Annotated in this window: 50 protein-coding genes, 1 tRNA gene, 7 pseudogenes and 1 riboswitch (1 of these 59 running past the window's edge); of the genes and pseudogenes, 30 read left to right on the top strand and 28 right to left on the bottom strand. The window is 71.6% G+C overall.

All coding sequences use genetic code 11. The annotated features are described in order from the left end of the window. On the top strand, positions 1–201 hold the 3' portion of the coding sequence (locus QTQ03_RS22790) for a YkvA family protein (RefSeq protein ID WP_289279802.1). It extends 135 nt beyond the left edge of the window; the window shows 201 of its 336 coding nt (coding positions 136–336); the start codon falls outside the window, past its left edge; it ends in the stop codon at positions 199–201. On the opposite strand, the gene QTQ03_RS22795 is transcribed toward QTQ03_RS22790, so the two are convergent. The 3 genes from QTQ03_RS22795 to QTQ03_RS22805 form a co-directional block, all read right to left on the bottom strand. Beyond that, positions 195–998, bottom strand: coding sequence for a hypothetical protein (locus QTQ03_RS22795; RefSeq protein WP_289279803.1), 804 nt, complete (start codon positions 996–998; stop codon positions 195–197). The genes QTQ03_RS22790 and QTQ03_RS22795 overlap by 7 nt on opposite strands. Before the next feature lie 180 nt (positions 999–1178). Next, entirely contained in the window at positions 1179–1643 is a 465-nt protein-coding gene (locus QTQ03_RS22800) for a hypothetical protein (protein WP_289279804.1), read from the bottom strand. Positions 1644–1959: 316 nt separating this feature from the next. Further along, positions 1960–2319: a helix-turn-helix transcriptional regulator gene (locus tag QTQ03_RS22805; RefSeq protein WP_289279805.1), complete on the bottom strand. Its 360-nt coding sequence runs from the start codon at positions 2317–2319 to the stop codon at positions 1960–1962. A gap of 197 nt (positions 2320–2516) precedes the next feature. On the opposite strand from QTQ03_RS22805, the gene QTQ03_RS22810 reads away from it, so the two are divergent. After that, on the top strand, positions 2517–3257 hold the full coding sequence (locus QTQ03_RS22810; protein WP_289279806.1) for a carbonic anhydrase: 741 nt from the start codon (positions 2517–2519) through the stop codon (positions 3255–3257). Positions 3258–3283: 26 nt separating this feature from the next. Here QTQ03_RS22810 and QTQ03_RS22815 read toward each other — a convergent pair. The 3 genes and pseudogenes from QTQ03_RS22815 to QTQ03_RS22825 all read right to left on the bottom strand — a co-directional run bounded on the left by QTQ03_RS22815 (position 3284) and on the right by QTQ03_RS22825 (position 6688). Further along, a pseudogene (locus QTQ03_RS22815) lies at positions 3284–4299 on the bottom strand (coiled-coil domain-containing protein). Between the two features lie 4 nt (positions 4300–4303). Then, positions 4304–4434, bottom strand: a riboswitch (cyclic di-AMP (ydaO/yuaA leader). A 166-nt stretch (positions 4435–4600) separates the two neighbouring features. Next, entirely contained in the window at positions 4601–5947 is a 1347-nt protein-coding gene (locus QTQ03_RS22820) for a YibE/F family protein (protein WP_289279807.1), read from the bottom strand. Positions 5948–6385: 438 nt separating this feature from the next. Further along, a complete protein-coding gene (locus QTQ03_RS22825) occupies positions 6386–6688 on the bottom strand; it encodes a metal-sensitive transcriptional regulator (protein ID WP_289279808.1) in 303 nt (100 codons plus the stop codon). Between the two features lie 96 nt (positions 6689–6784). On the opposite strand from QTQ03_RS22825, the gene QTQ03_RS22830 reads away from it, so the two are divergent. From QTQ03_RS22830 to QTQ03_RS22845, 4 genes are all read left to right on the top strand, one after another. Then, entirely contained in the window at positions 6785–6994 is a 210-nt protein-coding gene (locus tag QTQ03_RS22830; protein WP_289279809.1) for a heavy-metal-associated domain-containing protein, read from the top strand. Between the two features lie 19 nt (positions 6995–7013). Continuing rightward, a complete protein-coding gene (locus QTQ03_RS22835) occupies positions 7014–7436 on the top strand; it encodes a hypothetical protein (protein ID WP_289279810.1) in 423 nt (140 codons plus the stop codon). Continuing rightward, a complete protein-coding gene (locus QTQ03_RS22840; RefSeq protein WP_289279811.1) occupies positions 7436–9688 on the top strand; it encodes a heavy metal translocating P-type ATPase in 2253 nt (750 codons plus the stop codon). The genes QTQ03_RS22835 and QTQ03_RS22840 overlap by 1 nt, the downstream gene beginning before the upstream one ends. Before the next feature lie 154 nt (positions 9689–9842). After that, on the top strand, positions 9843–9983 hold the full coding sequence (locus tag QTQ03_RS22845) for a hypothetical protein (protein WP_289281038.1): 141 nt from the start codon (positions 9843–9845) through the stop codon (positions 9981–9983). A gap of 66 nt (positions 9984–10049) precedes the next feature. Here QTQ03_RS22845 and QTQ03_RS22850 read toward each other — a convergent pair whose 3' ends face one another. The 4 genes and pseudogenes from QTQ03_RS22850 to QTQ03_RS22865 form a co-directional block, all read right to left on the bottom strand. Continuing rightward, on the bottom strand, positions 10050–11093 hold the full coding sequence (locus tag QTQ03_RS22850) for a sodium:calcium antiporter (protein ID WP_289279812.1): 1044 nt from the start codon (positions 11091–11093) through the stop codon (positions 10050–10052). Positions 11094–11155: 62 nt separating this feature from the next. Beyond that, a pseudogene (locus QTQ03_RS22855) lies at positions 11156–12118 on the bottom strand (class I tRNA ligase family protein); the annotation flags it as partial. Between the two features lie 9 nt (positions 12119–12127). Then, positions 12128–12508 (bottom strand): YccF domain-containing protein, encoded by a 381-nt coding sequence (locus tag QTQ03_RS22860; protein WP_289279813.1) that lies wholly within the window; start codon positions 12506–12508, stop codon positions 12128–12130. Between the two features lie 100 nt (positions 12509–12608). Continuing rightward, entirely contained in the window at positions 12609–13667 is a 1059-nt protein-coding gene (locus tag QTQ03_RS22865) for a glycoside hydrolase family 19 protein (RefSeq protein WP_289279814.1), read from the bottom strand. Between the two features lie 383 nt (positions 13668–14050). Between QTQ03_RS22865 and QTQ03_RS22870 the strand changes: the two genes are divergently transcribed. The 3 genes from QTQ03_RS22870 to QTQ03_RS22880 are packed head-to-tail and all read left to right on the top strand — an operon-like array spanning position 14051 to position 17771. Next, positions 14051–15601, top strand: coding sequence for an amino acid adenylation domain-containing protein (locus tag QTQ03_RS22870; RefSeq protein ID WP_289280954.1), 1551 nt, complete (start codon positions 14051–14053; stop codon positions 15599–15601). After that, complete coding sequence (locus tag QTQ03_RS22875; RefSeq protein WP_289279815.1) at positions 15598–16986, top strand: FNR domain-containing protein; 1389 nt, start codon at positions 15598–15600, stop codon at positions 16984–16986. Before QTQ03_RS22870 ends, QTQ03_RS22875 begins: the two co-directional genes overlap by 4 nt. Before the next feature lie 20 nt (positions 16987–17006). Further along, positions 17007–17771 (top strand): enoyl-CoA hydratase-related protein, encoded by a 765-nt coding sequence (locus QTQ03_RS22880; RefSeq protein WP_289279816.1) that lies wholly within the window; start codon positions 17007–17009, stop codon positions 17769–17771. Between the two features lie 234 nt (positions 17772–18005). Here QTQ03_RS22880 and QTQ03_RS22885 read toward each other — a convergent pair whose 3' ends face one another. Further along, positions 18006–19454 carry a dihydrolipoyl dehydrogenase family protein gene (locus QTQ03_RS22885; protein ID WP_289279817.1) on the bottom strand — a complete coding sequence of 483 codons (1449 nt, stop codon included), beginning with the start codon at positions 19452–19454 and terminating at the stop codon, positions 18006–18008. A gap of 197 nt (positions 19455–19651) precedes the next feature. Continuing rightward, positions 19652–20125, bottom strand: coding sequence for a hypothetical protein (locus QTQ03_RS22890; protein WP_353890643.1), 474 nt, complete (start codon positions 20123–20125; stop codon positions 19652–19654). A 65-nt stretch (positions 20126–20190) separates the two neighbouring features. On the opposite strand from QTQ03_RS22890, the gene QTQ03_RS22895 reads away from it, so the two are divergent. The 4 genes from QTQ03_RS22895 to QTQ03_RS22910 all read left to right on the top strand — a co-directional run bounded on the left by QTQ03_RS22895 (position 20191) and on the right by QTQ03_RS22910 (position 23599). Then, the gene (locus QTQ03_RS22895) at positions 20191–20487 is read left to right on the top strand and encodes a hypothetical protein (protein ID WP_289279819.1); all 297 of its coding nucleotides are present in this window, start codon (positions 20191–20193) and stop codon (positions 20485–20487) included. Between the two features lie 192 nt (positions 20488–20679). Then, entirely contained in the window at positions 20680–21123 is a 444-nt protein-coding gene (locus QTQ03_RS22900) for a MauE/DoxX family redox-associated membrane protein (protein WP_289279820.1), read from the top strand. Between the two features lie 62 nt (positions 21124–21185). Next, positions 21186–22805: a radical SAM protein gene (locus QTQ03_RS22905; RefSeq protein ID WP_289279821.1), complete on the top strand. Its 1620-nt coding sequence runs from the start codon at positions 21186–21188 to the stop codon at positions 22803–22805. Then, positions 22802–23599 carry a class I SAM-dependent methyltransferase gene (locus QTQ03_RS22910; protein ID WP_289279822.1) on the top strand — a complete coding sequence of 266 codons (798 nt, stop codon included), beginning with the start codon at positions 22802–22804 and terminating at the stop codon, positions 23597–23599. The genes QTQ03_RS22905 and QTQ03_RS22910 overlap by 4 nt, the downstream gene beginning before the upstream one ends. Before the next feature lie 264 nt (positions 23600–23863). On the opposite strand, the gene QTQ03_RS22915 is transcribed toward QTQ03_RS22910, so the two are convergent. From QTQ03_RS22915 to QTQ03_RS22925, 3 genes are all read right to left on the bottom strand, one after another. Further along, on the bottom strand, positions 23864–24115 hold the full coding sequence (locus QTQ03_RS22915) for a DUF1272 domain-containing protein (protein WP_289279823.1): 252 nt from the start codon (positions 24113–24115) through the stop codon (positions 23864–23866). 260 nt (positions 24116–24375) lie between these two features. Next, positions 24376–25689, bottom strand: coding sequence for an MFS transporter (locus QTQ03_RS22920; RefSeq protein ID WP_289279824.1), 1314 nt, complete (start codon positions 25687–25689; stop codon positions 24376–24378). Then, positions 25686–26273 carry an ArsR/SmtB family transcription factor gene (locus tag QTQ03_RS22925; protein WP_289279825.1) on the bottom strand — a complete coding sequence of 196 codons (588 nt, stop codon included), beginning with the start codon at positions 26271–26273 and terminating at the stop codon, positions 25686–25688. The genes QTQ03_RS22920 and QTQ03_RS22925 overlap by 4 nt, the downstream gene beginning before the upstream one ends. 318 nt (positions 26274–26591) lie before the next feature. Between QTQ03_RS22925 and QTQ03_RS22930 the strand changes: the two genes are divergently transcribed. From QTQ03_RS22930 to QTQ03_RS22955, 6 genes and pseudogenes are all read left to right on the top strand, one after another. Then, positions 26592–27638, top strand: coding sequence for a S1 family peptidase (locus QTQ03_RS22930; RefSeq protein WP_289279826.1), 1047 nt, complete (start codon positions 26592–26594; stop codon positions 27636–27638). A 333-nt stretch (positions 27639–27971) separates the two neighbouring features. Beyond that, the gene (locus QTQ03_RS22935; RefSeq protein ID WP_289279827.1) at positions 27972–28283 is read left to right on the top strand and encodes a hypothetical protein; all 312 of its coding nucleotides are present in this window, start codon (positions 27972–27974) and stop codon (positions 28281–28283) included. 6 nt (positions 28284–28289) lie between these two features. After that, positions 28290–29435, top strand: a complete 1146-nt coding sequence (locus QTQ03_RS22940; protein ID WP_289279828.1) for a hypothetical protein — start codon at positions 28290–28292, stop codon at positions 29433–29435. Between the two features lie 498 nt (positions 29436–29933). Next, a complete protein-coding gene (locus tag QTQ03_RS22945; protein WP_289279829.1) occupies positions 29934–30461 on the top strand; it encodes a DUF6244 family protein in 528 nt (175 codons plus the stop codon). 104 nt (positions 30462–30565) lie between these two features. Next, positions 30566–30916: pseudogene (locus QTQ03_RS22950) on the top strand (CdiA C-terminal domain-containing protein); the annotation flags it as partial. A gap of 14 nt (positions 30917–30930) precedes the next feature. Further along, positions 30931–31386 carry a SitI3 family protein gene (locus QTQ03_RS22955; protein WP_289279830.1) on the top strand — a complete coding sequence of 152 codons (456 nt, stop codon included), beginning with the start codon at positions 30931–30933 and terminating at the stop codon, positions 31384–31386. 626 nt (positions 31387–32012) lie between these two features. Here the strand turns inward: QTQ03_RS22955 and QTQ03_RS22960 are convergent. From QTQ03_RS22960 to QTQ03_RS22990, 7 genes are all read right to left on the bottom strand, one after another. Then, a complete protein-coding gene (locus QTQ03_RS22960; protein WP_289279831.1) occupies positions 32013–32660 on the bottom strand; it encodes a nucleotidyl transferase AbiEii/AbiGii toxin family protein in 648 nt (215 codons plus the stop codon). Between the two features lie 2 nt (positions 32661–32662). Continuing rightward, positions 32663–33229: a hypothetical protein gene (locus QTQ03_RS22965; RefSeq protein ID WP_289279832.1), complete on the bottom strand. Its 567-nt coding sequence runs from the start codon at positions 33227–33229 to the stop codon at positions 32663–32665. 220 nt (positions 33230–33449) lie between these two features. After that, positions 33450–34778 carry a TIGR02679 domain-containing protein gene (locus QTQ03_RS22970; RefSeq protein WP_289279833.1) on the bottom strand — a complete coding sequence of 443 codons (1329 nt, stop codon included), beginning with the start codon at positions 34776–34778 and terminating at the stop codon, positions 33450–33452. After that, a complete protein-coding gene (locus QTQ03_RS22975) occupies positions 34775–38902 on the bottom strand; it encodes a TIGR02680 family protein (RefSeq protein ID WP_289279834.1) in 4128 nt (1375 codons plus the stop codon). Before QTQ03_RS22975 ends, QTQ03_RS22970 begins: the two co-directional genes overlap by 4 nt. 12 nt (positions 38903–38914) lie before the next feature. Beyond that, positions 38915–40309, bottom strand: a complete 1395-nt coding sequence (locus tag QTQ03_RS22980; protein ID WP_289279835.1) for a TIGR02678 family protein — start codon at positions 40307–40309, stop codon at positions 38915–38917. Beyond that, on the bottom strand, positions 40306–41874 hold the full coding sequence (locus QTQ03_RS22985; RefSeq protein ID WP_289279836.1) for a TIGR02677 family protein: 1569 nt from the start codon (positions 41872–41874) through the stop codon (positions 40306–40308). Before QTQ03_RS22985 ends, QTQ03_RS22980 begins: the two co-directional genes overlap by 4 nt. A 193-nt stretch (positions 41875–42067) precedes the next feature. Then, entirely contained in the window at positions 42068–42355 is a 288-nt protein-coding gene (locus QTQ03_RS22990; RefSeq protein WP_289279837.1) for a hypothetical protein, read from the bottom strand. Between the two features lie 61 nt (positions 42356–42416). Here QTQ03_RS22990 and QTQ03_RS22995 point away from each other — a divergent pair, with 61 nt between their 5' ends. Together QTQ03_RS22995 and QTQ03_RS23000 are read left to right on the top strand one after the other, a co-directional pair. Next, the gene (locus tag QTQ03_RS22995) at positions 42417–42728 is read left to right on the top strand and encodes a hypothetical protein (RefSeq protein WP_289279827.1); all 312 of its coding nucleotides are present in this window, start codon (positions 42417–42419) and stop codon (positions 42726–42728) included. A 6-nt stretch (positions 42729–42734) separates the two neighbouring features. Continuing rightward, entirely contained in the window at positions 42735–43880 is a 1146-nt protein-coding gene (locus QTQ03_RS23000; RefSeq protein ID WP_289279828.1) for a hypothetical protein, read from the top strand. Between the two features lie 57 nt (positions 43881–43937). Here QTQ03_RS23000 and QTQ03_RS23005 read toward each other — a convergent pair whose 3' ends face one another. After that, entirely contained in the window at positions 43938–44330 is a 393-nt protein-coding gene (locus QTQ03_RS23005; RefSeq protein WP_289279838.1) for a hypothetical protein, read from the bottom strand. Between QTQ03_RS23005 and QTQ03_RS23010 the strand changes: the two are divergent. The 3 genes and pseudogenes from QTQ03_RS23010 to QTQ03_RS23020 all read left to right on the top strand — a co-directional run. Next, positions 44316–44441 (top strand): annotated as a pseudogene (locus tag QTQ03_RS23010) (IS110 family transposase); the annotation flags it as partial. The gene QTQ03_RS23005 and the pseudogene QTQ03_RS23010 overlap by 15 nt on opposite strands. A gap of 194 nt (positions 44442–44635) precedes the next feature. Beyond that, a tRNA-Arg gene (locus QTQ03_RS23015) sits at positions 44636–44711 on the top strand. 80 nt (positions 44712–44791) lie between these two features. Then, positions 44792–45079, top strand: a pseudogene (locus QTQ03_RS23020) (IS30 family transposase); the annotation flags it as partial. Positions 45080–45441: 362 nt separating this feature from the next. Here QTQ03_RS23020 and QTQ03_RS23025 read toward each other — a convergent pair. Beyond that, positions 45442–45663, bottom strand: coding sequence for a hypothetical protein (locus tag QTQ03_RS23025; protein WP_289279839.1), 222 nt, complete (start codon positions 45661–45663; stop codon positions 45442–45444). A 312-nt stretch (positions 45664–45975) separates the two neighbouring features. Here QTQ03_RS23025 and QTQ03_RS23030 point away from each other — a divergent pair, with 312 nt between their 5' ends. From QTQ03_RS23030 to QTQ03_RS23040, 3 genes and pseudogenes are all read left to right on the top strand, one after another. Continuing rightward, positions 45976–46599: a hypothetical protein gene (locus QTQ03_RS23030; protein WP_289279840.1), complete on the top strand. Its 624-nt coding sequence runs from the start codon at positions 45976–45978 to the stop codon at positions 46597–46599. A gap of 506 nt (positions 46600–47105) precedes the next feature. Further along, a pseudogene (locus tag QTQ03_RS23035) lies at positions 47106–47318 on the top strand (FAD-dependent monooxygenase); the annotation flags it as partial. A 98-nt stretch (positions 47319–47416) separates the two neighbouring features. Continuing rightward, on the top strand, positions 47417–47554 hold the full coding sequence (locus QTQ03_RS23040) for a hypothetical protein (protein WP_289279841.1): 138 nt from the start codon (positions 47417–47419) through the stop codon (positions 47552–47554). A gap of 44 nt (positions 47555–47598) precedes the next feature. Here the strand turns inward: QTQ03_RS23040 and QTQ03_RS23045 are convergent, their stop codons facing one another. Continuing rightward, on the bottom strand, positions 47599–49320 hold the full coding sequence (locus QTQ03_RS23045) for an IS1182 family transposase (protein ID WP_289280931.1): 1722 nt from the start codon (positions 49318–49320) through the stop codon (positions 47599–47601). Between the two features lie 218 nt (positions 49321–49538). On the opposite strand from QTQ03_RS23045, the gene QTQ03_RS23050 reads away from it, so the two are divergent. After that, positions 49539–50909: an MFS transporter gene (locus QTQ03_RS23050; RefSeq protein WP_289279842.1), complete on the top strand. Its 1371-nt coding sequence runs from the start codon at positions 49539–49541 to the stop codon at positions 50907–50909. Between the two features lie 226 nt (positions 50910–51135). On the opposite strand, the gene QTQ03_RS23055 is transcribed toward QTQ03_RS23050, so the two are convergent. The 3 genes from QTQ03_RS23055 to QTQ03_RS23065 all read right to left on the bottom strand — a co-directional run bounded on the left by QTQ03_RS23055 (position 51136) and on the right by QTQ03_RS23065 (position 53185). Next, complete coding sequence (locus QTQ03_RS23055; protein WP_289279843.1) at positions 51136–51681, bottom strand: hypothetical protein; 546 nt, start codon at positions 51679–51681, stop codon at positions 51136–51138. Between the two features lie 175 nt (positions 51682–51856). Then, on the bottom strand, positions 51857–52432 hold the full coding sequence (locus QTQ03_RS23060; protein ID WP_289279844.1) for an AAA family ATPase: 576 nt from the start codon (positions 52430–52432) through the stop codon (positions 51857–51859). Positions 52433–52810: 378 nt separating this feature from the next. Beyond that, the gene (locus QTQ03_RS23065) at positions 52811–53185 is read right to left on the bottom strand and encodes a YciI family protein (protein WP_289279845.1); all 375 of its coding nucleotides are present in this window, start codon (positions 53183–53185) and stop codon (positions 52811–52813) included. A gap of 183 nt (positions 53186–53368) precedes the next feature. Here QTQ03_RS23065 and QTQ03_RS30430 point away from each other — a divergent pair. Together QTQ03_RS30430 and QTQ03_RS23070 are read left to right on the top strand one after the other, a co-directional pair. Further along, positions 53369–53487, top strand: a pseudogene (locus QTQ03_RS30430) (DNA mismatch repair protein MutT); the annotation flags it as partial. Between the two features lie 446 nt (positions 53488–53933). After that, entirely contained in the window at positions 53934–54683 is a 750-nt protein-coding gene (locus QTQ03_RS23070) for a hypothetical protein (RefSeq protein WP_289279846.1), read from the top strand. The last annotated feature ends 347 nt before the right edge of the window (positions 54684–55030 follow it).

The following is a 55030-nucleotide window of genomic DNA, read 5'->3' on the forward strand; positions in this document are numbered from 1 at the left end:
TACGGCGCGCTGATCTACGCCGTTGTGCCGGTCGACGCGCTGCCCGACCCGATCTACCTCGACGACATGGCCGTGCTCGCCGGTGCCTTGCTCTATCTCGGCCGTCTCGTGCGTCAGCGCCGCGCCGTCGACCACAGTGGCCCCGCGCTTGCCGACCGCCCGGCGTCGCCGGCCACCACTCGTCGCACCGACGGTCAGTAGGCGGGAACGGCCGCCCGCCCCCGCGCCGCCGGTACCGCCGGAATTTCGCGGGTCTGCTCCGCCGTCGGCTCGGAGACGCCGACCAGCGCTAGCACTGAGGGCAGCTCCTCGGGGCGGCGGCTGGTCGCCGAATGCGCCTCCACGCGCAGCGTGCGGGCGGACTCGGCGGCCCGTTCGGCGGCCTGCCACGCGGCCTGCTCCTGCTCCTGGGCCGCGCGGTGGCGGGTGGCCATGTTGTCCCGCACCGCCCGACGCAGCACCAGCTCCTGCTCGACCGGGTGCAGCCGGGGATCCCACCCGTCCTGGTGAGCGAAGACGGCACTGAGCTGCTCCACCGACAGTTCCCGCCGCCAGTACGCGGTCAGTGCCGCCCGGTGCAGGAACCGCTCCCGCTCGGCGTACTCCGCGGGCGAGCGCCCGGTATGCGGCAACGGCATCGCCGCCGCGGCGCTCAGCCGGCGTACGCCGGCCTCCGCCTCCTCGCACGCCGACCAGGCCGACTCGACCATCTCCTGGGCGGTCAGCCACTGCGCGCGCAGCCGTCGGGCGGTGGCGGCGGCCCGCTCCGCGGCCACCGCGACCTCCTCGGCGTACCGGCTGAGTTCACGTTCCTCAGCCGCCCGGTCCGGATCGCTCGGCAACGCCGCGCGGCGAATCTGGGAGGCGACGTCGAAGCGGTGTCGGCCGGGGCGTAGCAACAGGGTGGCGACGGCGACGGCGGCCACGGCGAGCAGGCTGAGCCAGATCGCGGCGGCACGGGGGACTTCGGGGAGGAGGGCGGAGAGCACGATCTGCATCGGAGTGCACCTTGCGGTCGAAGGACGAAGTCGACTGTGGTTGCGGGCCGCCGGTGTGAGGTCCCGGTGATCCGAGGCCCCTTCGGGGTCGCGGCCTTCCAAGATCTGAACACCGTTCGCTGCCACCGCTCGCCGGGACGCATCGCCGGGCGGCGTGGTCGGCAGGAGTGGCGCGGTGGATCAGGCGGAGGGTGGACCACGCCGGGTGGACGCGCCCCGGGCAGGCGCATCCGCCGGCGCGTCCCGACCGGCCGTTGTCACGGCGCCGGCCAGCGCCGGCCCGACGCCCGGCAGCGCCGCCGCCCAGGCGGGCAGCGCGGCGGTGGATTCGGTGTCGCTGGTGGCGGTCGCGGTGAGCCACGCGGGAGTGACGTCCTGCGCGGCGGTGGTGTCGCTGGTGGCGGTCGCGGCGAGCCACGCGGCTGTGGTGCCGTGCGCGCCTATCAGCGGAGGAAGCTTGCGGGGGTCGGAGTCGACCGCGGGAAGCACCTGGGCGGTGTGAGCGGCCAGCGGGACGGCAGCGGCGGCCGTGGCGCCACCGAGGCCGGCCGTGAGTGCCAGGGCTGCCACCGCCAGTCGCGTCATCTCGCGCAGCGATCGCAGCACCACATCGCACAGCGGGTGGGTGGACGCGACGGACGACACCTGATCAACCTATCGTCGGATCCTCGCCGGCGCAGCGTCCGGATGACGTCGATCCGGGTGACCGCCACCACGTGTGCGATGTGCCGTGGTAGGGCCCCTGGTGGCTTTCGGTCTCGTACCGCTGGGTGTACTCAGAAACCTGGCTCCCCGGTCGGCGTTTGTCCACCACGATCAGGGTGGCGGCGATGTCGGCGGTGTTGGCCGCGTTGCCGCCCTCCGAGCAGGACGGCGACAGCGCCACTGAGGAGGATCCGGGTCCGGTCCGGCGGGCGGGAGCGGACCGGCCCGGTCGCAAGCTCTCGCGCACGCGGTGCGACTATCGCCGTCCGGCCGTGTGCGGGCCGCCCGGAGGGCCCTCGGCGACCGGTTCGTCGGTGAAGAGCGCGAGGAGGTCCCCGACCTGTCGGTCCGCCTCGGCGGGGTGCCGGAACCGGCCGGCGGGGTTCAAGGTGTACTCGTTGCGCCGACCCACCCGGGTGCGTCGCAGGTAGCCGCCCGCCTCCAGGTCGGCGACGATCGCCTGCGCGGCTCGTTCGGTGACGCCGACCTCGTCGGCCACGTCCCGCAGCCGGGCGGTGGGGTTCCGGGCGATGGCGAGCAGCACGTGTGCGTGGTTGGTGAGGAACGTCCAGTTCCGGGTGCTCGGCTGCGCTCCTGTGGTCGCCATGTCCGCCATCGTATGACCCGTCATTCGGGGTTCCGGCCACCCCGTGGGGTTGCCCGCCGGGCCACCCGTGAGGGGGCGACAACACATGAAGTGCATATCACGTATGCCTTGACGCGCCTTTCGCTGCGTGTGACGGTGGGTGTCAGCCCGCGTCCACCGCCGGTCCGGGCCCTACCAGGTTCGTCACCGTAGGGACGAGGTGAGGGATGAGTCGTCCGGGAATGCCCGGCACGCAGCCGGGCCCGAAGCGGGAGCCGATCGGTCCGGCGGCCGTGGCCGCCGAGAGCCCGACCGGCCCGCTGAGCGGAGCCGCCGCCGGCCTGGCCGGCCCAGAGCAGGCACTCGCCGAGTTGTTCGCCGGCAACGAGCGGTTCGTGTCCGGCGAACCGCGCCACCCCAACCAGGACGCCGGCCGCCGGGCGGCGGTGGCGGACGGGCAGCAACCATTCGCGGTGATCGTCGGCTGCTCCGACTCGCGTCTCGCCGCCGAGATCATCTTTGACCGCGGTCTCGGCGACCTGTTCGTGGTGCGGACCGCGGGTCACACCCTTGGGCCGGAGGTGCTGGGCAGCGTCGAGTACGCGGTGACCGTGCTCGGCACCCCGCTGGTGGTCGTGCTCGGTCACGACTCCTGCGGTGCCGTGCAGGCCGCCCGCACGGCGGACGCCACGGGCACGCCCCCGCCCGGGCACCTGCGCGCGGTGGTGGACGCCGTCGTGCCCAGCCTGCGTCGCGCCGACGCCGAAGGTGTCGCCGACATCGACGGGATCGTCGACCTGCACATCGCGCACACAGTCGAGGCGATGGTCAACCGTTCCGAGGCGCTCACCGCCGCCGTGGCCGCCGACCGGTGCGCGGTCGTCGGCATGTCCTACCGCCTCGCCGCCGGCGAGGTGCGGACGGTGGCCGCTGTCGGCGGCCTGGGCGGCGGGGACCCGACCGCCTGACCGACAGACACGCGTGGGTGTCGCGGCTACAACAGCGACACGTGGACGTGGTCGGTGTGGTTCGAGGCCCCGCTGTAGGACTTCCAGCCGGTCGCCGGGAACCAGATCTGCCGGTTCCAGATCACGTAGTAGATGCCGAGCTGAGCGGCGTTACGGACCAGGAACGCGGTCAGGTTGTTGCCGTACATCCGGGTGTCGTTGTTGTGCCAGGAGCGGAACCCGCTGTTCTGGAGCGACCAGTCGCAGGCTCGCCCCTTGGGGTGTTCGTACGGGCCCCCCGACCGGTGGCAGCCGACGAACCGGGTGAAGCCGGCCCGTCTGACCTCCTTGTACATGTGCAGGGTGCGCGGGGTGACGCAGCCGGAAGTGGTCGGGTCGTCCTCGCTGCACGACTCGGGCTTCCAGCCGCCGTCCGCGGTGCGGCCGGGGGCCCCCGGGCAACCGGCGAGGTTGCGCTGACCAGGCCACCGGTGAGCTCCTCGCCGCCGACCAGGCGGAGCGCCTTTGCCGCCTCGGTCCTGCTGCGCTCTCTGTCGTTCTTCAGCTTCTCTCGCTCGCGGACCTCTGCCTCGATCGCCAACGTGGCCCGCTCGGCGCGGCGCTTCGCGGCGTTGACCACGGCGAGCCGGTTGTCGTTGACCAGGTTCAGCTCGTCCAGGGAGGAAGCCCGGGCGATGAACGAGTCGGGGGTGTTCGCGCCGAGCAGCATCGACATCGCGCCGATCCGGCCGGTCCGGTACGACTGTGCGGCGATCTCGTTCACCTGGGGGGCCAGGGCGTTGAGGTCGGCCTGGGCGCGCTGGAGTTCCAGATCGAGGGCGAGCTGGCGCGCCTCGGACTTCTTCAGCTGCGCCTGAGCCTTGACGAACTCCCGGTTGCGGGCCTCGATGAGGTCGCCCAGCAACTCCGGCTCCGAGTCGTGCCCGGAGGGCGTTGGGGGAGTGGTGGGCGCGGCCGACACCGGGGTGGGCCCGGCAAACACGGCCAGCGCGGCGAGCGCGGCCACCACGGGCGTCAACCAGCGGCGTAGGGGTGCCGTCACAGTGTTCCCTTCCGTCGACCGCCGACCGGGTTAGCTGACGGGTTCGGGACGGAAGTGGCCCCTACCGCTGGCGCGGATTCACCCCAGGTACCTGGTTCCCCGGTTCGCCTCGCGGCGATTGGGCGGTGGCACCGCAGGCGCCGATGTGCGCCTCCAGCGGTGACCGGCAGCGAGGTTACCTGACGGCCGTCCTGGGGAGCTACGTCCCGAAGCCGACCAAACACGCGATTCCGTAAGCGTGCTGCGTAACCAGTGACACGTGTGTCAGGCGGATGAGGCCGCGTCGTCACGCTGCGGAGTGTCACCATCTGGTGTGCGTACTCCTGTCTTCGTCGGGCCACCCATCGGGGACGGCAGGGACGGTGGGGCCGACCCGCGGTGCGCTCAGCGCCTCCAGCGCGTCGGTCCGTCCGCACGCCGGCCGGGGGGCCGGCACGAGATCGTCCGCGCCCGCCGGTTCGCCGCCGTGCCGCCCGGCGGTGGTGACCAGGGCGGCCAGGCCGGTGGTCAGCGGGACGGCGGCGATCAGGCCGAGCGTGGCGACGGCGCTCCGGACGATCTCCTGGGCGAGGAACTCGCTGGTCAGTATGTGGGTCACGGCCCGCGAGTCGGCGGTGAGCAGGAGCAGCACCGGCAGCGAGGCGCCCGCGTACGCCAGCACGATGGTGTTCACCGTGGAGGCGATGTGCGCCCGGCCGACCCGGGTGGCGGACCGGTAGAGCTGCCGCCGGGACAGCCCCGGGTTGGCGTGCGCGAGCTCGGTGACGGTGGCCGCCTGCGTCACCGTGACATCGTCGAGCACGCCGAGGGAACCGATGACGATCCCGGCCAGCAGCAGGCCGTGCAGGTCGACCCCGGCCTGGAACATCGACAGCGTGGTTGCCTCCTCGCTGCCGTACCCGGTCAGGTGGGTGGCGGCGGTGGCGAGCGTGCCGAGTACGCCGGTGAGCACCAGGCTGCCCAGCGTGCCGAGGACCGCAACCGACGTCTGCGCGGTGATGCCGTGCGTGAGGTACAGCACCACGAACATGATCAGCGCGGCTCCGACCACCGCCACCATTAGCGGCGGCCGGCCGGCGCTGATCCCCGGCAGTACGAACGTCAGCAGGATGGCGAAGCTCGCGGCGAGGCCGCCGAGCGCGGCGAGCCCGCGCCACCGGCCGAACGCGACGATCGCGGCGGCGAAGAGCGCCACCAGCCACACCAGCGGCTTGCCGCGCTGATGTTCCGCGATGTTGTACGCACTGGTCGAGGGGTCCGTGGGGTCGGTGAGCTCGACCAGGACGATCTCGTCGCCGACGGCGACCTCGGGTGCGCCCGGCCCGGCCGGCACCGGCGTCTCGACCTGTCGCCCGGCGTCCGGCCCCTGGTCGACTCGGACGGTCACCGTCCCGCAGGGGCGGTCGCCGGTGGGTGCACCGCCTTCGGGTACTTCCGGGGTGGGCGGGCACTGCTCCGCCACCACCTTGGTCACCGTGCCGTGGTAGCGGGGTGGCTCGTTGGTCGAGTCCGCCTCCCGGGCGTCCCGCGGCCAGAGCGCCAGGGTGGCGACGAGGGTGGCGAGGAAGAGGGGGACCACCGTCGCGACGAGAATTCGCCGCACCCCTGGTGGGGCGGGCGGAGCGGGACGGGTGTGGTCGGCGCCCATCATGTCTCCCAACGAGTTCAGGGCAGAGTACGGGCCGGCAGGTCGGTCAGTTCAGCTTTCCCGGAACTTCCCCCAACGGTCGTCCGGGTGGGTCGGGTCGTCCGAGGGCGGTGCGGCGTGTGGTGCGGACCGTGTCGGACCGGACGTGGGCGCGCGATCGGAGGCGACGCCGGAGACCCGGCGCGCGGGCGGGCCGGGTGGTGCGGAATCCGGAGGGCCATCGGCCGAATGGTAGCCAGCGTGGCCCTCCCGGCGCAGGTCGCACCGGAAGTGTCGGCAGGCCTAGGCTGGCCGGAGGGTGACGCCGCGGGGTTCGCCCGTGCCGGCTGGGCGGCGAGCCGCCGCTGTCTCGGCGCGACCGTGGCGGGTGCGGGGGCGCTGCGTCGACCGCGGGGCGGTGGGGCGGCCGGGCCGGGTCGGCGGGGTGCGTGCCGCGGGTCAGCCGCGCTTCATCAGCCGGCCGACGGCTGCCATCATCTCGGTCGACATCTCGTCGGCCCGGCCCGCGGCCGCCCCTTCACGCATGCAGTGCCGGGCGTGCCCGTCGAGCAGGCCCAGGGCGACCTTGTCCAGCGCGGCCTGGATCGCGGAGATCTGGGTGAGGATGTCGATGCAGTAGCGGTCCTCGTCGACCATCTTCTCGATGCCCCGGACCTGCCCCTCGACGCGGCGCAGCCGCGCGAGCAGCTGGTCCTTGGTGGCGGTGTAGCCCCGGGTCGGGGCGGGCGTGGGTGAGGTCATGGCGACAAGGGTAGTGTACCTTTACCCCCCAGGGGTATATTGCGGGTAGCGCCCCTACCCCCGGGGCATCGTGGACGACGGAGAAGGAGAGGCGCCATGGTCACCACCATGTACCAGGTGCAGGGCATGACCTGCGGGCACTGCGCGAGCGCGGTCAGCGCCGAGGTCGGCGCGATCAGGTCGGTCAGCGAGGTCGAGGTGGACCTGGCCAGCGGCCTGGTCACCGTCACCAGCGAGAGCCCGCTGGACGTCGAGACCGTACGCGCCGCCGTCGACGAGGCCGGCTACGACCTCGCCGACGCCTGACGGCGGGCGGGAAACAGCGATGAACACGCCGACGAAGCTGGCTGCGTTCGCGGTCGCCCTCACGGTGGTGTTCGGCGCGGCGTACGGGGTCGGCCGGGTGACCGGTCCCGGAGCGCCGGCCGCCGACGCCCGCCACGACGGGAGCGGGCACGGTAACGTCACGCCGGGCGGGGGTGAGCCGCTGACCCTCGGCGTGGACGTGACCGTCCCCGGTGTCCTGACCGAGCGACCGCTGCCAGCCCCGGCAACCAGCGCCACCGTCGACTTCCAGCACGACGGTGTGGTCCGCACCGCCGAATTCACCACCATCGCCGGAGCAGCCAGCGGGCCGGTCACCACCGTTCCGGCCACACCCGCCCCGACCAGCACGAGCGCACCCGCCCCGACCGGTTCCGCCGACCACGGTGCTCCGGGCGCGGGCACGACTGACGGGACCGCCTGATGACCACGACGAGCACTTCCCTGCCGGCGGCGCCGAACCGGATCGAGCTGGCGATCAGCGGGATGACCTGTGCCTCCTGCGCCGCCCGGATCGAGAAGAAGCTGAACCGGATGCCGGGGGTCACCGCCAGCGTCAACTACGCCACCGAGAAGGCGACCGTCGCGTACCCCGACGAGGTGACCGCGGAGGACCTGATCGCCGCGGTCGAGCAGACCGGCTACACCGCCGCCCCACCCCCACCGGCCCCGGCCGCCGAAGGGCCGGCCAGCGAGCCGGTGGACGACCTGCGCGGTCTGCGTACCCGGCTCTGGGCCTCGATCGTGTTGACGGTGCCGGTGATCGTGCTCGCGATGGTGCCGGCCTGGCAGTTCACCTACTGGCAGTGGCTGTCGCTGACCCTGGCCGCCCCGGTGGTGGTCTGGGGCGGCTTGCCATTCCACCGGGCGGCGTGGGTCAACCTTCGGCACGGCGCGGCGACCATGGACACGCTGGTGTCGCTGGGCACGGTCGCCGCGTTCGGCTGGTCGGTGTGGGCGCTGTTCCTGGGCACCGCCGGCACGCCGGGGATGACCCACCCGTTCAGCTTCGACATCGCGCGCGGCGACGGCGCGGGCAACATCTATCTGGAGGCGGCGGCCGGCGTCACCACGTTCGTCCTCGCCGGCCGGTACTTCGAGGCGCGGTCAAAGCGTGCCGCCGGTGCGGCTCTGCGTGCCCTGCTGGAACTGGGGGCGAAGGATGTGGCGGTGCTGCGGGGCGACACCGAGACCCGGATCCCGGTCGACCAGCTCGCGGTGGGGGACCTGTTCGTGGTCCGCCCCGGCGAGAAGATCGCCACCGACGGCATCGTGGCGGACGGCACCTCGGCGGTCGACGCGAGCATGCTGACCGGGGAATCCGTCCCGGTGGAGGTCGCCCCCGGCGGCGCCGTGGTGGGCGCGACGGTGAACGCGGGTGGGCGATTGGTTGTCGAGGCCACCCGGGTCGGTGCCGACACCCAACTCGCCCAGATGGCGCGCCTGGTCGAGGCCGCGCAGACCGGCAAGGCGGCCGTCCAGCGGCTGGCCGACCGGATCTCCGGCGTTTTCGTCCCGATCGTGATCGCCCTCGCCGCCGGCACGCTCGGTTGGTGGCTTGGTGGTGGGGCGGGCCCGACCGCGGCGTTCACCGCCGCGGTCGCGGTGCTGATCATCGCCTGCCCGTGCGCACTGGGCCTGGCCACGCCGACCGCCCTGCTGGTCGGAACCGGGCGGGGTGCCCAGCTCGGCATCCTGATCAAGGGGCCCGAGGTGCTGGAAACCACCCGGGCGGTGGACACCGTGGTGCTGGACAAGACCGGCACGATCACCACCGGCCGGATGAGCCTGGTCGACGTGCTTCCCGCGACCGGGGAGGAGCGCGCGGAACTGCTCCGCCTCGCCGGTGCGCTGGAAGGTGCCTCCGAGCACCCGATCGCGCGGGCGGTCGCGGCGGGCGCCGCCGAGGTGCACGCGTTGCCGCCGGTGACCGGCTTCGCCAACCTGGCGGGCCGGGGCGTCAGTGGCTCGGTGGACGGCCGTGCGGTGCTGGTCGGCCGGCCCCGGCTGCTCCTGGAGCGGGGTCTGGACGTCTCCGAGGAGGTCGCGGCGGCGGCGAGCGCCGCGGAGGCCGCGGGACAGACGGCGGTGCTGGTCGGCTGGGACGGGCGGGCCCGAGGCGTGTTGGCCGTCGCCGACGTGGTGAAGCCGACCAGCGCGGCGGCGATCGCGGGACTGCGGAATCTGGGTCTCACCCCGGTGCTACTCACCGGGGACAACACCACCGTCGCCCAGGCGGTCGCCACGGAGGTGGGCATCGACGAGGTGATCGCCGAGGTGCTGCCGGCGGACAAGGTCGCGGTGGTCCGGCGGCTCCAGGACGAGGGCCGGGTGGTGGCGATGGTCGGCGACGGAATCAACGACGCCGCCGCACTCGCCCAGGCCGATCTGGGCCTGGCGATGGGCACCGGTACGGACGTTGCGATCGAGGCCGCCGACCTGACCCTGGTCCGGGGCGACCTGACCGCCGCGGTGGACGCGATCCGGCTCTCCCGGCGCACCCTCGCGATCATCAAGGGCAACCTGTTCTGGGCGTTCGCCTACAATGTGGCGGCCCTGCCACTGGCCGCGGCCGGCCTGCTCAACCCGATGATCGCAGGGGCCGCGATGGCGTTCTCCTCGGTCTTCGTGGTTGCCAACAGCCTTCGCCTCCGCGGCTTCCGCCCGGTGGCCTGACCCAGGTCGCCGCCGGCCGGGCGGCTCCGTCCGTCGCCGCCCGGCCGGCGGCGACGTGTCCCGCCGACGACTCCACTCGTTGCCAGGACGACGCCGGACGCGGCGTCCGGCGTCCACGGCGGACGCCCAGGTGCCGCAGAACGGGGGTGAACCGGTGTCTCGGTCCGTCGTGATCGCACGACGTGCCGCCGCCGTCGCGGCGCTGGCCGTGCTGGTCCTCGCGCCCGACGACGAACGCCACCGCGACGCCGGAGCCCCACCCACACCCAGCCCTCCCGCCGCCACCCCCCGCTGACGGTCGGCGCTTCCGGGCGGGTACGGGGGATCTTCGGAAGCGTCCGGCGTCCCGGGCCGGCGCCGGCTACACCGCGAGGACGAGCGTCATCGCGGCATAGCTGGCCAACAGCAGGATCCCCTCGAAGCCCAGCCGCCCCCAGCCGCAGGCCTGCCGGACGAGCAGCCCCCCGAGCAGGATCGCCGTCATGAACAGCGCGCTGGTGGTGACGAACAGCTGCGCGGGACCGGCGGCGTGGTAGATCGAGCCGCTCCGGTAGGCGAGATCGCCGACGACGAGGTTGAGCGCGTCGAGGCTGTTGCCACCGAGGACGGCGGCGATGGCCAGCGTGGGTGCGCCCCGGCGCACGGCGGCTACCGCGGTGACCGTCTCCGGCAGGGCGTTGACCGCACCCATCAGGATCGCCCCGATGAAGCCCGTGCTGAGACCGGTCACCACGACCAAACTCTCGGCGGCCCGCGCGATGGCCCAGCCGCCGGCCGAGACCACCAGACCGACCGCCGCGAACCGGCCCCAGAGCGCGGTGGAACTGCTCCGGTCGAGGCGGCCGTGGTCGTGCGGCACGTCCGGAAGCGTCTCGGTGGTGGCGACGGCCTGCCACAGCGGGCTCGCCCCGGAACGGCGGATCAGGTGCAGACCGCCGAGGTAGGCGCCGACGATGGCCAGCGAGATCGGGTGCACCCCGCCGAGGGTGACGTCCGGGGCGTACGAGCCGAGCAGGGCCAGCGCCAGCAGCACGATGAGCAGCGCCCCGAACAGCACGTTCGACAGGGACGCCACGGCGTGCTCCAGGTTGACCCGGCGCAGGAAGGCGTCCGCCACGGCGACGGCCGTGGTCTGGGCGGCGATCCCGCCGACCGCGTTGCCGTACCCGAGCTGGGGCTGGTCCCCGGCGGCGGTGACAACCGTCATGACGATGCCGGACAGCGACGTCGTCAGCCCGAAGAAGACCGCGCCGAAGAGCGCCTCGCCCCAGCCCGTCCGGTCGGCGAGTGCGTCTCCCAGGGTGACCAGGCGGATGCTCCCGACGACCGTGAGTCCGCCGGCGACGCCGAACACCACGACGCTGAGCCCCGGCGACCAGGGAAGGGTGGTCAGGACCTCCGACACCGGCTCCGGATTCCCCGAACTTCCGGTTCGAATCCGGATCGGGGCGGGCGTCCGGGTCGCCGTCAGGCGCGGCGGAGCCAGAAGGTCAGACCGAGCTGGTCGTCGGTGAACGGTTGCACGTCGGCCCAGTCCGGGTCGCCCTCGGCCCAGTCGGTCGCGAGCACCTCCTCGGCGACGATGTCGCGATGCTCGGCGAGGGCCAGGACCACCTCCTCGCGGCTCGACCGGTAGCGCAGCCGGATCCGGTCGGTCACCGCCAGGCCGCCGCCCTTGCGGGCCTCCTGGATCAGCCGGACGGCCTCCCGGGCCACGCCGGCCCGGCGCAACCGTGGGGTGAGGCCGAGGTCGAGCGCCAGCGTCGCGCCCGCATCGCCGGCCACCGCCCAGCCCGCCCGGGGCCTCTCGGTGACCACGACCTCGTCGGGCCCGAACGCCACCGGCTCGCCGTCCACCACGATCGTGGCCGTACCGGTCTCCCGGAGGGCATCTTTGAGCCTCGCCGCGTCGGCGGCGGCGATGGCCGCGGCCACCTGCTGCACCGCCTGGCCGAACCGTGGGCCCAGAGTCCGGAAGTTCGCCTTCGCGGTGGTGTCGACCAGGGAGCGGTCCGCCCCGCCGAGCGCGGTGACCGACCCGACGTTCAGCTCCGCCGCGACCTCCGCCAGCAGGTCCACCGGAAGCTCCGCGAAGCCGGGCGCCGCGGCGAGGGCCCGGGACAGCGGCTGGCGGACCTTCACCCCGGAATCGGCGCGGGCGGCCCGGCCCAGCTCGACCAGCCGCCGGGCGAGTGCCATCCGCGCCGACAGCGCGTGATCCACCAGCGCCTCGTCGGCGACCGGGTACGGCGCCAGGTGCACGGACGACGCGGTGCCCGGGGTCACCGGCACCACCAGGTCCTGCCAGACCCGTTCGGCGATGAACGGAGTGAGCGGCGCCAGCAGCAGGGTGAGGGTGGACAGCGTCTCGTGCAGGGTGGCCAGTGCCGCCCGGTCGCCCCGCCAGAACCGCCGTCGGCTGCGCCGGACGGCCGTCGCTCAGGGGATGTCCACGACTTCACGTCCGAGCGGCCAGAACGCCGCCGGGACGAGCTTGAAGTTGGCGATGCCGAACGGAATGCCGATGATTGTGACGCAGAGTGTGATGCCGGCGAGGATGTGGGACAGCGCCAGCCACCAGCCGGCCAGCACCACCCACAGGATGTTGGCCAGTCCGGAGGCTACGCCAGCGCCGGGCTTGGGCACGAGGGTTCGACCGAATGGCCACAGTGAGTAGCCGGCGAGGCGCAGCGACGCGACGCCGAACGGGATCGTGACGACCAGGGCGAAGCAGATCAGCGCGGCGACGCCGTACCCGATCGCGAGGACGAGGCCACCACCGAAGACGAGCCACAGCACGTTGAGGACGAAGCGGATCACCTCTTCAGCATGACCGCTGCGCGCCACCCGAGCCCGCCGCCGACCGTGACCGCCCCGCCGCCGGTGGTGGTCGGCGGGGCCCGACGTGCCCGGCCGGGGCTCAGCAGTACAGGTTGGCCCCGGCGGGTACGCCGAGGATTCCGACGAACTGCTGGTACCGGCTGACACGGCTCTGCACCTGCGCGGGGTTGCCGCCGTTGCACTCGATCGCACCGTTGATGCTGCGAATGGTCTCACCGAACCCGGCACCGTTGACCATCGCGCTGTGCGCCGTCATCCAGCCGGGTCCGTTCTGGGTCATCCAATACCAGATGGCGGTCTTCCAGGCCACTGCGGCGTCGTTCTCGACCAGCCAGGGGTTGGTCAGCAGGGGCAGTCCGAGAGCGTTGCCGGCCGCGTTGTAGTTGAAGTTCCAGCTGAGCTGGATCGGCCCGCGTCCGTAGTAGGCGGCCTGGCCGGCGGGGCAACCGTAGGGCTGGCCGGGGTCGCAGTAGTGCGGGTAGTTCGCCGGGTTCTGCTCGACGATGTGGACCAGTCCGCCTGTCTCGTGGTGCACGTTCGCCAGGAAGGCCGCGGCCTCCTGCCGCTGCACGGTGGTGCTGCCGGTCTTTGTGAACGCCGGGTAGGCGGAGAGGGCGGCGACCAGCCCGGAGTAGGTGTAGAAGGAGTTCCGGCCCGGGAACATCTGGTTGAACTGCGGCTCGGTGACCACGAAGCCATCCGGGTTGGTGGGCGGGCTGCCGCAGCTGTACGGGTCCCAGTACCAGGTGCTGATGGTCGGGTCGTAGCCCGGGTTGCCGTGCTCGGCGATGTAGTACTGGCCGTTGGTGTAGCGCACGATGCTGCCGGCGGGGTACCAGGTGCCGGCGACCCAGTTCGGGTGGTCGCAGGTTCCGCCCGGGGGCGGTGTGGAGCCGTCGCAGGCGCCGAGGTCCTGCCAGACGCCGCTGGTTCCGGGCGGCGCCTCGTTCTGCGTCCACCACTTCGCCTGGTAGTTGCGGCCGTTGTGGGAGACCTGCATGCCTCCGGTGTAGACGGCTGAGGACCGCCACGGCGTCGCGCAGGTCGCGGCGGAGGCCGCCGTCGACGGGATGATCGCCACCAGCGCGCCGGCGATGGTCAACCCCGCCAGCGCGACCAGGGCGCGCAGTCTCGACATGTGTTCACTCCTTCCCGAATATCCGTTGGGCCGACGGCGTCCGTCGCGCATCGACAGCACTCACTGTAACACTACTGTTCACAAACTTTAATATTAATTCGGCGCCGACTTCCGGTGGTCGATCACTCAGCTAGCGGAGTGCTCACCGCATGACCAATCGACATATTACGATTTACTTACCTGAATGCGGAGAAGGCTGATTACTTCCGTTCGATCCGCTTTCCTGGGCCTGGCGACCCTGCGCTGTCGCCACGTGCTGGAGCCCCCGACCCAGGAAGTAGGACGCCATGCAGCGCACATCCACCCCGCCGGCGGGTAAGACCGCCACCCTGAACCGGCCCCCCAGCCGCCCGGACGCGTCCGACGCGCCCGCAGCCATCCGGATGTCAGATCCGCTGGCGACGTTGTCGCCCCGCGACCGCGAGCTGTTCCTACGCTTCGGCCACGGTCCCACCCAAACCGTCGAGCGGTCCCACATCCACCACGCCTTCGAACACTGGGCCACGATCACCCCCGATGCCGTCGCCGTCGAGCATGGCGACATGACGCTCACCTACCGCGAGCTGGACCGGCGGGCGGACCAACTGGCGGCCCGGCTCGCGGCGTGCGGTGTCCGCCCCGGCGACCGGGTCGCGCTGTTCGTCCGACGGTCGATCCCCATGGTGGTCGGCCTGATCGCGGCATTGAAGGTCGGCGCGGCCTACGTGCCGCAGCATGTCGACTCCGTCCCCGCGGCCCAACTGCAACACGTCATCCGGGCCGCCGGCATCCGCGTCATCATGACGCTCACCGACGTGGCGGATCTCGTTCCCGTTCCGGACGGCCACACCGCGATCTTCCTCGACGAGACGATGGCGGAGCCAACCGATGCCACCGCCGGCCGGTTCAGCCCGGCCACGCCGCTGCGGCCCGACGATCCCTGCTACGTGCTGTTCACCTCCGGCAGCACCGGCCGGCCCAACGGGGTGGCGGTGACGCACCGCAACGTCTGCAACATCCTGCTGACCTCGCCGGGCAATCTCGGCATCCGGCCGGGATGGACGGTCGGCCAGATCCTCAACATCGCCTTCGACATGGCCGCCTGGGAGATCCTGGGTGCGCTCAGCCACGGTGCCACGCTGGTCATCCGCGGCTCGGACATCGCCGAGACGATGGCCCACGTCGATGTCATCATCGCGACCCCCACCGTGCTCAGCCGCACCGACCCGCAGCGGTGCGAACGGGCCAAGGTCGTGGCGGTCGCCGGCGAGCCCTGCCCCCGCTCCCTCGCGGACGCGTGGTCCGCGGTCTGCGCCTTCTACAACGCCTGCGGTCCGACCGAGACCACCATCGTCAACACGATGAGCCGCCACCACCCGTCCGCGGAACGACTGACCATCGGCAGGCCGACACCCAACAACACCGTCTACGTGCTCGACGCCGACCGGCGACCGTGCCCGATCGGTGAGGTCGGCGAGATGTGGGCCGGTGGCGACTGTGTCTCGGCGGGATACCTGAACGACGGCCAGCTCACCGCCGAGCGGTACGTCCCCGACCCGTTCCTGGGCGGCGGGCGCCTCATGTTCCGCACCCGTGACCTGGGCCGGTGGACCCCCGGCGGCGAGTTGGAACACTTCGGGCGGACGGACGACCAGGTCAAGGTCCGCGGCTTCCGGGTGGAGTTGGACGCCGTCTCCGCGATCCTGGAAGCCGTACCCGGCTGCACCCGGGCGGTGACCGTCAAGCTCGACGACCGCACCCTCGTCTCGTTCGTCGCACCCGCGCAGGTGGATCCGGACCTGGCCCGGATGGCCGTGTCCGAGGCACTGCCCTACTATTGCGTGCCCGAGACCGTCCACGCCCTGCCGGAACTCCCGGTGACCAGCCGGGGGAAGCTCGACAAGCGGGCGCTGCTCCAGCTCGCCGCCGACGCGAAGCGGGGGGTGGCGCGATGACGACGACCCCGCTGAGCGAACGCCCGTCGACGCAGACCGCGGTTGCGTCCGCCGGCACGTTGCGCACCGAACCGGCCGGCGAGCCGCCGCGTCCGCCGCTGCCCCGGCGGATCTTCAAGCATCCGGCGCTGATGCACTACAACCGGCTCGTCGCGCTCGTCCTCGCCGTGAACCTGGCCGTGGGCTGGTACGGGTTCGGCGCCACCTGGTGGTCGGGCCCCGAACTGCCGACCTCCCGGCTGGCCGAACTGGCGCTGATCAACTTCACGCTCGCCATCGTCGTCCGGCAGCAGTACGTCATCAACCTGTTCTTCTGGCTGGCCACCCGAGCACGTACGAGTTGGCCGCTACGGCTCAGGTGGACGCTCGGGAAGGTCTACCACTTCGGCGGACTGCACGTCGGCGGCGCGCTCGCCGGGACCCTGTGGTTCCTCGCGTTCACCGCGACGGCCACCGTCGCGGCAACCCGGTCCACCCCGGACACGTCCACCACGCTGGTCGTGTCGTACCTACTGGTCGTCCTGCTCCTGACCGTGTGCGGGACCGCGATGCCGCCGCTGCGCGCCCGCTACCACAATCTCTTCGAGCGCGTCCACCGGTTCGGCGGCTGGCTGGCCCTGGTGCTGTTCTGGGCGCTGACGGTCCTGCTGGTGGAGGCGGACCGCGCTGCCCGCCCGCTCGCCGCCGCGCTGCTCGCCGAGCCGGACGTCTGGGCACTGACACTGATCACGTTCAGCGTCACGCTGCCGTGGCTGCGGCTGCGGAAGGTTCCCGTGACCGTCGAACGGCCGTCGACGCACGTCGCGCTGGTGCGGCTCGAACGGCGAAAGGCTCCCTTCGCCGGCTCCTCCACCGCGGTCAGCCGCAGCCCGCTGCTGGAGTGGCACTCGTTCGCCAATGTCCCCGCCCCCGGAGAGCGGAGCTTCCGGATCACCATATCCCGGGCGGGCGACTGGACCGGCGCCTTCGTCGACGACCCACCGTCCCACGTGTGGGTCAAGGGAATCACCACCGCCGGAGTGGCCAACATCGAGACCCTCTTCACCAAGGTGGTGTACGTCGCCACCGGTAGCGGCATCGGGCCGGTGCTGCCCCACCTGCTGGCCGACGAGGTTCCCTCCCACCTGGTCTGGGTCGTCCGTAGCCCCCGGGTCACCTACGGCGACACGCTGGTGGACGAGATCCTTGCCGCCCGGCCGGGCGCGACGATCTGGGACACCGCCACCGACGGCAAGCCCGACATGGTCGCCCTGGCGGACGAGGCCTGTCGCGAACACGGCGCCGAGGCCGTCATCTGCATTTCCAACAAGAAGCTGACCTGGCAGGTCGTCCGCGGTCTGGAGGAGCGGGGCATCCCCGCCTACGGCGCCATCTGGGACTCCTGACGAAGCGAGGGAGAAACACCGTGAATCTGATCGTGGAGCGGACCGACCGGGTGGTCACCGTGCGACTGAACCGGCCCGCCGCCCGTAACGCCCTGAACACAGAACTGATGACCGACCTGCTGGCCGCGCTGCAACCCCTCGACCGGGACCCCGGCGTCGGGTGTTTCGTCATCACCGGCTCGGACCAGGTCTTCGCGGCGGGTGCCGACATCCGGGAGATGGCGGCGAAGTCCGCCGTGGACATGGTGGTCGAGGACTTCTTCGCCGGCTGGGAGGCGTTCACCGCCCTGCGCACCCCCACCATCGCCGCCGTCGCCGGTCATGCCCTCGGTGGCGGGTGCGAACTGGCCATGATGTGCGACATCGTCATCGCCGCCGACACGGCGCGCTTCGGGCAACCGGAGATCAAGCTCGGCGTGATCCCCGGCATCGGCGGCACCCAGCGGTTGACCCGGCTGGTGGGCAAGGCCAAGGCGATGGACCTGATCCTCACCGGTCGGCTGATGGGCGCCGAGGAGGCCGAGCGCAGCGGTCTGGTCGCCCGGGTGGTACCGGCCGACCGGCTGATGGCGGAGGCGCGGGCCGTCGCGACGGTGGTGGCCTCGTACGGCAAGGTGGCCACCACCGCGGCGTGCGAGGCGGTGGACCGGGCCCTGGAGACCAGCCTCCGCGAGGGCGTCCTCTTCGAGCGGCGCAGTTTCCATGCCCTGTTCGCCACCGCCGACCAGCGGGAGGGCATGCGGGCGTTCCTCGACAAACGCGCGCCGCGGTTCACCGGCCGATAGCGCGGGCAGAGCAGGGCTGACGGGCGACGGCGGGCACGGGCTGTGTTCGCCGTCGCGCCGTGGGCTCCGGGCCTGGTGCGTGACACGGCGACGACGTCGCGGTGGGCCGGGCAGTCACCAGGTTTCGTCGCCGGGACACGGCGGTGTCGCCGGCTCCGGCGGTGACGTGCCGGCGGCCAACCCGACGATCCGTGCCGGCCGGGCCCGTCGTCCCGGCCGGGATCGGATAGCCGGTCACCGTCGGTCACCCCGGACAGGGTGCAGGGCGCGGCGGAGTCCGCGCAGCGCGGCGACGGCGCGCGCCGGCAACGGCCTGCCCAGGTCCGCGCGGACCTGGGCGAGGGTGGCGTTCCACGGCCCGTCGGCGTACGTCGGGTAGGCGTGCACCGTGCCCGCCACGTCCCGCGCCTTCGCGTCGCGGCGGATCGCGGCGGCCAACTCGGCGATGGACTCTCCGGCCCGGGGCGAGACGACGGTAGCGCCGAGCAGCCGGCCACCGGGGCCGATGACGAGGTGGGTGAACCCGTCGGTCCGGCCATCGGCGACCGCCCGGTCGACGTGGCCGTGCGGCAGCCGCCGCGAGCGCACCCGGTCGCCGTGGCGCAGCCGGGCCTCGGCCAGCGTCGCCCCGACGTGCGCCACCTCCGGATCGGTGAACGTCACCCACGGCACGGCGGTGTAGTCGACCCGGCGACGCAGCCCGAGCAGCGCGTTCGTCGCCGCGTAGCTGCCCTGCACCCCGGCGACGTGGGTGAACGGCAGGGTCCCGGTCACATCGCCGGCGGCGAAGATCCGTCGGTTGCTGGTGCGCAGCCGCGCATCCACCAGCACGTGTCCCCGCTCGTCGCAGCGCACGCCGGCGGTGGCCAGCCCCAGTCCGTCGGTGCGGGGCCGCCGGCCGGTGGCGACCAGGATCCGGTCGACCACGACGGTGCCGCCGCCGGCGAGGTGCAGCGTGCCGGCGTCGACGCGTTCGACGGCGGTCCCGGTCAGCACCCGTACACCCTCGGCCCGCAGCCGCTCGGCGAGGAGCGTGCCGACCTCCGGCTCCTCCCGGACCAGCAGCCGGTCGGCCAACTCGACGAGCGTCACCTCGACGCCGAGCCGGGCGATGGCCTGGCCCAACTCGCAGCCGACCGGGCCACCGCCGAGCACCGCCACCCGCCGGGGCAGGCATTCCAGGTCCCACAGTGTCTCGTTGGTCAGCGGCGCGGCTGCGACCAGGCCGGGCAACGCCGGGACGGCCGGAGTGGAGCCGGTGGCGATCAGCGCCCACCGGAACCGCACCGTACGGTTACCCGCGTCGCCGGTCATCCGCAGGGTCGACGGGCCGGTGAACTCCGCCCGGCCGGTCTCGACGTGCGCCCCTTCCGCGCTGATCGCGGTCGGTGAGTCGACCGGCTCGATCCGGGCGATCGCCGCCCGGACGTACGCCAGCACCGCGGCATCGTCCACCTGGGCCCGCTCGGTGTGCACCCCGAACCGGCCGGCGGTGCGTACGGCGTGCGCGGCGTGCGCGGCGGCGATCAGAGACTTACTCGGCACGCAGCCCGTCCAGAGGCAGTCGCCACCGGTGCGGGCGGACTCGACGAGCAGCACCCGCGCGCCGAACCGCCCGGCGGTCTTCGCGGCCACGATTCCCGCGGTGCCACCACCGATGATCGCCAGATCCCACCCGTCCACCCACGCGCCCCTCGCCTGTCGGCGCCGCCGTGCGGCCGGCGCCTGTCAAGCCTGCCCGACCGCCCGTCACGACGTCCGGCTGCCGAGCCGCCCGTGCGCCGGTCGGGTGATCCTCCTGATGGTGTCCCGGCCGGTGGCCCGGCACGGCGGCGACGAGCGGGATCCGCCCCGGGGGTACGGCTCCGACCGTCCGCCGGTCACACGCGGCTGGTCGCCCGCCGGGCCCGGCCCCCGACCAGACCGTAGGCCAGGCCCAGCAGCGCTCCGAACACGAGGTGACCGCCGAGGCTGCGCTGTGCACCGGCGGTCAGCTGGAAAATCATCTCGTTCATGCCCAGCCAGGCCGGCATGACCAGCAACGCGCCGAGGAGCCACCACGCCAGGCCGTAGGCCAGCCCGATTCCCAGGGCGGCGGGCGGGCTGCCCGTCCATCGGCCGAGCAGCACGGCGAACACCGCGCCCGACAGGGCGGAGATGGTCAGGTGGACCAGCCACCCGACCGCGACGGACTCGCTGCCGACCAGCATCGCCACCATCGCCACCATCGGCAGCATGTCCCACGCCTGCATCGTGAGACCGAAGACGAGGCCGCCGACCAGGCCGCCGACGACACCCGCGACCAGGCGGTGGGAGAGCGCGACGGTACCTGCGGTGGTGTGAGCGGTCGTCATCATGCTGCTCCTCCTTTGTGACCGGCGGTGCCCGCCGGTTACGCCTCCGGTGTCCCGCCGGGAAGGTGGACGCCCTCACCGGCGCGGGACGCGCGGAGGCCAGCGTTGATTGCCGGCCCGACCTGGGTGCGGCCGGGTACGCCTACCGGGACGACACCGGCGGGCGTCTGCTCATTTGTCTCAGCGACCGACCGTTTCCCGTCCCCGAGCGAACCGAAGCTCCGATCGGGACCCGGGGCGCCGGCCTGATGCGACTCCGCGGCGTTGTCGTCCTCTGCTCACGCAGCCCGCACACCGCCCTCGTGCTCGGCGCGGACGAGAGCCTCGTCCGGCAGGCCGCTACCGCCCTCGACCTGATCTGAGCGCTGACCCCCGGCTCTTGGGTGCGCGCCGCTGCGGGCGCTGTGATCTCGCGGGTCGGCCTCGGGATCACCGCCGCGGCCAGGCTCCCAGCGTTCCGATCGAGTCCGCCGGGGTGGAACGCCGTCGGGTGGTTGTTTCCGATGTTGGCCGAGTCCGGGTTCCGGGACCGAGTCCGCCGTTAGCGTCTGCTCATGTGGCTTCGTGCCGTCCTGGGTGCCGTTCTCACGGCGATGGCATCCGGCCAGCTCGTCTCGTGGCCGGCGATGCCGGACATCCTCGCCGCGTACGGGATCGCGCCCGCGGCGGCGCTGCCATGGCTGGCTGCGGTGCTGATCGTGGCGGAACTGACCGGTGGGCTCTGGCTGCTGACCCGACCGCGGTCGTGCGCACTGACCCCGGTCTGGGTGTACGCGGGGGTGGCGGTGGTGTGGGCCGGTCTGGCGGTGCAGGCGTTCGCGCGCGGACTGACGGTCGACAACTGCGGCTGCTTCGGGCGCTTCCTGACCCAGCGGCTCGGCTGGTTCGTGCTGCTCCAGGACGCGCTGTTGCTGATCTACGGAGGGTTGTTGCTGCGCGCCACCCGGAAGGCCCGGGCGCGATCGGCGGCGGCCGTGGCGACCGGGTCGGCACGCTGAAGAACCACAACCCGCCCGGTGCCGGTGAGCCGACGGACCGACCTACGACGAGGAGGAGCGTCATGACCGCTGTCGAACCGACCGCCGCCGGCAAGCGGGAGCGGGACGAGATCTTCGTCGAGTACACCAAGTCGATCTGCCCGCTGTGCAAGGTCGCGGTGGACGGGCAGGTCAACATCCGGGATAGCAAGGTCTACCTGCGCAAGCGCTGTCCGGAGCACGGGGTCTTCGAGGCACTGGTGTACGGCGACGCGCAGATGTACCTGGATTCGGCCCGGTTCAACAAGCCCGGCACCATCCCGCTGCGATTCCAGACGGAGGTCCGGCGGGGATGCCCGGCCGACTGCGGGCTGTGCCCGGAGCACAAGCAGCACGCCTGCCTGGGCATCATCGAGGTCAACACCGGCTGCAACCTGGACTGCCCGATCTGCTTCGCGGACTCCGGTCACCAACCCGACGGCTACGCGATCAGCTTGGAACAGTGCGAGCGGATGCTCGACACGTTCGTGGCGTCCGAGGGCGAGGCGGAGGTGGTGATGTTCTCGGGCGGCGAACCGACCATCCACCGGCAGATCCTGCGGTTCGTCGACGCGGCGCAGGCGCGGCCGATCAAGGCCGTCAATCTCAACACCAACGGCATCCGGCTGGCCTCCGACCGACGTTTCGTCGCCGCCCTCGGTGAGCGGAACCGTCCCGGCCGGCCGGTCAACATCTACCTGCAGTTCGACGGACTCGAGGAACGCACCCACCGGGAGATCCGCGGCCGTGATCTGCGGGCGGTGAAGCGGCAGGCACTGGACAACTGCGCGGCAGCCGGGCTGACCGTGACGCTGGTCGCCGCCGTCGAGCGCGGTCTCAACGATCACGAACTCGGTTCGATCATCGAGTTCGGCCTGGTCCATCCGGCGGTACGCAGCGTGTCGTTCCAACCGGTCACCCATTCCGGTCGACACGTCGAGTTCGACCCGCTCACCCGGCTGACGAACTCGGACATCATCCACGGCATCGCGGCGCAGCGTCCCGGCTGGTTCACCGCGGCGGACTTCTTTCCCGTGCCGTGCTGTTTCCCCACCTGCCGCTCCGTCACCTATCTGCTCACCGAGGGCACCCCCGGCATGCCTGACTTCGGCCTGGTGCCGATTCCCCGGTTGCTCAACATCGCCGACCACCTCGACTACGTCTCGAACCGGGTGATCCCCGACCCAGCCGTCCGGGATGCGCTGGAGAAGCTCTGGTCCGCCTCGGCGTTCATGGGCACCGACAGCACGAGCGAGCAACTCACCGTCGCTGCGACCGCGCTGGACTGCGCCGACGCCTGCGGTGTCAACCTGCCAGCGGCGATCGCCGACCTCACCGAGCGCGCCTTCATGATCGTCATCCAGGACTTCCAGGACCCGTACACACTCAACGTCAAACAGTTGATGAAGTGCTGCGTTGAGGAGATCACCCCCGACGGCCGGCTCATTCCGTTCTGTGCGTACAACTCGGTCGGCTACCGGGAACAGGTCCGGGAGCGGATGTCCGGGGTACCCGTCGCCGACGTCGTGCCGAACGCGGTGCCCCTGTTGCCGGCGCTGGCCGACTCCCCGTACGGATCGAAGATCGCCAGTGCCGGCGCCGGCAGGGCGGGACGCGGGTCGATCGCGGCGGACACCACCAATGTCGGCCGGCGGCTGCGATGAACCCGCCGACCGCCCCCACCTCGGCCAAGGCGTGCTGCGCGGCGGCCTACGGCTCCGATCTCGTCGCGGTGCTACTCGGCGACTCCTACCATCCCGGTGGGATGGCGCTGACCCGGCGGCTGGCCGACCGGCTCGCCGTGCGTCCCGGGGAAGTCGTGCTGGATGTCGCCGGTGGACGGGGGACCACCGCGCTCCTGCTAGCCGGCGAATACCACACCGACGTGACCGGAATCGACCTGTCCACCGCCAACGTCGCCGCCGCCACCGACGCCGCCGGCCGCGCCGGCCTCGCCGACCGGATCCGCTTCCGGCTCGGGGACGCCGAGCGCCTGCCCGTGCCCGACGGGGCGTTCGACGTGGCGGTGTGCGAATGTGCGTTCTGCGTATTTCCGGACAAGGCCAGCGCAGCCGCCGAACTCGCCCGGATCCTTCGACCCGGCGGGCGACTGGGCATCACCGACGTCACCGTCGATCCGCGCCGGCTGCCGGCGGAACTGGCCGGGCTCGGCGGGTGGATCGCCTGCGTCGCCGATGCCCGCCCGCTGGACGAGTACGCCGGCATCCTGACCCGCGCCGGGCTCCGCGTCGCCGTTCGCGAACGCCACGACGCCGTGATCGCCGCCATGCTGGACCAGATCGACGCACGACTGACCATGGTGCGGATGACCGCCCGGGACCGGGCCGAGGCGGCTGGCCTGGACTTCGACCGGGCCCGGGCCGTGCTCGCCGCCGCCCGCACCGCCGTCACCGGTGGCGTGATCGGCTACGGACTGCTGGTGGCGGCCCGGTCATGAGCGGCGACACGAGTTGGCGGGGGGTGACGCATCAACGCGGACGGGGCCGGTCATGCGATCGTCGCGGAGCGGCGCATCGGGGCGCCGGCCGTCGCGATGGCCCGGCCGCGGCTGAAGAGCCGGCCGACCCTGGCGTTGCCCAACCGTCCCGCGGTGGCGGTCGCGCCGGAGAGCTGTTGCGGAGGCTGAACGAATCTCCGCGACGGCTGCCGACCGACCGTTGACCGATGGACACCCCGCGGGCGCCGGGTGGATCCGGCGACGTCAGCGGGTGGGTGCCGGGGCGCAGCCGGGGCGGAGCACGCGCCGGGTCGACGGCGGATCGACGACGAGCAGGCCGGCCGGCCGGATCGGACGCCGGACGAGTTCGCCGCCACAGTTCGGGCAGACGCCGTGCAGGACGTTCTCGGCGCAGTCGCGGCACCAGGTGCACTCGTACGTGCAGATGAACACGTCCGGCGAGGCCGGGTCGAGGTCGCCGTCGCAGCACTCGCAGTTCGGTCGCAGCTCCAGCACGCACCAGACTCTACCGGGGGCGTCGATGTCATGCGACTGCTCGTGTCGACGCGGCTGCCTGCTATGCCGACCACCCCGCCGGTGTCCAACGGCCTCGCGGCGTTTCCGGTGTTCCAGCTGCCGAGCCCTGTCGTCGATAGGGATGCGGCTACGGGTCGCTGCGGCACACCGGCGGTGCGGTGGCCTTGGTGCAGCCTCCTTTCGCGCTCGGAGCCGGCGGAGCCGTTGCGGTGTCGAGGACGTGGTGGGGGCCGGCCTCGTCACTCCGGCGTCGCCACCGCCGTCGATGGTGGGCCGGGTGCGTTCGCTGCTGGTGGATCGTCGGGATCGCGGCTTGGACGTCGGCGTGGCTGTCGTAGCAGCGCGGCGCAGGCGAGCAGTGCTCCGGCCGCACCCGCGTAACCAGCCCACAGCCCGTGCTGCTCGGCCAGCCACCCCAGACCGACCACGCCGACGGCCGCCGCCAGTTGCAGGAAGAGCGACTGTACCGACAGGACCGTCGTGCGCGACGACGCCTCGACCCGGCCGTGCAGCAGGCTGGCCTGCGCCGGTGCGGCGGCGCCGAGGCCGGCGAAGACCAAGCAGTACGCGAGGCCGGCGAGGAGCACCCCGACCGGCCCGCGCAGCGGCGCCGTGCCGGCCAGGGCAGCCATCGCCAGTGCGCCCACGGCGGTCCCGACAGCCGCCGCCCGAGCCGGAGTACCGCAGCGGCGTACCAGCGCCGGGCCGAACGCGCTGCCTGCCGCGTCCGCGGCGAAGGAGAGCGCTGCCACCACGGCGTACGTGACGGCGGCGTACTGCCGGGTGCCGGTCAGCTCGGCCAACCAGGCGGGGGTGAACAACTCCACCACGCCCAACGCGATCCCGATGCCCCCGGCGACCAGCAGCAACCGGCCCAGCAGCCGGTCGCCGCCGACCATCCGCAGGCCAGCCACGATGGTGGCCGGTACCGCCCGCAGCACGGCTCCTGGCGACGGCCGGGGGTACTGGGGCTCGGGCAACCGGAGGGTGACGACGGTTCGCGCCGCCTCGACGGCGGCGGCCAGCGGGACCGGTACGGCGAGCGCGGACACCGGCAGCGCGACGCTCGTCACGGCCAGGGGAAGAAGCCCACCGGCCAGGGTGCCGGCGGCGAGGGCGACGGAGGCGGCCACCTCACCGCGGGCGAGCCCGGTGGTGGGGTCGGCGTCGCGGCCGTCGGCTGCGTGCAGGGTGTCGACATACCAGGCTTCGGTCGGACCGCTGGCCAGGGCCCGGGCGACTCCGCGCAGCACCGCCGAGGCGATGAAGAGGGGCAGGGTCTCGGCGAGCCCGAGGATCAGCAGACCGGCGGCGCTGGCCACCGCCGACGCGACGAGCACCGGCCGGCGACCGAGGACGTCGGCCATTCCACCGGTGGGCAGTTCCAGCAGCACCACCGCGATCGAGTAGACGGCCCCGACGGCGGCGACCAGACCGACCGACAGGTTCCGGTCGAGCATCAGCAACACCAACGGCGCCAAGTACAGACCGGTCGGCAGCCAGGTAAGGAAGCTGAGCAGCGCGTAGCGACGGGTCGCCGCGGCGGCGCTCACGGCGACTCCACCCGGGGAAACCCGGCCACCACGATGGAGACCGGCATGGCGGCCTGATCGGCGGCGTCGCGCACCACCAGCGTGTCGAGGTGAGCGTAGAAGGCGTCCCACAGCTCGGTCAGCGAGCCCGGCGAGAGCCGGACCAGAAGGTCGCCGATGCCCGCGGCCTCCACCCAGACGTCGTCGAGGTCGGCCGCTGCCGCGTCGAACCGCTCGACGTCCCCGATCAGCACCTCGACCTGTCGGCGGCGCATCATGGCGGCGGCGTCCCGACCGGCGGGGCTGGCGCTCATCGCGACGTTGCTCCACTCGCTCAGCCGGTGCGCGGCCTGCCAGCGCCTCTCCCGCGGGTGCCGGCGGGCCGCCTGCCCGCCGGACGTCTCCTCGACGAAGCCGTGCCGGGCCAGCACCCGGAGGTGATAGCTGGTGGAGCCGGACTCGGTGCCGAGCCGGTGAGCCAGCTCGGTCGCGGTGGCGGGGCCGTCCTCCCGCAGGGCTGCCAGCAGCCGCACCCGCAGTGGGTGAGCCACCGCCTTCAGTGCTGACGGATCGGTGATCCGCCGTGTCTCGTCCGCAGTCGACATGATGGCCAACGTACCCATGCAGAGCTTCTTCTGCAAAGAAGATTCTGTATTGCGCTAGGTCCGAGTTCGGTGTCCGCGCAACCCGCCTCATGTCGGCGAGCACGTCAGTGACGGAGCGTAGCGACAATTGTGTCCACAGTATTGCCTTCCGGTGTGGGTCGAGGTCGGGTGAATTCGGATGGAACAAGATCTTGCCAAAGATCTTAAGCATGTGAATACTCCGTTGCAGCTTGGCCGGATGCCCCAGCTCGGCCGAGCTGAGCCCACGGCCCCGCCACTGCGGAGCAGGCCGTCTTCCCCTCTTACGGAGGTTGTTACATGCGACCCACGAGGTTCACGTTCCGTCGTGCCGCAGCCCTTGTCGCGGCCGGGACTCTGGTGGCCGCGGCCGGAACGCTGATTGGCAGCCCAGCGCAGGCGGCCCCCGACGCGTCACCAAACGCCGCCGCCAACCTTGCTGAACGTCTCGGTGACCGAGCCGCCGGCACCTACGCCGCGGCCAATGGCAAGATGGTCGTCGCGGTGACCGACACCATCGCCGCCCGGCAAGTCGCCGCCGCCGGCGCCACTCCGAAGATCGTCAAGCGCGGCGCCGCCGAACTGAACCGGGCCACCGCCGAACTGGAACGCTCAGCCAGAATCCCCGGTACCGCCTGGTGGGTCGACCCGGCAACCAACCAGGTCGTCGTTTCCGTCGACAGCACGGTGACCGGGGCCAAGCTGGATCGGGTCAAGGCCGCCGCGGCGCGGAGTGGCGGCGCGGTGCGCGTCGAGCCGGAGACGGGCGTGCTGAGCACCCGAATCACCGGAGGTGAATCCATCTGGGGTGGCGGCGGTGTGTGTTCGCTCGGCTTCAACGTCCGTAGCGGCAGTGGCGCCTACTACTTCCTCACCGCCGGGCACTGCACCGACGTCGTGTCGAACTGGTACGGCGATCGGTCGTTGACCAACTACCTCGGCTCCAACGCCGGGTCGAGCTTCCCCGGCAACGACTACGGAATCGTGCGCCTCGACGACTACGAGCCGGGCTACGTCTATCTGTACAACGGGCAGTACCAGGACATCACCGGCGCCGCTGACGCCTTCGTCGGCCAGTCCGTACAGCGTTCAGGCCAGACCACAGGTCTGCACGGCGGCACGGTTACCGGGCTCAACGCCACGGTCAACTACGTCGACGGTACGGTCCGTGGCCTGATTCGCACCAATGTCTGCGCGGAAAAGGGCGACAGCGGTGGCGCGTTGTTCAGTGGCTCGACCGCGATCGGCCTCACCTCCGGCGGCAACGGCAACTGCACCTCCGGCGGCACCACCTACTTCCAGCCGGTCACCGAGGCGCTGAACGCCTACGGCGTTGACGTCTACTGACCACCGTCTGTGGGCGGGTCCGCGGGCGTCGTCCTGGCGACCCGCCCACGCGGGTTGACGAGACCGGTGGCGGCTCGAGCGTCCGGGCGCGGCGCGGCGGCGTTCGCGGTGACCACGTAGGCGCGCGAGCTGCCGGCGGGACCTGGGGCTGCGTAGATTTCCGTGTTTGACCTGGGTGTGGTCCGTTGGACAGCCTCGACGGGGAACGCGACGTCCTCGGCATGTGGGCCCACCTCCCGCCGAAGATCGACGAACTCGGCCACCGAACCCATGCCGACCGTCCTCGCGTATCGGGCTCCGAACACCCCGACGCCGGTCCGTTATCCTCCGTCGATGGCATCGAAGGGGACCGCCGCGCTGGAGGCGATGATCGAGGAAGCCACGGTCGACGCGTACGGCGACGACGAACAGCTCACCGGCCTGTTCACCATGATCGAGGAGCATCTGGCGGTGCCGTTCACCACCACCGTCCTCGGCGTCGAGGTCACCGTGCGGAAGGTCGACCTGACCGCGGACACCATCGTCGCGGTCTGCGTCCGAGGCCGCCACCGGCAGAGGGTCGACCTGCTCGACCTGCCGCTTCCCACCCCCGCGCCGGTCGGCGCCGTGTGGGTCGACGCCTACCGGCACTGGGCCGGAAGGTAGGCCACGGTGAGCGAGTACCAGTACTACGAGTTCACCGCCGTCGACCGGCCCCTCACCGGCCGGGAGCGGGCCGAGCTGCGGTCGCTGTCGACCCGGGCCGACATCACCGCCACCAGCTTCGTGAACACCTACGAGTGGGGCAACTTCAAGGGTGACCCGCGCACGCTGATGGAACGGTATTTCGACGCGCACCTGTACCTGGCGAACTGGGGCACCCGCCGGCTCATGCTGCGGCTACCGAAGCACGTGCTCGACCCCGCCACCGTGGCCCGGTACTGCCAGGGTGACAGCGCGTCCGCGTGGACCGCCGGCAAGCACGTCATCATCGACTTCCACGACGAGGACGAGGACGGCACCGACGAGTGGGACCTCGACGGCCACGGTCTGCTCGCCTCCATCATCCCGGTCCGGGCCGGCCTCGCCGCCGGTGACCTGCGCCTGCTGTACCTGGCCTGGCTGCGCTGCGTACAGTCCGCCGAGATCGCCGACGAGCCCGAACCGCCCGTTCCCGCCGGACTGGGTGCCCTCGACGCGTCCCTCACCGCCGTAGCCGAGTTCCTGCGCATCGACCCCGACCTGATCGCGGCCGCGGCGGCCGGATCGCCGCCGGCCGCCTCCGGTGAACCGACCGCCGCGCAACTCCGCACCTGGGTCGTCGGGCTGCCCGCCCGGGACAAGGACGCCATCCTGACCGACCTGATCACCGGCGGCGACAGCCACCTACGCAGCCGACTGCTGCGCCGCTACCGCGACGCACACCGCACCGACGCCCCCGCCCCGGCGGCCGCCCGCACCGCCGGGCAACTACGCGCCACCGCCGCGGAATTGCGCGCCGAGCGGGAACGACGGGACGCCGAGGGGCGCGAACACGACCGGATTCGCCGCGAACGGTCCGCCGCAGCCGCCCGGCAACGACACCTCGACACCCTCGCGAGCGACCAACTCGCCGCCTGGCAACGGGTCGACGAACTCATCGCCACGAAGAAACCCCGCGAGTACGACACCGCCGTACAACTCCTCGTCGACCTGCACGACCTCGCCGAACGCGACCGAGACAGCGGGTTCCAACAGCGGCTGGCCAAGCTACGGACGGCCCACGCCCGCAAGCCCAGCCTGCTCGAACGCCTCAACCTCGCAGCCCTCGACACCTGACGCACTGTTCGCCGCCCGGTGACCGTCGCCAGAGTGCGAGAAGGGCCCTGAGGCCGCGGCGGCGTACCGGGGACGCCCCGGACAGCCGACGCCAACCGCAGCAGAGTCCAGGGGTCCGTCTGGACCTGCAACCGGACATCGAAGTATGTCGTTTGCACGGTTGGACCCGGAGGGTCGGGTGACTGTCTGGGTGTGCTGCCGATGTGATGGCCAGCTAGGAGTAGGACGCCCCGGCCCTCGCTGACGACCGCTGTATCAGCACTGGATGGAGACTTGCGACCGATCGCCCTTTCCGAAGTTGTGGCTACTGAACCGCGGCGGGTCCACGCCCCCTGACCAGAACAAGCGAAAAGGGTGCTGCCCCGGTGGGCAGCCTGTGGGCCGGCGTCGACTCGTTGCCGGGCGGCGCGCTGCCACGGGATGGTGGGCCCTGTAGGGGCCCCGGGTAGGTTCAGCTGTCGGGGACCTCTGCCCTTATAGATTGGAGATGCCGGCTACGTGTCGCAGATCGAGAAGATCACCGCTGAACTTCGCGCGTTGATGACCGGGGTCGAACGCGCGCAGGGGTTGGCAGCCGCCGCCGACAGTCAGGCGCAGGAGGTGGCGTTGCGGGCCGCCAGCGCGGGCTTCGTCGCGGTGGCGGCGGGCGTGGCCCGGGTACGCAACGCGATCACGGGCATCCAGGGCGGCCTGAGGAGTCTGGCCAGTTCGATCGGTGAGGCGACGAAGGCCACTGCGGCGGTGCCGAACGAGGCCACCCCGCAGGAGACGATCGCCGGGCTGGCCCCCGTGCAGAGCGCCGTGGACGCCGCTCGTGACGCGGCGACCGGGGCCATCACCGGCGTCGGTGAGGCGCAGCAGCTCGTCGCCATGGTCCTGCAGGGTGGGCAACCCGGGCCGCTGTTGCAGGCCCTGGAGGCCATCAAGCAGGTCCTGGTGCTGGTCGTTGCGCGCACCGGCGGGGCCCGGCAGGCCGTCGAAGCGGCGATCGCGCAGGCCCGGCAGTTGGGGTCGTCGGGAAACTGACAGAGGCTGGCGGTCATCCACCGGCCAGCCCCACCCCTTCCGAGCGCGGTGACCCGCCGTCGACACCTCATACCGCCAGCGACGCCACATCCGCTGACCACGGCCACGGTACGCCCCGGGTCCACCAGAACCCCACCAGGCAGGAGATCGCCGACGCCCGGCTCCGTACCGGCGACTCCGGCAACCCGAACAAGGACCCGGACTACCTGATCGAGGGTCACGTGTTCGACTGCTATTCGCCCACTCTCGGCAAGCCGGTACGGGGCGTCTGGAGCGAGGTCCGCGCCAAGGTCGACAAGGAGCAGACCCAACGTGTGGTGCTGAACCTGCACGACTGGCACGGAGACCTCGCGGCCCTGCGGACACAGTTCGACACCTGGCCCGTCGAGAGGCTGAAAGAACTCGTCGCGGTAACGCCGACCGGCGCGATCGCGCAGATCGTCCGTCGAGACTGAGGAGAGGCGCAGAGATGGCTGTCGAGTTCAGGTTGACCCTCGCCGGTGACCTGCCCCTGGACCACGTGGCTGATCTCGTGGCAGCCGAACCCGCCGAGAAGCCCAGGCCGAGCGGCACCAACCCACGGCTGTTCAGTGCCCGCCTCTACGACACCCGCGGGTACGCGCTGACCGTCTCCTCAGGCAGCCAGGGCTATTTCGATGCCGAGGCCGACGACGGTGCCCGCTGGGAGTGGGAGCCGGAGACGTACGTCGACATCGACTTCTCCATGCGGGCAGACGACCTGGTCGACAAGGGGATCCCGAACATGATGAAGGCCGTGGCCCGGGTGTTGGCCGCCCGGCAGGAGGACGCGGCGCTGGTCCAGAACGGCAACTGGCTGCTGCTGACCCGCGTCGGGGGCACACTCCGCAGACACCGGCCTACCTGGTGGAGCCACTACGGCATAGACGACCTCATCACCCAATGAAGCAGCCGAGGGCGGGTGACCCGCTCACGGACGACGCGGCTTCGACCCGTCGTCCGCGGGCGACGTCGACGTCGTCTTCCTCGACACGGCGGACCTGACTCGCGACAACGACGAACCAGCTGCCGCGCGGCTGATCGCGACCTTTCCGGAATCCCCCGTGTAAGGCGGTGCCCAGCCGGGGGAGCGGCTAGCCCCCATGATCTTCGATGATGCGCGCGGTGTGTGTTCTCCAGCGGATGCCAACCGGGGTGAACCGGTGCCAGCGCGGGTCAATGCGGCCTACCGCCGGTCGCAGACCGGGGTTCGTGTGCTCGGCGTGTGGTCCTGGGCTGGGACAACGGCGGTCCGGGGAACGTGGGTGACCGCGGGTCACTCCCTGCCACCCCAGGTGAACCCGCAGGCCGCGAGACTGGGCCCTCGCGCCCTCGTAGCTCAGGGGATAGAGCATCGGTTTCCTACACGACGCTCCGCCGGTGTCCGCAGGCCGAGAGCCTGCGGCTTTCCCATCGTCCCCCGTTGAGTGCCAGTCGCTTCGCGGGCTCGCTGTGATCGCCTGCCGAAGATCAGCTGGAACGTTACGGGTCCTGCGGGTGCAGGTTTGTCGCTGCGGTGAGTCGGGAAGCGAGTCATCCTTCCTCGTCGTTGAGCAGTTCGCGGCGCCATGCGGCGAATCGGCTTCGGAGATCGTCCAGCGCTGGGCCGGTGACGCCGTACTGGGCGAAGTCATCGGGATCGAGCTGGGTGGCTTGTCCGAGTGCGTCGGCGAAGATGCGTGGGTCGAAGCCCCGGTCGGCGCGCTGCGCGAGGGCGAGGAGGGCGTCGCGGGTGTAGCGGCCGGATTGAAGGGTGGCGTCGATATCGATGAAGTCGCGGGCGAACGCTCGCCCGTAGAGGGCGCTCATCTTGTTCGCGACCGCGTCGTCGGGGTGGAGTACAGGTCCGATCGCCATGAGGATCGGTTCGTTGGCACGCCAGTCCACGCCGAGTTCGACCTTGGAAACCCGGGTACCGTCGGTGACGGCCAGCCGGGCGAAGGTGTCGTACTGGCGCTCGGTCTCGACGGTCAGGCCGTCGTCTCGGTAGGCGTGCACGACGGCGGTGACCGCGGCGGTGAACTCGTCGCGGCGGTCCCAGGCGGTGAACAGGTCGACGTCCTCGCTGGGTCGCTTTAGGAGTCCGGCGGCCTGGACCGCGTACCCGCCGGCAAGCGCGAAGCCGTATCGATCGGCCGCCGCCAGCCCGGTCCGGGCGAGGCGTTCGTGGAAGGGGTCCACCGCTACGCCGCGTTGCTACGGGTCGTGGCGAGTTCGGGGAAGGCTTCTTCCCAGCGCTGGCGGAGCTGGGGTGGAAGCCAGAGGGTGGGCCAGAGCCTCCGGAGGAGATCGGCGTCGAGCCAGGCGTTGAGATCTTTGACCGTGCTGGCCTCGGTGAGCACGACCTTGTACATGCTGGCCATGCGGCCGGTCCGGTTCAGGTCGTAATCGGCGTGCCCGGACCAGTCGAGGTGACGCGGCAGCGTCACCGTGCCTTCGGTTGGGCCGTGTAGTTCGGCCAGAGTTTGGGCCACCACGTAGGGCTTCCGGTCACCGTAGGGCCGATAGTCCGCCGGGGGCTGGGGTGATGTCCTGCGCCGGCTGATGTTGGTCGCCCGCCGGACTTCCGGTCGGAGCGCCTGACGGATCGTCTCCCGGCTGTACCCGGTGACCCGCTGCAGATCCACCGGCCGCCAACCGGCCGCGTGAAACGCCCGCAGCTGCTCATCCCGCTCGGTCAACGCCTGCGCCCGCGTCGCCTCGTACCGGGAGACAACCGCCTGCAGCTCATCCTCGGAGAACCGGCCCATACCCGTCAGCCTACTACGCTAGGCCCAGCACGCTTGGCTCGTCTTTCGTCGGGCCGGGGGCGGGTTCCTCGTCGACGGCTACCTCGATAGCCAGCAGCAGTTCTGGAGCGCGTTGACCTCGTCGATGATCAAGTGACACGACAGGCGAATGTTCGATCTGCGCGGAGGCACTCTTTCGATGTGCAGCGGCATCCGGGTTCGATACGCGGGCCCGCGGCGTTCAACCTGCCGCACCCGTCGGGTCGGGGCGCCTGCCAGCCGTTACCCGGCTCCCGGCCGCGCGTAGGTCGGCGATGAGCCGGTCGAGCAGCCGTTCCTCCATCACCGCTCGGCCGGTACGCCGCATCGACTCCCCCAATGCCTCGTCCCACGGCGTCCGGATGGGCGTACCGAGCAGGGCCGTGCCGGTGCCCGCCGCCGGCAGGTAGTCGACGGCGGTCATCCGCCACGGGACCGCGCCCGGATACCGTTGGAGAGCCGCCGCCGTCAGTCGTACGCCGGTCCAGTCGAAGTCGTTGCGCCACCGGATCACCGCTCCCTGAGCCGCGCACAGCAGTGTGTGAACGGCGACCGACGGCACCCCTTCGGTGCAGATCAGCGGTGGAGCCTGGGCACCGAGCGCGGTGGTGGCCGCGCGCAGCACGGCGGGGTTCTCGCAGACGTAGACCTCGTCGCAGTTCAGTGTGAGCGGTGCCAGGCGCAGTTGGTGCAGGGTGACCCGCATCGGCAGGCCCGCCTGCGCGGCCTCCGTCAGCCACCGCCCGACCAGCCCGCCGGTGGCCGGTGCGTTGAGTACCAGCACCTGGCTGGCGAGGTCGTCCGGGACCAGACCGACCGATTCCCATAACGCCCGTTCCTGCTCGCCGTCTACCGGAAGCGCCGTCTGTTGCCAGGTGGCGACGGCTCGGAGGACGAGCCCGCGCAGCGGGCCGTCGGTGAGGGCCTTCGTGTCGTCCAGCACTCGGTCGGCGAAGACCGGTATCGGTTCGTCGGCCGCGGGCAACGCGTCCAGGATGCGGATCACGTGCTGGAACGGCAGTCCGGTGCGGATGATGCGGGTCAGGGTGCCGTCGCGGCGCAGGCCGTCGAGCCATTCGGCGTACCAGGCGGTGCCGGCGTGCCGGCCGTCGTGGGCCGTGGCGAGGACGGCGTCGCGGGCCACCGCCTCGCGTTTGAGGTCGGACGGTCGGTTGCGCAGCGGGGCCGTCGCGGTGAGCACCTCGATCAGGCCGACTCCGTGTGCGGCGCGCAGGTGCTCGTCCACCTCACCGAGTCGGATGCTGAGGCGGGCCGCCGCGGTGGAGCGGTGGGTGCCGGTGATGCCGATGATCACGAGGCGTTCGTCGTCGGTGGGGGTGGAGAGCGTCACGGTGGTGTCGAGCCGGCCACCGGTGCGTTCGATGCTGCGCCGGGCGGCCGCCAGCAGCCGCCGCCAGCCGGGCTGCTCGACGAGATCCGTCGGACCGCCCGGCCGGTCCCGGCCGGGCGGCACGAGCGACGGGTGTGCAGCCGAGGGGTCCGACGGCGGTTCGCCGCGATCGTCGGTCATTCGTCTGCGAGGTCGAGCAGGAGGCCGGTCCGGTCGGTTTCGTCCGGGCTACCGGGGGCGCGGCGGGTCTGCGGGGAGCCGAGCGCACGGGCCAGGGTTCCGTCGAAGTCGGCGATGTTGGTCGAGCCGTCCCAGACCAGCAGCACGGTCGATACGGCGTGTTCCACGGCGGAGTGGGACAGGTCGTAGTGGGCGGCGCCGCTGACCGCCGGGTGGGTGGCCCAGAGGTCGTAGCCGGTCATGAACAGGTCCAGGTCGAACTGTTTCGCCAGGGCCATCAGCTCACCCCGGCCGGTGTCGTCCACGCCGGCGAACGCCTCGTCGAGGCCGAGCAGCCGGGGCGCGTCGGGTCGGGCCGAGCCGAACAGCGCGTTGGCGGCGGCGAACAGCGGCAGGTGCAGGGAGACCGACTGCTCGCCGCCGGAGAGTTGGCTGTGTCGGGCCCGGGTCAGCGCCTCCGTGCCGCCGCCGGGCCGGTGCAGGGTGAACGCGAACGTGCGCCACTGCCGGTAGTCGAGGACGTCGCCGAGCAGTTCCCGGTAGGGCCGTTCGGGCGCGGCGGCCCGCGCTGTCTTGATCCGGGCGGCGAAGTGCCGGCGCATGGTGGTGAGCTGGGCCGGCCCGAGCCGGGCCGGGTCGCGTTCGAGGAGCTTGCAGACGTCGCGTTGCTCGGCGTCGAGGTCGTCGGCGAGCCGCCAGCCGACGCCGACGGTGAGCCCCGAGGACATGCGCCGGGCGCGCATCTGGCTGTCCATTGCCGCCACCAGGTCGCGGGCCTCGATGGTGCGGTGGTGGATCTGTCGGGCGAGTTGCCCGAGCAGGGCGTCCTCCAGCACCCGCTGCTCGGAGTCGGTCAGTAGTTGTTCCTGGTCGCGGCGCTCGCGGGTGATCCGGTCGGCGAAGTGGGCGACGGGGGTGAGGCCCTGCTCGTCGGCGACCCTGACCACGATCACCCCGTCGTCGGTGTCCCACTCGGGCCGGTGGTCGAGGCCGGCGGCGGGTAGCTGCGCCTGCAGGTCGGTCAGCGCGCTGGTGAGCCGCGTGGCGCTCTGCTTCAGCGATGTCTCGGTGGGGCTCAGCTCCCGGGTGGCGGCGAGGATCGCCTCGTGCAGGGCTGCCACCTGCGGATGCAGTTCGTCGTCCGGGGTCTGCGCGGGCCAGCGCAGGTCGGTGGGGCAGCGCAGCAGGCCCAGCAGGTCCGGCTGGGCGTACGGGCGCAGCCGCTGGGCGTCGTGCTGCGCCTCGGCGACGGCGGCGACCAGGGCCTGCTCGCCCAACTCCACCCGGGTCAGCGCGGCGACCCGCCGCTCCCGGGCCGCGCTGAGTTGTGTGCGGGCCTGCTCGACGGCCTGTTCCGCCTCGGTGATCGTGTCGGCGGTCCGGGCCACGTCGGCCAGCACCCGTTCCGCGTCGGCGCCCACGCTGTCGCGCAACGTCCGGTACGCCTCCGCCTTCTCCTGGTGCCGCGCACGGGCCGTGCGTACGGTCTCTGCCGCGGCGGTGAACCGGTCGACTGCCTCGTCGTGCCGCTGCCGTGCCTGGTCCTCCTGCTCGGCGGCACGCGCGGCGGCGGTCCGCGTGCCCTCCAGGCGTACCCCTCGCTTCTCGAAGCGGCTCACCGCTTCGGCGGTGTCGTCGAGCCGGTCGACCGGCAGCGACCGCTCTGCCGCGCTCCGGCGCAGCGCGGCCGCGGCGGCGGCCCGCTCGGCCAGGGCCTGGTCGAGGCGGGCGGCGGCAGCCGCGCTGGCCTCCTGCCGGGCGCGCAGCGTCGCGGCGGCCCGGTCCAGCTCGCGCAGCGCCGTGTGGACCGGCGCGGGTGCCGGCAGGTGCGCGGCAGCCGCGTCCACCGCCGCCAGCAGCGCCTCGACGGACGCGCGGGCGCGGTCCACCGCGTCGAGGTCGGCGTCGACGACGGCCAGTAACCGCTCGCACTCGGTGACCCGGGCGGCGCGGCGGGCGGCCCGGGCGGTCGCGCCGATGTACTCGCAGGAGACCTTGGCGAATCGGCCGGCGGCGACGCCCTGGGCGTACCGGCCGTCCACGCCGATGGTGACCGGCGAGGCGTCGGGCGTGGTCACGTCGGCCAGCGCCACCGAGGTGAGCACCTCGGTGATCCGCGCGGCGGGCACGTCGTCCTGTTCCTCGGGAGCCAGCACGTCGGCGAGGGTGGCCCCGGCCGGCCGCCGTCGCGGCGGCAGCGGCAGCAGGTAGCCGTCGAGGTCGTCGCCGGCCAGCGCGGTCGTCGCGGTCCCGGGGTCAGGGTGCAGCCAGGCGTCCAGCAGCCCGGCCGCGTGCAGCGCCGCCTCGATGGCCGCCGCGTCCGCGCCGGTCACCCCGCTGATGAAACGGACCAGTCGCCACAGCGGCGCGCCGGGTCGGCCGGCGCGTGGCGCGGGCCGGGTCACCGGGGCGGGTGGGGCGTCGTCGTGCTCGGCGGCGATCCGGTCCCGTTCGGCGGACACCTCGGCCCGCCGGTCGGCCAGCGCCGCCCGCTGCGCCGCCAATGCCGCGAGCCGGTCCCGCCAACGAGCCACCGCCGTGGCCGTGGCGTCGGCGTACACCTCCCGCAGCGTCCGCGCGCCCGGCTCGCCGGTGGTGTCCACGGCGGCGGCCAGCGCATCGATCAGCTCCGGCTGCGCGATGTCGGCCAGCAGCCCGGCATTGCCCTGCGCCCACTGCTCGAGCTGGGCACGCAGCCGGGCGCGGGCCTGTGCGACGGCGTCCTCGGCGCGCCGCTCGGCCTGCTCGGCGTCGGCGGCGGCGGCCGTGGCGCTGGCCGCGTCGGCGGCGGCCCGGGCGTGGTCCCGGTCGGCCTGGTCGTGCCGCGCCACCTGCGCGCGGACGGCGCGCACGTCGTCGCGGCGGGCAGCGGCCCGCGCGGTGATCCGGGCCGCCAGGTCGTCCGGGGCGGCGTTGTCGGCGCTCCAGGTGATCCCGGCCGCCTCCGCGTCGAGCAGGAGATCGGCGGCGATCCGGTCGGCCGCCGTCCGGGTGTCCCGGGCCGCGACCGTCGCCCGTTCCGATTCGGTACGCCGCCGCGCCACCGCGCTCTCCTCGGCGACGACGGCCTCGCCGGCCCGCCCGGCCGCCTCCGCCAAGTCGTGCACGTGCCGTTGCAGGTCGGCGAGCTGCTCGTGGGACTGGTAGGCCGCCGAGGCCTTCAAACTGTCCAGGTGGGCGCGCAGCCGTCCCGGCTCGCCCTCGACGGCCCGCAGCCGCTCACCCGCCGCGGACTCCGCCTCCGCCGCCGCGGCGACCGCGTGACGGGCGTCGCCGAGTGCGGTCGACCGGGTGGCGACCGCGTCGCGGCGGGCGGTCAGGGCGTCCGCAGCGGCCCGTGCGTGGGTGCGCAGATAGGTCGAGTACACCGTCAGGAACGAGGCCGTCGCCGCGTCCGCCGCCACCAGCCCTTCGAGGGTACGGGCAACCGCCTCCATGTCGTCGAACGAGCGGGCGGCCTCCACCAGCAGGTGGTCCTCGACCGGGCGCAGCCCTCGTTGCAGCGTGCGGGACAGCTCGACCGGGTTGAGGTCCTTGGCCAGTTGCGGCTTGCGCAGGGTCAGCACCAGGTCCAGCAGTTGCTCGTAGCGAGCCGGGCCGAGGCCGAACAGCCGGGCGTCGACGAGCTGACGGTAGTCCTCCGCCGAGTCCCGCACCGCCTCGGCGCCCAACCGGTCGATCAGGTCGCGGCGGGTCAGCGGCCGGTCGTCGGCGTCCAGCAGAGAGAAGTCCACCCCCACCCGACCGTCGACCACGAAGTGCCAGCGGGTGACCCGGTCGACGTGCCGGTGCGCCCGCAACCCGATGCCGACGGTCACGTACCGCTCGCCGTCGCCGAACTCCATCCACACGTACGCGTGGGTGACCTCCTGCCCCCGGTAGAGCAGGTTCGACTTCATCGTCCGGTCCTCGCTGGCGAACGGATTGAGCCGGCGCGGCTCGATCCGCCCGTCGAGGACGAACGGGAACAGCACCTCCAGCGCCTTGGTCTTGCCGGAGCCGTTGGGCCCGCGCAGCACCAGCCACCCGTCGACGAAGCTGAACTCCTCGTCCCGGTAGTCCCAGAGATTGATGATCCCGGCCCGGGTGGGGGCGAACCGGCGGACGACGCGTTGCTCGATCACGATCAACTTCCCTCAGAACAGGGTTTCGGTGGTCGTCGCCCGGGGCTTGACCGTGGCGACGGTGTGGCGGTACCGCCCCACCAGGGGTCGGACGAGCACCCCGCCCGGCACGGCGGTGACCGCGCCGAACCGTTCCAGCAGCGCGACCGCCTCGACGCGCAGCCGGTCCGGGTCGACGTGCCACTGGGCCCCGAACGCGGTCCCGTACCGCTGGAGGATCTCCCCGACTGCGGTACGCAGGAAACTGTCGGTGATGAACGGCAACCGGCCGGCGCCGTCGGCCTCGTCGTGGCCGCTCTCGCCTTCGACAGTCCAGTGCTCGTCAGGGCCGGCGCCGTCGAGGCGTACCAGGGTGGCGGTGGGCAGGCCGGTGTCGATGTGGCTCGCCAACGCCTGCTGCCGGGCGTGCCCGTCGGGCGGGGCGAGCCGCTTGACCCGGCGGCCGTCGGGATCCGCCACCCGGTCGGCCATCTCCACCGCCAGCAGCACCGCGGCCTGCGCCACCGAGCCGGTGCCCGGGAACCGCTCCGCGGTGAACCCGGCGGTGTCCACCAGCAGCACACCCTCGGCCCGCCGTTCCACCCGCAGCCCGGTCAGCCGGGCCAGGTCGACGGCGAGCGCGGAGCCGCGCAGATGGTTGGCGACCGAGGCGTCGACGTCGGCGTGGTAGACGACCGGCGACTCCACCACCGCCCGCCGGGCCGCCTGGGCCGCCTGCCGGCGCTCGGCGTTGCCGCTGCTGCTCATCGCCCGGTCCAGCAGCGCCGACACCGAGTCGATGTGCTGCAGCACCCGGGTCGGCCGGAACAACGCGAACACCACGTCCCGCGCCACGTCGTACAGTGCCTCCCCGGCCCCCGGGTCACTGGCCCAGGCGGCGCTGGAGCCGTCGGCCAGCCGCAGCACACCCCGCTCCTCCAGCCAGCCGACCGCGTCCACGAACGCCCGCCGGTCCGGGCCGTGGTCCGGATCCAACCCCAGGCCGGTGATCCGGTTCGCGTCACCGGCCACCGAGTCGGCCAACTCGCTGAGGGTGATCTGGATCCCGGCGCGGCCCAGCACCGCCAGGCACAACGACAGGTACGCGTAGCGCTGCCGATCGAACGGCCGCCCGGTGCGCGACACCGCCGGCTGGGTGCCGTCGAGCCGGTCCTTCGCCCGTACCAACCGGGCCGTGGAACCGTGCAGCTCCAGCCGGTACCCGAACGCCTCGGCGAGATCCCGGCGCAGGGTGGGGGAGAACCGCCGTACCCGGGGCAGCGCCCGCTCGTCGGGCCAGGTCGCCGTGATCAGCGGGTGGCGCAGAACCAGCCGGACCGCCCGCTGGTAGTCCGCCAACTCCAACTCCGGGACGTCGACGGCAAACCGGTGCGCCGCCGGCCGAAGCGCGCCGGACCCGGCGGTCACGCGGGCACCAGCTCGGGTCGGCGGACCGCGGTGTGCTGCGCGGCGGTGACCGTCAACGCGTACCCGTCCAGATGCAGCCGGCCCTCGGCGGTGTGCACCGTGGTGAACCGGCCCGGCGTCGGGGTGAGGGTCAGCCGCACGCCGTGCGCGGCGGCCGCCAGCGGCACCCCGGCTCTGCCACCCACCCGGGCGGCCAGCGCGATGTCGAGCAGGCGCAGCAGGACCTGAGTCTGCGACCCGTCCAACCGGTGATCGTCCACGCCCTCGGCGGCCAGCGCCGTCGCCGCGTCGGCCCACCGGCGCTCCCGGGCGAGCTGCTCGCCGCGCAACCGGTGCCGGCGCTCGTCGACCCGGTCCAGCCGGGCCGGCCGCCCCCGGCCCTGACCCGGTGCCCGGCCGGTGGTCACCAGGGTGCGGGACAGCTCCACCGCCGGCGCCTCCCACCACGACAACCGGCTGGCGATCGCCTCCGGATCCGGGTGCGCCACGCCGGCGTGGCGTGGACCGCCGAGCCCGAACACGACGTCGAACAGGGCGTGCGCGGCATCCTGGGTGCCGGTGTGGGTGAACCACGCGGCCAGGTGCCGCAACTGCGACTCCCGGCTCACCCCGCCGCGCCGCGCCTCGGTGACCCGGCGCAGCAGAGCGAGGACGTCACCGATCGCGGCGATGGTGGCGTCCGACAACCGGTCCGCCTCGCTGGGCTGCTCCGGGCCCGGCGGCGCCAACCAGGACCGCAGCCCCGCCCAGCGCCGCCGCCAGTCCTCCAGCCGCTGCACCGGGGTGTGGAACAGCCGCTCGTCGGCCTCGGCGGCGGCCTCGATCAGCCGGCCCAGGCCGGTCGCCTCGACCTCGTGCACCGCCGCGCGCAGCCGGGGCGTGTACCGCTGCAACTCGTCGTGGAAGTCCCGCAGGTGAGCCAGCAGCGCGTCCTTGTGGGCAAGGAACACCTCCGGCCGCACGTCGTTGGTTCGGCCCAAGTCACCCAGCATGTGGTAGAAACGCGCCGCACGCTCGGCGATGTCGGCCAACGCCCGGTCCAGCCGGTTGAACTTGCGGTAGACCTCCTCCGCGTCCCCCGCCTCGTTGGCTACGGCGAGCGCGTTCAGGTCCGCCAGCAGGTCGGCGAAGACCAGCCGGGACAGCGTCGAGTCGTCCATGCTCGCCGACAACACCGCCTCCACCGCCCGGTGGGCCCGGTACCCGGCCTCGGTGAACTGGTACACCGAGTGCCGGTTGCGGTACTCCGCCAACGTCGTGGCCCGGGAACTGTCCTGTCCCCGGTCGAGCACCCCCCACTCCACCAGGGCATCGAGCAGCCGCGGCAACTCCAGCCCGGCCGGATCCGGGCAGTCGGCGTCCACCTCGTGCAACGCCGCCAGCGCGGCGGCCACGTCGGAGGTGTGCAGCACCACGTGGTAGCTGGACCGCGCCGAGTCGAACGCCCGCAGCAGCCACAGGTAGGCGAGCCGGTTCTCCGCCGTCACGTAACCGAACAGCCGCATCCGGTCGTCCAGCCCGAAATCGTCCAAACCGAACGTGGGCCTGGATGGCTGCGCGGTCATCGTTCTCCTCCACGGGACGCGAACGGCTACTCACCCTACCCAGCCGGCCGCGGAGGACGGCGAGGCGCGCGAGGCACCAAGGGTCTCCGGGGGTGATCGTGGAACCTGCGTCAAGGGCTGCTGCGCCTGGGTACGTGCTGTGGCCCGCAGCGCTGGCCGGCGCGGCCGGTAGCCCCGAGATCGGACAGGCTGCTCATGTACGCGAGCTGTCCGGCTGTACCTTCGGCTCTTCGGGTGGGCCTTTCTCGTATGGCACGGCGTACGCGTCGGCCCGGGACCGGTCGGCGAACAGCGCCAGCTTGTCCCGGCTCGGCGAGGCCATGGTGACCAGTCCCGGCGGCTCCACCGGCGCGGACAACTGCTCCGGTGCCGAAGTCGTGTCCTGGCCGCGCAGGTCCAGCAGACGTCCCAGTCGGGCGTTCTCCGCCCGTGACCGCTCCACCTCCCGCCGAAGATCGACGAACTCGGCCACCGAACCCATGCCGACCGTCCTCGCGTATCGGGCTCCGAACACCCCGACGCCGGTCCGTTATCCTCCGTCGATGGCATCGAAGGGGACCGCCGCGCTGGAGGCGATGATCGAGGAAGCCACGGTCGACGCGTACGGCGACGACGAACAGCTCACCGGCCTGTTCACCATGATCGAGGAGCATCTGGCGGTGCCGTTCACCACCACCGTCCTCGGCGTCGAGGTCACCGTGCGGAAGGTCGACCTGACCGCGGACACCATCGTCGCGGTCTGCGTCCGAGGCCGCCACCGGCAGAGGGTCGACCTGCTCGACCTGCCGCTTCCCACCCCCGCGCCGGTCGGCGCCGTGTGGGTCGACGCCTACCGGCACTGGGCCGGAAGGTAGGCCACGGTGAGCGAGTACCAGTACTACGAGTTCACCGCCGTCGACCGGCCCCTCACCGGCCGGGAGCGGGCCGAGCTGCGGTCGCTGTCGACCCGGGCCGACATCACCGCCACCAGCTTCGTGAACACCTACGAGTGGGGCAACTTCAAGGGTGACCCGCGCACGCTGATGGAACGGTATTTCGACGCGCACCTGTACCTGGCGAACTGGGGCACCCGCCGGCTCATGCTGCGGCTACCGAAGCACGTGCTCGACCCCGCCACCGTGGCCCGGTACTGCCAGGGTGACAGCGCGTCCGCGTGGACCGCCGGCAAGCACGTCATCATCGACTTCCACGACGAGGACGAGGACGGCACCGACGAGTGGGACCTCGACGGCCACGGTCTGCTCGCCTCCATCATCCCGGTCCGGGCCGGCCTCGCCGCCGGTGACCTGCGCCTGCTGTACCTGGCCTGGCTGCGCTGCGTACAGTCCGCCGAGATCGCCGACGAGCCCGAACCGCCCGTTCCCGCCGGACTGGGTGCCCTCGACGCGTCCCTCACCGCCGTAGCCGAGTTCCTGCGCATCGACCCCGACCTGATCGCGGCCGCGGCGGCCGGATCGCCGCCGGCCGCCTCCGGTGAACCGACCGCCGCGCAACTCCGCACCTGGGTCGTCGGGCTGCCCGCCCGGGACAAGGACGCCATCCTGACCGACCTGATCACCGGCGGCGACAGCCACCTACGCAGCCGACTGCTGCGCCGCTACCGCGACGCACACCGCACCGACGCCCCCGCCCCGGCGGCCGCCCGCACCGCCGGGCAACTACGCGCCACCGCCGCGGAATTGCGCGCCGAGCGGGAACGACGGGACGCCGAGGGGCGCGAACACGACCGGATTCGCCGCGAACGGTCCGCCGCAGCCGCCCGGCAACGACACCTCGACACCCTCGCGAGCGACCAACTCGCCGCCTGGCAACGGGTCGACGAACTCATCGCCACGAAGAAACCCCGCGAGTACGACACCGCCGTACAACTCCTCGTCGACCTGCACGACCTCGCCGAACGCGACCGAGACAGCGGGTTCCAACAGCGGCTGGCCAAGCTACGGACGGCCCACGCCCGCAAGCCCAGCCTGCTCGAACGCCTCAACCTCGCAGCCCTCGACACCTGACGCACTGTTCGCCGCCCGGTGACCGTCGCTGGGTATCACCGCCAAGCAGTACCCGGATCAGGGGTTCAGGTCGGCCCACTGCGCCTGCGTCAGCAGGCCCTCATGCTCCAGCCGGTGGGCGATCTCGGTCTTCGTGGCCGCATCCAGCGTCTCGGGTAGATCCTCGAACGAGGCGGGCAGGACATCCAGGAGGGACAAAATCTGCTGGCCGTCCCGCACCGTCAGAAGCAGCATGCATCGCCAGTGCGGCGAAGACTCAGGCCGGTGGCCCAATCGGTGCACCAGTACCGGCCACAGATAGTGCGCCGCTGCTGGACCGGCGAACTCCGCCAACCACCCTGCCCCGTGGTTGCGAGTCAGTCCGCAATGGATCGCCTCGGAGTCGAGCCGGATCAACTCTGACGTGTCGACTGCCTTGATCGTCCGGGGAACACCGAAGGAAAGAACCACCGGCAAGCCATACTCGCCCTCGCCCGACGACGCGTCGACGTCCTCTGGGCACTCATCCGCGACCGCAAAACCTTCACTCGACCCGCATCAACCGTCCGCGCCGCAGCCTGAAGCGGCTCGCTCTCCGCCGACGCGAACCCATCGCGCCGGCCCCTCCACCCTGCCCGCCAAGATCACCCGGAGCCACATGGAGACTCGGTGTGTGGTCCTGGGCTGCGACAACGGCGGTCCGGGGAACGTGGGTGAACGTGCGCCGCTCCCTGCCACCCCGGGTGAGCTCCCAGGTCGCTAGACTAGGCGCTCGCGCCCCCGTAGCTCAGGGGATAGAGCATCGGTTTCCTAAACCGTGTGTCGCAGGTTCGAATCCTGCCGGGGGCACCAACAGGAGGCCCTGACCAGCAAAAGCTGATCAGGGCCTCGGCATCTATCGATGCGATTTTGAATCGTCTCCCGAAAAGGTCGCCGCGCGGCGGCCCAAGCCGGCGAAGCTGGCGAGCAACCCGCGGCTGAAGGAGTACGTGCAGACACGGCTGAGCGGCCAATTGCGCCACCCCGACGGGACAGCTGCCGCAGGCCCTCCGACGACCTGGAAAGGGCTGAACAAGCCGTACCGCGCAGACCGCCGCTGGGCGACGGCCTGGAGCCCGGAGCAGATTAGTCGACGGCTGGTCGTCGACTTCCCCGACGATGAGGACATGCGCATCAGCCACGAGGCGATCTACGAGGCGCTCTACATCCAAGGACGCGGCGGCGCTCAAGACGCCCGCCGAAGCTCTCGACGAGCAGTTACGGTCACTCCAACCAGCAGGCGTTGCAACGACCGGTTGAAGCCAGGCAGGTTGAATTCGAGACCATCATGCACCCACCGGCCAGTCAGGCCGCGTGACTACACCCGTCACCTCCCGGTGCAGCAGACCCCCTTGTTGGCAAGCTGGCTCGGACGCCGGTCTGATAGCGCGCCCCGCTGCGACCGGAGCCGGGAGACGGGTGGCATGACGCCGTGAGGAGGGCAGGGCTCGGTCGCCGGCGGACCCGGCATGTTCTCGGTTGCCCGGCTGGTTGACAGGGACGTGGACCGGGCCTTGCCAGCGTGGGCGACGGCTGGTGCTGCCTACGGCGGCTCATGTCGGCACAGCGGATCGCGCCCGCACGAGAATGGCTCAGAAACTCGTTGCCAATACGGGCGGAAATCGACGTCGACCGTATCGAGGAGCCGGTGGCGCCGGTCGATAGCGGTCGGCGGGGCCGAGAGGCCAAACATGACGGTCCGGTCGGGTGCCTCGCCGATCCGCTCGATCGGTTGCTGGCGACCGAGATCGATCGTTTTGTTCACCGAACCGTCGCCCAGGGCGGCTCCCCGTGGTCGCTCTGGGCGGCAGCGGGTGTGGTTCAGGCCCCCTCGGCGCACTATGCGCCGATCAATGTTCGCGCTGCTCGGCGGTGGGCCAGTTGGTCGGCGGAGTTCGCGTACGACTCCGACCCGGCTATGGCGATGTTCCCGGGATCCTGCCAGCGCGCAACACTCCCGGCAGATGTGCTCATCAGTTCGTGGTGTTATCGTGCTGGTCATCCACGTGCAACGCTTATCGCGTCTGGCTTTACGATGCCGCTGTTCCCCTGACCGCAACATTGAGGTGGAGAAGGCATGGCTTTCCGAGAACTCCAGGCGATGCAAGTCGCGTACGAGCTGCTGTCCCCGCTCGACCCGGGTGCGCAACAACGCGTCATCGCCTGGTTGTCGGCGGCGCTCGCGGACGCCAGCGGCGCTCCCACGGCGGTGGACGAGTCGGCCGCGCCGGTGAAGCCGGTCGCGCACGTGCCGGCGGACATCACCCCCAGGGACGGCGTCGTGGAGGTTATGGCCGAGTACGCGGCGGCCGAGCTGGACGAGGAGACCGCAGCACCGACGCCCGCCGTCGAACCGGTGGCCGCGGCTGAACCCGAGGTCAGCGCCGAGCTGGAGCCGGTCACCGAGCCGGCGCCGGTGCCGGTGCCGCGGTCCAAGCGAGGCCGGCCAGCGCAGGCGACCGGCCGTCGGGCCGCCAGGGCGGCAAAGTCCGCTACGGCCGTGAAGCCGGTAGAGGCACCGCTGGGCCGTCGAGGAGACCGGCCCAGCGGTGAGCAGTACCTCGCCGACCTCGCCGTCGCCGGCTCGTTCAAAGCACTCGCCGAAAAGTACGGCAAGTCGATTGGCACGATCAGCAACTGGGCCAACCAGCTACGCGAGCAAGGATTCAACATCCCGGTCGGCCGACAGAAGAAGGCCTGAAGCACGACCCGTGGGTAGGGAGTGAAGCCCAGTCAGGGCCCGTCCCTACCCACGGGTACGGACGCTCGGCTCACCGCTTCACCCGGAGCTGAGAACGGTGTCGGATTGCACCAACAGTCCGATCTCGCTCGCGGAACCCGCCCGTCGGTGCCCGTCGCCGGGTGGCACCTGCAACGGCAGCGCACGTTCCGGCTCTCGCGGCCCGGAAGGCTACTTCCGGAGGTTGGGGCGTTTGGCAAAGCGCGCTTCCGGAAACCGGAGCCACCAGCGCAGCCGCCTCCGGTGTCACCCCGGGTTACCGGCGAGAACAGGCCAGCGCGCGGCTCGCGGCGTGAGAGCAACTTCGGGGCCGTGCGGGGTGAGAGCGTGAATCGCGGCTACCAGTACCTCGGACCGGCCGCGACCGGTGGCGGAGGTAGCTGGCGCGCGTCGAGCATTTCCCGGTGTGTCCGTTGGGCGACTCTCTTTCACTAGACCCTGACGATTACGGCAACTGCCGCTGCGGAGCGATACACGCGGCGTCACCGGCCACCGCACAGGGCGCGTCGATGGCGTTGGAGGGCGCCGTGGTGCTGGCGCGCTGCCTGGGTGAGCACGGCGACGTGCGTAACGCCTTCGACGCCTACGAGTCGCTGTGGCAGGAACCGGCCGAGGAGACGGTCGCGGCAGGTGCGCGGCTGAGCAACAACGAGACTCGGTTACCGAGCGGACCGCGGTAACCCTGCCGGGCCATGTTGCCGAACCCCGTCCATGGCCGATCCTCGATCTCTGGTGTCCGGGGGTCGAATGATCTCGTCGGTGTGTCGCGCAGCAGGTGGTGAGCACGAGGGCGTTGGCGACCGCCGCCGGTCACCTGCTCGCCGACCAGCACGTGTCTGGACTGGCCAGGGCGTCGGGGAAGGCGCTCAAGTGTGCCCGAGCGACCGGCGTCACGCTTGACCTCAACCATGGTTGAGGTCGCAGTTTGGACGGGTGCTGGACTCTGCTGCCCAATTCGGTTCAGGCGGCGAGGGCGTGATCGAGGCGTTGGAGGTTGCTGGTCCGGGCTGTTGGTAGGGGGTGGTCGGTCCACCAGGTGTGGAGTCGGACGAGGTTGAGGGCGATCGCGGAGAACACGTGTTGGAGGCGGGTTTTCGCGAGGCCGCGGTAGCGGGTGTGGCGGATGCCGGTGATGTCGAGGGCCTGGTTGATGGTGCCTTCGACGCCGGCGCGCAGCTTGTACTTGTCGTGCCAGCTGTCGCTGGTCTGTCGGGTGCGGGCAGCGGTGAGGGCGTGGTGGAGGTCGCGGGGGTAGAAGGTGAGTTGCCGGCCGCCGCGTTTCGCGGTGGTGCACTGGGCGCGGGCGGGGCACGGGCCGCAGGTGGTGGTGGGGAACTTGACCACGATGACCTCGGTGCCGCGTTGGACCGTGGGGCTCCAGGAGGTGTTGGTGTGTCCTTGGGGGCAGGTGACCTGCCGGGTGTCGAAGTCGATGGTGAAGCAGGTCTTGTCGTAGCCGGTGCGGGCACGGGCCTGGGCGGACTGGTCGAGCAGGGCCGGGGTGACCATGGTGACGCCGAAAGTCTGCGCGGTGGCGATGGTGTCGGCTGAGGGGTAGCCGGAGTCGAGGTAGTGCTCGGCGGGCAGCAGCCGGCGGTCGTGCAGGTGCTGGTGGATGCCGGTGGTGGCTTTCACGTCGGGGACGGTGGCCGCCGTGGTGGCCACGTTGACGATCAGGTTCGGTGTCGGCCGGGGACCGGTCTGGCCGTCGTGGTCGCTGGTGGTGCCGTGCTCGGTGTCGGGGTCGCAGGTCTCGGTCAGGTGGACCTTGTAGCCGTTCCAGAACAGGTCGTCGCCTTTTGCGGCCCACCGGGTGTCGGTGTCGTACGGGGAGGTGATCCGGGATCTGGCGGGCGGGAGACCGTCCGTGTCCGCCTCCCGCCGCCGGATCACCTCCCGCCCCCTGCTGTCGGTGGTGATCAGATAGTTCTGCACCAGCACGGTGCGCAGCGTCCGCACCGCGGGCAGTTCGGCCAGCCAGACCGGGGCGGCAGGGGCGAACACCGCGCGCAGCAGGGCGACGGCGTCGGTGCCGTAGACCTGGGCGAGGCGGTCCCGCTTGGCCTGCGAGGCGGGTAGCCGCCAGGAATCGATGCGTGGCCCGTACCGGTGCGCCCACTCGCCGACGTCGATAGCGGTGGCCAGCCAGTCCGGTGCGGCCACCGACAACGTTTCCAGGCAGGCCCGTACCGACTCGCCGGCCACCTCCAGACGGTTGAGGTCTCGCACCGCGCTGATCACGTGAGTGGAATCGGTGCGCTGCTTACCACCAGCCGCGATCAGGCCCTTGCCGGTCGACACGGTCAGCATCGCGGTGAAGACCTGTTCTTCCAGGCCGTGCTCGACCAGCCGGGTACGGAACTTGGACAGCACGCTGGCGTCGAAGCCGGGATCGGTCAGCTCCAGGCCGAGCGCGTACTTCCAGTCGATCGCCCGGGCGACCATCCGCGCGGCCTGCCGATCGGTCAGGTTCTCCGCGAACTGCAACGCGGTCACCAGCGCTAAGGCGCCCGGCGATTCGGCCGGAGCGCCCCGGACACCGAACGCGGCAGCGAACTGTTCGTCGGTGAACACCTCACCCAGGTGGTCACGCGCTGATATCGCCACGCTGCCGTTCGGGAACGCCGCGCGGGCCACCAGCACCGTCTGATCAGGAATCTGGACCCGCGACCGCGGCCGCATCGACACCCGTACACCCCATCCCGCAGCCACCGACGGAAGGAACACGACCGCGAACAGGGATCATGACCCCGTAACCGGCCAGTACGAACGATCCCGACGGCGTGTCACGAATTCGGCAGCAGAGTCGTGCTGATCGACTGGCGGCCCCGGGCGGGCCGCGAACTGCGCCGGGTCCGCCGACTGGCGGTGGGCCCGGCGCCCGACGTTCGGGGCGCCGGATGAACGACACGGTGACGCCCTCGGCTCTGCCCGTGCCGGACGGAGGGCTGTCCGCGCCGCATCTGCGGCCGGTGACGGTGGGCAGCGTGGCGCTGGTTTCTCTGCTGGCGTTTGAGGCGTTGGCCGTCGGCACCGCCATGCCGACCGTCGCGCGCAGCCTCGACGGCATCGCCCACTACGGCATCGCGTTCGGTGGCCCCCTTGCGGCGGGGGTGTTCGCCATGGTGCTGTCCGGCCTGTGGTCGGACATGCGGGGACCGCGCGCGCCGGTGTGGCACGGACTCGGGTGGTTCGTGGTGGGCCTGGTGGTGGCCGGGAGCGCCACGTCTATGACGGCCCTGGTGGTCGGTCGGGTCGTCCAGGGGTTCGGCTCCGGCCTGCTCTCCGTGGCGCTGTACGTGGTCGTGGGCCGGGCGTACCCGGAGCGGTTGCACCGGCGGATCTTCGCCGCGTTCGCGTCGGCATGGGTCGTACCGTCGCTGGTCGGTCCGGCCGTGGCCGGCCTGGTCGTCGAGCACCTCGGCTGGCGGTGGGTTTTCCTGGCGGTGCCCGCCGTGGCAGTGCCGGCGGGACTGCTGATCCATCCGGGTCTGCGGGCGATCGGTACGGCAGCGCCGGCGGGTCGTCCGTCCGGAGCGCTGACCCGGCTCGGCTGGGCCGGTGCGGCGGCGGCGAGCTCCGCGCTGTTGCACGTCGGAGGGCAGCAGCGTGGGCTCGCCGCCGGAGCGCTGGTCGGTTCGGCGCTGGCCGGCCTGCTGGTCAGCGCGCCTCGGCTGCTGCCGGCCGGGTTCCTCCGGGCCGCGCGGGGTCTGCCCACCGTGATCGGTCTGCGCGGGCTGGCGTCCGCCGCGTTCGTCGCCGCCGAGGTGGTGATTCCGCTGATGCTCACCCGGGAACGGGGTTTGTCGCCCACCGCCGCCGGGATGGTCCTCACCGTTGGTGCGGTCTTCTGGTCGACGGGCTCGTGGGCGCAGGGTCGGATTCCGACGCCCCGGTCGCGCGCGATGCTGCCGAGGGCCGGCCTCACGTGCGTCACGGCCGGGACGGTCGTGGTGGCGTCCGCTTTGGTGCCGGCCGTGCCGGTGTGGGTCGCTGTCCTCGGGTGGGCGGGTGCCGGGCTTGGGATGGGTCTGCTCTACCCCTCGCTGTCGGTGCTCACCCTGGAGCTGTCCAATCCGGGAGAGCAGGGCCGCAACAGCTCGTCGCTGCAGTTGAGCGACTCTCTCTTCGCCGCGAGCGTCCTGGCCCTGACGGGTGCGTTGCTGGCCGCGAGTGAGGTGCCCGGCCCGGGAAGCTACGCCGGTGCGCTGGCGATCGCCGCCGGGTCGGCGCTGCTCGGGGCCCTGCTTGCCCGTCGGGTGGCGGGCTGACGTAGCCCACCGACCACCGCGATGTCACCGGATGCAACTCCACGGTCGGGTGGGCGCCGAGTTCCCGCGCAATGCCGACCTGGTCGCTGTTACCGTCGCGACCGGGAGGAGGCCCGAACAGGTCAGCCTGGTCGCCCGGGGATGGCGCGCACTTCTGGCGTCGATTTGCCGGGGCTCGGCACGCCAGTGGTGTTGGGCGGCCGTTCACCTCGTCGGTGATCCTCTGCTACGGGCGAGCCGACGCGGGGGTCCTGGGCGTCGACGAGTGGGCCTGGTCTGCCGGCTTGGCCTGTTGCGCCTCGATTGCCCGGATGTGTCGGTAGGCGAACCACAGCGGTGGGAACGCTCCGACAGCGAAGGACAGGTCCACTGCCGTCCAGAACCACGGGATCTCCCGGACCGGTCCGCAGATCAGCGCCAGCGGCACGATTCCGAGACAGGCGATCATGCCGAGTTGGACTACCCAGACGTTGCGCACCGGGTCACGTAGCGGCCCCCAGAACGCCACCGCGAGTACCAGGTGAGCGAACGCGAGCCAGTCGGTCCCGTATCGCATGAACGGGTAGCGGTCTCCGGTCTCGACCAAGCCGATGTGGACCCGTTCAACCCAGGCGACCAGCGCCGGCATCTGGTCGGCGAGCGGGTTGATGGCCCGCAGCAGCCAGCGCACCTCGATGTCGAGTGGGAACGCGGTCACCCCGCTCAGGATCAGTCCCACCACGACGGTCCACAGCCAGGCGCGGGTGCGCCGCAGGCGCTTCTCGACATCCATTCCGGCAGGGTAACGATGAGCTTTTGCCGTTCGCGTCCTCGGCCGGCGGTGCATGTTCCCGGTGGCAGGATCCGCCGGACGGCCGCGAGGCCGACGAGCGGAACGCTCGTGGGGCCGCCCGCCGTCTGCGGGCCTGCTCCGGCGGCGCCGGGCGCAGGTCGGCCAGTGACCGGCCTTACCCGCGTGCCGACCCCGGGCCCGGTTGCCCGAGCCGCTCTACGACGCCGAGGACCATGTCCAGCCGGTCGTGCAGCGGGCCGCTCAGCTCCAACACCGGCGTGTCCACCCAGGCGTTCAGCGGATCTGCGTAGACCATTTCCAGCAGCGCGTCATTCATCCGCGCCCGGAGGCCGGGCAACTCCGTGGCCGGCAGGACCCGCTCTGTCTCGGGCGTGATCGTCGTGATGACCAGCAGGTCGAGGTGTGCGAAGGCGACGCGGAGAGCCGTATCGTCGGCCTCCTCCGACGGGTCCGCGCCAGTCGCGGCCAGGTACGCGAGGTAGTCCAACGGAGTCCGGTCGAAGATCGTCCCTGACGGCGACGGCGACGGCGGCGAGCACAGGCTCCGCACCGAACGGGCAATCAGCGACCGATAGTCTTCCGGCGACGGCGGATACCGGAACTCGTACCCCTCCTCCTCGAGCAGGTGGTACGGCTCGTCCATTGCCAGGTGACCCGGCATCCGGGCACACAGCGCTTCGACGAGCGTCGTCTTCCCGGTCCCGTGCGTCCCGGAGACCCCGATCCTCATCGTGCCCGCTCCTACAGCTTGCCCAATACCAGCCCCGCTCCTGCCGGCTTGCGAACACCAGCGACATCGATGACGCGATCCTGCCAGTCACGACCCTGACGCCGCCGCCCCAAGGAGTGGCCGCTCCGGTGTGGGAGTGGCAGCACCGGCGGCGCCGCATGCTGACCCGGCAGCCCAGCCCGATTCCACCAGCCTTAGCCGCCGGTGGACAACTCGGCGAGACTGGTCGTCCATCAGCGCACAAGCAACGAGTCCGACAGCATGGGTCGCGGTCTGGCTCGTGGACAAGCGCGCCGAGCCCCTGCGGCGCGAAGTCGCGCAGCGGGTCACCGCGTCCCCGGCGGACATGTCGGAGCGGGCGACTCGGGCCGTCGCCCGTCAGCGGTCACCGTCGGTGCCGGTCATCAGCGGCCACACCTCCAGGCCGCCCCCGTTCGGGCCGCTGCCGAAGCGCAGGGCGGGGTACGACTGGGCGATCTCCAACGCTCGTTCCTCACTGTCGACGTTCACCATGAAGTATGAGCCGACGTACTCCTTCGCCGCCAGGTACGGGCCGTCGGTAACCACCGGCGTGTCCGCGACCATTCGGACCGACCAAGCCCGGGAAACCAAACCCTGGCGCTCCACCAGTTCACCGGAGGCGCGCAGCGCCTCGTTGAACGCGTCGACCTCGCCGATCAGGGTCCTCAGGTCGTCGGCCGGCGGGCTGTTCCAGATATGCTCGTTGCCATAGATTAACATTAGGTACTTCACCAGGATCTCCTTTCGGCCACCTCACGCAGCATGCCGTAACGAGACCTGCGGCGACCCACGTTCGGGACAGTGCGTCGGCTCCTCGGTAGCTGTTGTTGAACAGGGCTGAGAATGGTCGCATCAGGACTTGCACAAGTGATCTCCACTCGCGTCGGCGTCTCGGACCGGCGCGTCCTTCTAGTTCTGCAGCCCAGCAGTGAGCTCGAGGAGGTGGTCTGGCTCACCTATGCCGACCGCCACCGGATCTCCCAGTCGGCCAGGTCATTTTCGATCGTCTACGGGAGAACGCGCGTACGCGCTGAGGCGAGTCAGCGCGTACAAGGATCACCGGGGCCGGCCGGCCGGGCGGCTGCGGCGGTGTTCGAGCCCGGCCGGAGCACAGCGGCCCGGACGGCGCCGTACGGGTATTGCCCAGGCAGTAGACTTCGGTCGTGTTCCGGTACCCTGTCACGTGACAGGTATCTCCATGGGATAGCGGAGACCTTGGCAAGTCCCCGTTTGCCAGGTGAGAGGCGCCGTTTCCTTTCATGTCCACCTTTGTGGACAGCCTTGTCAGACCGGCCCAGGCCAAAGAGTGGCGAGAATGGTCGCTACCTCGCCTGCGAGTTGGGGCGCGGAGCTACCGACATGCGATAGCTTCTACAGCCGATCGCAGAACTGCATCCGGGAAAGGCCGATGTGTCTGCCGCGTTGTGGGTAGTACGCGGGAGGTGACAGGCGTCTGCATCACCGTGAAGAAGGGCAAGCTATGAGTTCCTATACCATCACCATCACCATCGCCGCGGACGATCCACGTCAGGCGACCACGACCTTGAGGGTCGAGGTGAACGAAACGACCGCGCGTATCAGTGAACTGCTGGTTCGCGCTGGTGAGGGGCACGGGCTGACGGCGGGTCAACTTCCCGCTGCCGACATGGAGTTGCTGGTGAAGGCTGTCGGGCCGGCCGTCGGCGGGCAGCGGGCGATGGGCCTGTCGTCTGCTGCTGCTCAGGACCATGCGCCCGCTGGCCAAAAAGCATCCGTTGCCGACGAGGAGGCCGGCGACGACGAGGTGGACTTGTCTGTTGCGGTAGCCACGTCTACCGCTGATGGATCCACCGCCGACGAGTCGACTGCGGCCAGCTCCGTCCGCGGCGATGTGGCCGGGGTCGGCGTCGCGTCGGAGGGCGGCGTCGCGTCGGAGGGCGGCGTCGCGGCCGGCGTCGCCGTTCCGAAGCAGGCGTCGCGGACGGAAGCGCCGGCTGCTGGCGTCCGAGCAGGCAGGCGTAAGTCTGCCACGCGGAGCACGGCTACGCGTACCGCGCGGAAGGCTGGCCCGAAGCGGGATGTTACGGGGGACAAGGGCCGCGTGTACCGCCGGTCGCCTAATGACCTTGAGGCGGTCTACCAGCAGGCTGGCAGCGCGGCAGCTGTCGCCGATCATTATGGCGTGCCGCGGCACACTGCTCAGGGGTGGATTCGTACACTGCGCCGACGGCAGGCCAGCGCAGCCGAGTAGGAGATTCTGCCCGGCCGGTGACGAATACCCGGCCGGGCAGAGCACGGCGATTGGTACAACCCTCGCGGAGTCAGGTGCCGACGGTAGGGGATGGCGGTTCTTGAACATGTCTCGGCCCGCCGTGACACCGTGCTCGGCCAACTGCTCCGTGGCCAACTGCCCGCTTGTCGGGAGCCAGCTGATCGAGGTGCTCTCCACCGGAGCGCTGACGGTGTACACCGTGCGCCCCGTCCACCGTCTCCTCACCGACCACGGTGACTCCCGCGCTCTCAAGCAGCGTCGTGACCGGCTCGACCGGGTCGGCGTCCTCGAGCTGCCTGTCGCAGTCCATCATTTGGCTGGCGACG

The organism is Micromonospora sp. WMMA1363 (assembly GCF_030345795.1).
Lineage (GTDB): Bacteria > Actinomycetota > Actinomycetes > Mycobacteriales > Micromonosporaceae > Micromonospora.

What these genes read in the sequence shown, in the direction of transcription:
- QTQ03_RS22795 (WP_289279803.1), bottom strand. Translation starts at nt 998, where the DNA reads ATGCAGATCGTGCTCTCCGCCCTCCTCCCCGAAGTCCCCCGTGCCGCC.
- QTQ03_RS22805 (WP_289279805.1), bottom strand. Translation starts at nt 2,319, where the DNA reads ATGGCGGACATGGCGACCACAGGAGCGCAGCCGAGCACCCGGAACTGG.
- QTQ03_RS22810 (WP_289279806.1), top strand. Translation starts at nt 2,517, where the DNA reads ATGAGTCGTCCGGGAATGCCCGGCACGCAGCCGGGCCCGAAGCGGGAG.
- QTQ03_RS22820 (WP_289279807.1), bottom strand. Translation starts at nt 5,947, where the DNA reads ATGGGCGCCGACCACACCCGTCCCGCTCCGCCCGCCCCACCAGGGGTG.
- QTQ03_RS22825 (WP_289279808.1), bottom strand. Translation starts at nt 6,688, where the DNA reads ATGACCTCACCCACGCCCGCCCCGACCCGGGGCTACACCGCCACCAAG.
- QTQ03_RS22830 (WP_289279809.1), top strand. Translation starts at nt 6,785, where the DNA reads ATGGTCACCACCATGTACCAGGTGCAGGGCATGACCTGCGGGCACTGC.
- QTQ03_RS22835 (WP_289279810.1), top strand. Translation starts at nt 7,014, where the DNA reads ATGAACACGCCGACGAAGCTGGCTGCGTTCGCGGTCGCCCTCACGGTG.
- QTQ03_RS22840 (WP_289279811.1), top strand. Translation starts at nt 7,436, where the DNA reads ATGACCACGACGAGCACTTCCCTGCCGGCGGCGCCGAACCGGATCGAG.
- QTQ03_RS22865 (WP_289279814.1), bottom strand. Translation starts at nt 13,667, where the DNA reads ATGTCGAGACTGCGCGCCCTGGTCGCGCTGGCGGGGTTGACCATCGCC.
- QTQ03_RS22870 (WP_289280954.1), top strand. Translation starts at nt 14,051, where the DNA reads ATGTCAGATCCGCTGGCGACGTTGTCGCCCCGCGACCGCGAGCTGTTC.
- QTQ03_RS22875 (WP_289279815.1), top strand. Translation starts at nt 15,598, where the DNA reads ATGACGACGACCCCGCTGAGCGAACGCCCGTCGACGCAGACCGCGGTT.
- QTQ03_RS22890 (WP_353890643.1), bottom strand. Translation starts at nt 20,125, where the DNA reads ATGACGACCGCTCACACCACCGCAGGTACCGTCGCGCTCTCCCACCGC.
- QTQ03_RS22900 (WP_289279820.1), top strand. Translation starts at nt 20,680, where the DNA reads ATGTGGCTTCGTGCCGTCCTGGGTGCCGTTCTCACGGCGATGGCATCC.
- QTQ03_RS22905 (WP_289279821.1), top strand. Translation starts at nt 21,186, where the DNA reads ATGACCGCTGTCGAACCGACCGCCGCCGGCAAGCGGGAGCGGGACGAG.
- QTQ03_RS22910 (WP_289279822.1), top strand. Translation starts at nt 22,802, where the DNA reads ATGAACCCGCCGACCGCCCCCACCTCGGCCAAGGCGTGCTGCGCGGCG.
- QTQ03_RS22925 (WP_289279825.1), bottom strand. Translation starts at nt 26,273, where the DNA reads ATGTCGACTGCGGACGAGACACGGCGGATCACCGATCCGTCAGCACTG.
- QTQ03_RS22930 (WP_289279826.1), top strand. Translation starts at nt 26,592, where the DNA reads ATGCGACCCACGAGGTTCACGTTCCGTCGTGCCGCAGCCCTTGTCGCG.
- QTQ03_RS22935 (WP_289279827.1), top strand. Translation starts at nt 27,972, where the DNA reads ATGGCATCGAAGGGGACCGCCGCGCTGGAGGCGATGATCGAGGAAGCC.
- QTQ03_RS22955 (WP_289279830.1), top strand. Translation starts at nt 30,931, where the DNA reads ATGGCTGTCGAGTTCAGGTTGACCCTCGCCGGTGACCTGCCCCTGGAC.
- QTQ03_RS22965 (WP_289279832.1), bottom strand. Translation starts at nt 33,229, where the DNA reads ATGGGCCGGTTCTCCGAGGATGAGCTGCAGGCGGTTGTCTCCCGGTAC.
- QTQ03_RS22970 (WP_289279833.1), bottom strand. Translation starts at nt 34,778, where the DNA reads ATGACCGACGATCGCGGCGAACCGCCGTCGGACCCCTCGGCTGCACAC.
- QTQ03_RS22985 (WP_289279836.1), bottom strand. Translation starts at nt 41,874, where the DNA reads ATGACCGCGCAGCCATCCAGGCCCACGTTCGGTTTGGACGATTTCGGG.
- QTQ03_RS22990 (WP_289279837.1), bottom strand. Translation starts at nt 42,355, where the DNA reads ATGGGTTCGGTGGCCGAGTTCGTCGATCTTCGGCGGGAGGTGGAGCGG.
- QTQ03_RS22995 (WP_289279827.1), top strand. Translation starts at nt 42,417, where the DNA reads ATGGCATCGAAGGGGACCGCCGCGCTGGAGGCGATGATCGAGGAAGCC.
- QTQ03_RS23030 (WP_289279840.1), top strand. Translation starts at nt 45,976, where the DNA reads ATGGCTTTCCGAGAACTCCAGGCGATGCAAGTCGCGTACGAGCTGCTG.
- QTQ03_RS23045 (WP_289280931.1), bottom strand. Translation starts at nt 49,320, where the DNA reads ATGCGGCCGCGGTCGCGGGTCCAGATTCCTGATCAGACGGTGCTGGTG.
- QTQ03_RS23050 (WP_289279842.1), top strand. Translation starts at nt 49,539, where the DNA reads ATGAACGACACGGTGACGCCCTCGGCTCTGCCCGTGCCGGACGGAGGG.
- QTQ03_RS23055 (WP_289279843.1), bottom strand. Translation starts at nt 51,681, where the DNA reads ATGGATGTCGAGAAGCGCCTGCGGCGCACCCGCGCCTGGCTGTGGACC.
- QTQ03_RS23060 (WP_289279844.1), bottom strand. Translation starts at nt 52,432, where the DNA reads ATGAGGATCGGGGTCTCCGGGACGCACGGGACCGGGAAGACGACGCTC.
- QTQ03_RS23070 (WP_289279846.1), top strand. Translation starts at nt 53,934, where the DNA reads ATGAGTTCCTATACCATCACCATCACCATCGCCGCGGACGATCCACGT.